Below are 56,663 nucleotides of genomic sequence, written 5' to 3'. Positions count from 1 at the left end.
GGGCGTCCCTCCCCTATGTTGCATGGACACACCGTATCCAGCGAGAGGTCCAGACCATAGGGGGCCTCAACGGGCATACCGCGCATGTGGGGCGTATCGTCGAATGCGAGTCACGTTCGGAAGGAGCTTCTGCATGGGCATCTTCGACAGGTTCAAGAGCAGCCAGGCGGCGAAGGACAAGGCCAAGCGGGCCTCCGACGCGGCCGAGAAGCGGGTCAACGAGAAGACCGGCGGCAAGTACAAGGACCAGGTCGACACCGCGCAGCAGAAGGCCGAAGAGCGGTTCGGCATGGGTCGGGAGCGGGGTGGTGAAGGATCGCGGGACGACCGGTAGTCACCGGCCGGCGAGTGCGTCCCTGACGGCGCGCGCCGGCCGGGCGGCGCCGGTCCGTACCGGTGGCCCCGGCAGCGAAGCCGTCCGCGGAGTCAGCTCCGCGGACGGCTTCGCTGTCGTGCCTCACTCGGGCCTTCCGGCGCCCCGCCGTTCTCGGGCCGGGGTCACGACCCCAGGATGGACGCCAGGAACTCCCCGACCCAGCCGAGCAGTTGGCGGCCGACCAGCGGCTTGCCGCCGACCTTGGCGGTCTTGGGGCGCGGTACGAGGATCTGGTGGGCGGCGGGCTTGATGACGCTGCCCGGGTAGAGCCGCTTGAGCCGCAGCTCCTGCGACTCCCTCAACTCCACCGGGGCGAAGCGGATGTTGGTGCCCTGGAGGACGATCTCCCCGACGCCGCAGGCCCGTGCGAGCATGCGCAGCCCGGCGACGAGCAGCAGGTTCTCCACCGGCTCGGGCAACGGGCCGTAGCGGTCGGCGAGTTCCTCGCGGACGGCCTTGACGTCCTCCTCGCTGTTGGCGGAGGCGATGGAGCGGTACGCCTGGAGGCGCAGCCGCTCGCCGGGGGCGTAGTCGTGCGGGACGTGGGCGTCGACGGGCAGTTCGATCTTCACCTCGAGCGGCGGCTCCTCCTCGACACCGCCTTCCAGGGAGGCGCGGTAGTCGGCGACCGCCTCGCCGACCATGCGTACGTACAGGTCGAAGCCGACGCCCGCGATGTGGCCGGACTGCTCGCCGCCGAGCAGGTTGCCGGCGCCGCGGATCTCCAGGTCCTTCATGGCCACGTACATGCCCGCGCCCATCTCGGTGTGCTGGGCGATGGTGGCGAGCCGTTCGTGGGCGGTCTCGGTGAGCGGCTTCTCCGGCGGGTACAGGAAGTAGGCGTAGCCGCGTTCGCGGCCCCGGCCGACCCGGCCGCGCAACTGGTGGAGCTGGCTGAGGCCGAAGTTGTCGCCGCGTTCGACGATGAGGGTGTTGGCGTTGGAGATGTCGATGCCGGACTCGACGATGGTGGTCGAGACGAGGACGTCGTACTTCTTCTCCCAGAAGTCGACGACGACCTGTTCGAGGCTCTGTTCCGACATCTGGCCGTGGGCGGTGGCGATGCGGGCCTCGGGGACGATCTCGCGGAGCCGGGCAGCCGCGCGGTCGATGGACTCGACGCGGTTGTGGATGTAGAAGACCTGGCCCTCGCGCAGGAGTTCGCGGCGGACGGCGGCGCCGATCTGCTTCTGGTCGTAGGGGCCGACGAAGGTCAGCACGGGGTGCCGTTCCTCGGGCGGGGTGGTGATGGTGGACATCTCGCGGATGCCGGTGACCGCCATCTCCAGGGTGCGCGGGATGGGGGTGGCGGACATGGTGAGGACGTCGACGTTGGCGCGGAGCTTCTTGAGCTGCTCCTTGTGCTCGACGCCGAAGCGCTGCTCCTCGTCGACGATGACCAGGCCCAGGTCCTTGAACTTGGTCTCGGAGGAGAACAGGCGGTGGGTGCCGATGACGACGTCCACGGAGCCCTCGCGGAGCCCTTCCAGGACGGCCTTGGCCTCGGTGTCGGTCTGGAAGCGGGAGAGCGCCTTGACCTTCACCGGGAACTGGGCGTAACGCTCGCTGAACGTCCCGAAGTGCTGCTGCACGAGGAGCGTGGTGGGGACGAGGACGGCGACCTGCTTGCCGTCCTGGACGGCCTTGAAGGCGGCCCGCACGGCGATCTCGGTCTTGCCGTAGCCGACGTCGCCGCAGATCAGGCGGTCCATGGGGACCGTCTTCTCCATGTCGTCCTTGACCTCGGCGATGGTGGTGAGCTGGTCCGGGGTCTCCGCGTAGGGGAAGGCGTCCTCCAGCTCGCGCTGCCAGGGGGTGTCCGCGCCGAAGGGGTGTCCGGGGGCGGCCATCCGGGCGCTGTAGAGCTTGATCAGGTCGGCGGCGATCTCCTTGACCGCCTTCTTGGCGCGGGCCTTGGTCTTGGTCCAGTCGGCGCCGCCGAGGCGGTGCAGGGTGGGCGCCTCGCCGCCGACGTACTTGGTGATCTGCTCCAGTTGGTCGGTGGGGATGTAGAGGCGGTCGCCGGGCTGTCCGCGCTTGGCGGGGGCGTACTCGACGACGAGGTACTCGCGGGTGGCGCCCTGGACGGTGCGCTGCACCATCTCGATGTAGCGGCCGACGCCGTGCTGCTCGTGGACGATGTAGTCGCCGGACTCCAGGGTCAGCGGGTCGATCGTCTTGCGGCGCCGGGCGGGCATCCGGGCGCCGTCGCGGCCGGCGCTGCGCTGCCCGGACAGATCGGTCTCGGTGAGCACGGCGAGCCGGAGCCCGGCGTCGACGAAGCCGTGCTCGATGGAGCCGCAGGAGACGTGCACGACGGAGGGGCCCAGCGTGGTGAGGTCGGCCTCCAGCCGGGCGGCGATGCCCTCGCCGCCCAGCACCTCGACGGTGCGGGAGGCCGGTCCGTGGCCCTCGGTGACGTAGACCGCGCGCCAGCCGTCGGCGAGCCAGCCCTTGGTGTCGGCGAGGGCCTTGGCGGTGTCGCCGCGGTAGGTGTCGGGGGCGTGCATGCCGAGCTTGAGGGTGTCGGCCTCCTCCAGCGCGTCGTCGGCGGCGAAGGGCGACGACGACCACCACATCATGTTCAGCTCGCGGGCCCGGTCGCGGACGTCGGCGAGGGACCACAGGGAGGCGGCGCCGACGTCGATGGGGGCCTCGCCGCCGCCCGCGGTGGCGGCCCAGGACGCCTGGAGGAACTCCTGCGAGGTCGCCACCAGGTCGGCGGAGCGGGTGCGGACCCGCTCGGGGTCGCAGACGACGGCCATCGAGCCCTTGGGCATCACGTCGAGCAGCAGCTCCATGTCGTCGACGAGGACCGGGGCGAGGGATTCCATGCCCTCGACGGCGATGCCCTCGGCGATCTTGCCGAGGAGTTCGCCCAGCTCGGGGTGGCGTTCGGCGAGGACGCGGGCGCGTTCGCGGACCTCGTCGGTGAGCAGCAGCTCGCGGCAGGGCGGGGCCCACAGCCCCTGGTCGGCGACCTCCAGGGAGCGCTGGTCGGCGACCTTGAAGTAGCGGATCTCCTCGACGTCGTCGCCCCAGAACTCGATGCGCAGGGGGTGTTCCTCGGTGGGCGGGAACACGTCGAGGATGCCGCCGCGCACGGCGAACTCGCCGCGCTTCTCGACCAGCTCCACCCGGGAGTACGCGGCGGCGGCGAGGGCGTCGACGATCTCGCCGAGGTCGGCGCTCACTCCGGCCCGCAGCGCCACCGGTTCCAGGTCGCCGAGGCCCTTGACCTGCGGCTGGAGTACGGAGCGCACGGGGGCGACGACGACGGAGACGGGGCCGGTCTCGGGGTCGTCGGTCCGGGGGTGGGCGAGGCGGCGCAGGACGGCGAGGCGGCGGCCGACGGTGTCGCTGCGGGGGCTGAGGCGCTCGTGCGGGAGGGTCTCCCAGGAGGGGTACTCCACGACGCCCTCGGGCGGCAGCAGGGAGCGCAGGGCGGCGGCGAGGTCCTCGGCCTCCCGGCCGGTCGCCGTCACGGCGAGCACGGGGCGGCCCGACTCGCGGGCCAGCGCGGCGACCGAGAAGGCGCGGGCCGCGGGGGGCCCGACCAGGTCGACGTGCATGCGGTTGCCGTCCGAGGCGGCCGCGATCGCTTCCGCGAGGGCGGGGTCCTTGACGACGGCGTCGAGCAGACCGTGCAGGCTCATGAAGGGGGCGCTTCCGTGGGTGGACAACACGACGGGCCCGACACGCGGTGCGGGCCGGGGGTGTCCAGCGTACGACCCCGGTGGGCCGTTCACCCGGGATAACGGCCGGGGCGGCCCCGGGACCCGGGCCTCTCGGCCGGGCGCGGCACGGGGTACGGGGGTCGCGGTGAGCCCGGTCACGGGGCGGGGCGGGGCGGGCGGACACCGGCCCGGGGGAGGAGCCCCCGAAAGGCCGGGCCCCGCGGACGTCCCCCTCGTCCGCGGGGCCCGGCCCCTCCCCCGTGCCCCCGTGGGCCCGTGCCCCCGCGGGCCGGCTAGTCGGTGGCGATGGCGTTCAGGACGTTCATCCGGCCCGCCCGGAAGGCCGGGATCAGGGCGGCGAAGAGGCCGACGAAGGCCGATCCGACGAAGACGCCGAGGATGGTCGGCCACGGGATGTCGAGGGTGTTGAGGCCCTCCAGGGCGAGCAGCCGCTGCGCCGTGATGCCCCAGCCCATGCCCAGGCCGAGGCCGAGCAGGGCGCCGAAGAGGGCGATGACGACGGACTCCATGCGGATCATGCGGCGGAGCTGGCGGCGGGAGAGGCCGATCGCCCGCATCAGGCCGATCTCGCGGGTCCGCTCGACCACGGAGAGGGCCAGGGTGTTCACCACGCCGAGCACGGCGACGATGATCGCCAGGGCGAGGAGTCCGTAGACCATGTTGAGGAGCTGGCCGACCTGGTCGCGCAGTTCCTGCTTGAAGTCGGTCTGGTCGAGGACCTGGTACTGCGGGTACGGGTCCAGGGACTTCTTGAGCGCGGTGTACGCCTCGCCCTGGCGGCCGTCCTCGGCCTTGGCGAACATGATCACGTTGGGCGGGATCTTCTCGGCCGGGACGTACTTGAGCATGGTGTCCATGCTCAGGTAGCGCGCGCCCTGGTCGATGGCGGTGTCGTCGTCGGTGACGGCGGCGACCTTGAGCCGGGCACTCTCGCCGCCCTTGAAGGCGACGGTGAGGGTGTCGCCGACCCGCACGCCGTGCTCCTCGGCGTACTTCGAGCCGACCGACATGGAGTCCGGCGCGTAGGCGTCCGCCAGGCTGCCCTGGGTGGTTGGGCGGCGCAGGTCCTCGGCGTAGGTGGGGTCGGCGGCGGTGACGCCGGTGTCGTCGGTCTTGCCGTCGGGCGAGGTGAGCGTGGCGTCGAGGACCTTGTAGCGGGTGACGTGGGCCAGGCCGGGGGTGTCCTGCATGGCCTTCTCGGCCTGCGGGACGATCGGCTGGTTGCCCTGGACGATGAAGTCCGCGCCGACCGACTTGTCCAGTTCGCCGGTGGCCGAGGCGACCATCGAGGAGCCGACCACCGAGAGGCAGGCGACCAGGGCGAGGCCGATCATCAGGGCGGCGCCGGTGGCACCGGTACGGCGCGGGTTGCGCAGCGCGTTGCGCTCGGCGAGGCGGCCGACGGGGCCGAAGGCGCGCAGCAGCAGGGCGCTGATCACCCGGACGACGACGCCGGCGAGCAGCGGGCCGACCGCGACGAAGCCGACGAGGGTGAGGACCACGCCGAGGCCGAGCAGCGAGGCTCCGTCGCCCGCCTTGTCGGCGGCGGCGGCGGCGAGCAGGGCGGCGGCCCCGGCGCCGGTGAGGAGCAGGCCGACCAGTGCGCGCACCAGTCCGGCCTTGCCGTCGGCCGGGGTTCCGGCGTCGCGCAGGGCGGCCATCGGGGAGATCTTCCCGGCGCGGCGGGCGGGCAGGTAGGCGGCGAGGACGGTGACGACGATGCCGAGGGCCAGGCCGACGACGGGGGTGGTGGCCTTCACGGTCAGGTCGTCGGTGGAGAGGTTCATGCCCGCGGCGGACATCAGCTTCATCAGGCCGACGGCGATGCCGACGCCGGCCGCGACGCCGAGGACGGAGCCGACGACGCCGAGCAGCAGCGCCTCGGTCAGCACCGAGCGGTTGACCTGCCGGCGGGAGGAGCCGATGGCCCGCATGAGGCCGATCTCGCGGGTGCGCTGGGCGACCAGCATCGAGAAGGTGTTGACGATCAGGAAGATGCCGACCAGGAAGGCGATCCCGGCGAAGCCGAGCATGGCGTACTTGATGACGTTCATGAACTCGGCGATGTCCTGCCGGTTCTCGTCGGCGTTCTCCTCGGACGTCTGGATCTTGAAGTCGGCGCCGAGGGTGCGGGAGACGTTCTCCTTCAGCCGCTCGTCGGAGACGCCGTCGGCGGCGGTGATGTTGAGCTGGCTGAACGCCTCGGTGCTGCCGAGCAGGGCACGCTGGGCGGTGGCGGTGTCGAAGTAGACGATGGCGGCGCCGGGGTTGGTGGTCTTGAAGGTGGCGATGCCGGCGATCCGGGCCGTCACGTCGCCGGTCTGGGCGATGGTGCGCAGGGTGTCGCCGAGCTTGAGGCCGTGCTTGTCGGCGGTGTCGGCGTCGACCATCACCTCGGTGGCGCCCTCGGGCGCGTGGCCGGAGGTTATCTCCATGGACTTGAGGTCGGTCCTCGTCCAGTTGCCGGCGATGGTGGGGGCGCCGCCCGAGGCGCCGACGTTCTTGTTGCGGGAGTCGACGACGGTGACGTTCATGGAGAAGACGGCGCCCTCGGCCGCCGCGACGCCCTCGGCCGAGCGGACCCGGTCCAGGGTGGCGGCGGGCAGCGTCTCGGGCAGCCCGTTCTGGCCGTTCTCCTCGGCCTTGGCGTCCTTGGGCAGGACGGTCACGTCGGCCGAGGTGGCGGCGAAGAGCTTGTCGAAGGTCGTGTTCATGGTGTCGGTGAACACGAGGGTGCCGCAGACGAAGGCCACCGACAGCAGCACGGCCACCGCGGAGAGGGCCATCCGCCCCTTGTGCGCGAGGAAGTTGCGCAGCGAGGTCTTGAGGACGGTCATGACGTGCGCCCCCGGGCGTCGAAGTCCTTCATGCGGTCCAGGACGGCGTCGGCGGTCGGCTGGAGCATCTCGTCGACGATCCGGCCGTCGGCCAGGTAGAGGACGCGGTCGGCGTAGCTGGCGGCGACCGGGTCGTGGGTGACCATGACGATGGTCTGGCCCAGTTCGTCGACGGAGCGGCGCAGGAAGCCCAGCACCTCGGCGCCGGCCCGGGAGTCGAGGTTGCCGGTGGGCTCGTCGCCAAAGATGATCTCGGGCCGGGCGGCGAGGGCGCGGGCCACGGCGACGCGCTGCTGCTGTCCGCCGGAGAGCTGGGTGGGCCGGTGCTTGAGCCGACCGGCGAGGCCGACGGTCTCCACCACCCGGTCCAGCCACGCCTGGTCGGGCTTGCGGCCGGCGATGTCCATGGGCAGCGTGATGTTCTCCAGGGCGTTCAGGGTGGGCAGCAGGTTGAACGCCTGGAAGATGAAGCCGACCCGGTCCCGGCGCAGTTGGGTGAGCTTCTTGTCCTTGAGGCCGGTGATCTCGGTCTCGTCCAGGTGGATGGTGCCGCTGGTGACGGTGTCGAGGCCGGCCAGGCAGTGCATCAGGGTGGACTTGCCGGACCCGGAGGGGCCCATGATCGCGGTGAACCGGCCGCGGGCTATGTCCACGTCCACGTGGTCCAGGGCCAGCACCCGGGTCTCCCCGGCCCCGTACGCCTTGACGACCTGACGCGCCCGCGCGGCGACGGCCGTACGCCCTTCGGTGCTCCCGTGTCGGGGGATGGTCACGGCCGATGTCATCTCTTGTCTCCTAAGTCGGTCATCCATGGGGCCGCCGGGTGCCGGCGGCGGGTGCTGCGTGCGGTCGTGGACGTCGTACGGACGGCGGACGCGGACCGGTGGCCCGCGCCGGGTGCGCGCCGTGGCGGGAGGAACGCCCGCACCGAAGAGTCTCCCGGGCCGGGCGCCCGTCGACGATGGTGCTCGGCGCACTCTTCGACGGGGGAAAACCCCACCCCCCACGCTCCGGTGCACCGCCCCCCAGCGGCGTAAGGCCAGCCTAAGGACACCGGCCGCTCCGGCTCGTCCTCCGCCGGTACGACCCCGCCCCGGGCCCTTGTACGGAGATACCCCTAGGGGCTCTCCGCCCCGGGAGGCGGGCTCTCTCGGGGTCGCGCTCCTGCCCGGGGGCGGATCGGGCCGCGGCCCCCGGTGCGCCCGGCCTCCGCCCTCCCGCCGCGTCAGGGTCAAGTGGCAAGCCGGGCCCGGGGCTTGGCCGCGCGGCGAGACGAGGTGACGACCGGCGGGCGGGGCGGGGGCCGGTGCGTGGGGTCGGGGGCTGGGCGGGGCCCGACCCCGGGGGTGGCTGCGGCCGGGTGGGCGGGGGGGCGGGTATATGGGACCGGCGGGGGCCGGGTGCATGGGACCGGCAGGGCCCGGAGCGCGAGACCGGCGGGGCCGTTACTCCGCGCCCTGGGTGGTGAGGATGCGGAGGGTCTCGCGGACGGTCGCGGTCTGGTTCTGGACGTCGTCCCACGCCTCGCCGTGCTCGCACAGGACGCGTTCGGTCTCGAGGGCGATCCGTTCGGCCCGCGCCCCGGCCTCGGCGAGCAGCGCGGCGGCGCGCGCCTCCGCCTCCTCCTGTCCGCGCCGGACCTCCTCCCGGGCCTCGGCGAGGGCGCGTCCGGCCTCGGCCAGGCGGTGTCCGGCGCGGTCGGCCGGCTCGGCGTGCCGGGCGTCGAGGGCCGCGGCCTGCCGCTCCGCCGCCCGCTCGGCGCGGGCCGCGCGGGCGGTGTGCCGCTCGTCCTGCCCGGTACGGAGGGCGGCGGCCTTCCGGCGCGTCACGCGGAGCGCGGCCAGCAGTTCCCGGCGTCCGGCGCGCACCTCGTGCCGGGCGGCGATCCGTACCGCGTCGGCCTCCGCGCGGGCCGCCGACAGCCGCTGCCGGGCCGTCTCGTCCGCCTCGGCGCGTACGGCGCCGGCCCGCGCCCGCGCCTCCTCCGCCACGCCCTCCGCGGCGGCGCGCGCCGCGTCCCGTACGCCGTCGGCCGCGCGCCGCGCCCGCTCCCGTACGGCGTCGGCCTCCCGGCGGGCGAGCCGGAACAGGTCGCGGGCGTCCTCGCCCAGTTCGTCGTAGGTCTGCGGGGCGAGGCCCGCCACCGTCGCGCGCAGCCGCTCCAGTTCGGCGCCCATCTCGCGGGCGAGCACGGTGAGCCGGGCGGCCCGTTCCCAGGCGGCGTCGCGTTCCGCGGAGAGGGCCGCGGTCCACGCGTCGGCCTGGTCGGGGCGGTAACCGCGCCCGCGTACGGTCACGAAGCCGTGCGGGGACGCCGGTGTGTTCCTCATGCCGGTCCTCCAGTTCGCGCGAGTCTCCCCCGATTCCATGACAATCCGCGCACATCTTGAAGGATCGGACGCGGGCGTTCATAACGCGACACTCCGGCGGGAGGTCACGCGAGGGCGCACGGCGGGGCGCACGGCCGGGTACGGGACCGGGCACGCGGAAGGGGCCGGGCCCGGTGGCTCCCCCGCGTACGGGGGTCTCCGGGCCCGGCCCCTTCCGGGCGGGCGGCTCAGCGGCGCCGGTTCACAGCAGCCCGTCCCACATCTGCTCCAGCAGCACCGACCACCAGCTCTCCGGCGAGCCGAGGGCCGCCGGGTCGAGCGCGGCGAGCTGGGCCTGGAAGTCGACCGTCCAGCGGCCGGCCTGCTCCTGGTTGAGGCCGAACCGCAGCCGCCACATCCGGCCGAGCAGCGCCAGGCACCGGGCGAACTCCGGCAGCCCCGTGTTCACGAACTGCGGCGGCACGGGGGCGCCGCCGGGGCCGCCCTCCACCGGCACGGCCACGATGTTGGCGGTGCCGTACTGCACGCAGATCGCGCGGCCGAAGTCGCTGCCGACGACGAGGTACGAACCCGCGTCGGAGGACGGCCGCACGGACCGTTCGGCCGCCAGCTCGGCCAACGTCGGCACCGGGCGGCCCGGCTGGGCCTGCGCCCAGAAGAACGGGCCCATGTCCAGCGGGAGTCCGGCCGCGACCAGGGTGTGCGCGACGACCGGCGGCACGCCCTGGCGGGAGACCGCGGCGTGCTCGAACCGGAAGACACCCGGCCCGAACGCGCCCGCCAGCTCCTGCCCGATGGCCTCCGGCGGGACCGGCGGCGCGGGCGGCACCGGGGGCAGCGGCGCCCGCACCGGGGCCGGGCGGGCCGGTCCGTCGGCGACCTGGTGCAACTCGCCCTGGTGGACGAGGAGTTGCCGCATCCCCTGCTGACGGCTGGCGTGGTCGGTGCCGTACGGGGCGATGGAGGTGATACGTGCCTGCGGCCACTGCTCGCGGATCATCCGCGCGCAGTAGGCGCCCGGCAGTTCGCAGGACTCCAGCTCGGTGTGGAGCTCCAGCACCTGGTCCGGGGGCACGTTCATGGCCCGCAGCTCGTGGAAGATCTGCCACTCGGGGTGCGGCATGCCCGGCGCCGAACGCCGGATGAGCTGCTGCTCGGAGCCGTCCTGCGCCCGGTAGCGCAGCACGGCCTGGTAGCCGGGGCCGACGGTCGGCAGTCCGGCGGGCGGCTGCGGGTAGCCGTACGCGTGCGGCTGCCCCGGCGGCGCCATCGCGCCGGGCGGGGGCGGGGGTACGGCACCCGGGGCGCCGTACCCGCCGGGGACACCGGGCGGGCCGGGGGGCTGCGGCGGACCGGAGACGGGGGGCGCGGCCAGCACCGTCTCCGCGTGGTGCACGGCGCCGTGCGCGCCGCCCGCGGAGCCGTGCGTGCCGGGGGCGCCCGGCGCGGAGGGGGGCGGCGGGGTGCCGGGACCGCCGGGTACCGCGCCGGGTGCGCCGGGCGGCGCCGGGGGCTGGGGCACGCCGCCGCCGGTGCCGCCGGGGCCGGCCAGCATCGTGGCGGCGTGGTGCATCCCGCCGGGGGGCGTCGTGCCCCCGGGGGTGCCGGCCGGGGGCGGGGTGGCGCCCGGGGCGGCGGGAGGGCTCGGCGGCGGGGGCGTCGGAGGGCCGGCGACACCGCCGGGGCCGCCGATCGAGGACACCATCTGCGTCGGCACGTAGCCACCGGCCGGGCCGCCCTGCGAACCGCCCGGGACACCCGGCGGGGGCGGCGGGGGCGGGGTCGCCGGGCCGTCGCTCCGCCGCGGCGGGGGCGCCGCCTTGCTGGTCGCGGCGTCCGCGATGTCCCCGGCGTCCGGCGCGGGCGGCGGCGGTACGGCCGGCCCGGCGGGCGGGGTGACGGGGGCGGATGACGGGGTGGCCGGGGCGGGGAGCGCGGGCGCGACGGCGGTGGGCGGCAGACCGCTGCCGCCGGACATCAGTGCCGTCTTGGCGTCCGGGGTCGCGGCGGGCGGGACGATCCCCGCGTCGGCACGGCTCAGCGGCGGCGCGACCACCGTCTCGGGCAGCGGTACGGAACGGTCCTCACCGGCGTCCGCGGTGGTGTCCGTCCCCGCCCAGGGCGTCGTCCCGGAGGCCGACCCGGTCGGCTCCGACGGAACCGGCACGGCCGGGGCGAACGGGGCAGCCGGAGCGACCGGGGCACCCGGCACGACGGAGGACCCCGGCCCACCCGGCACCCCCGCGCCCACGGACGAGCCCGCCGCACTCGACGGGCCCGCCGGGGCCGAGCCCTCGTGACCGGCCGCCGCGGGCCACCCCGTACCGGAGTCGCGCGGGGCGTGTGCCGGGTCCGCGCCGGAGCCCGGCGCCGCGGGCGGGCCCGCGAGGGTCTGGGCCGGGGCACCGGCACCGCCCGTGCCCGCCGCGGCGGGCCACCGCGCGCCGCTGTCCGGGCCGGACGCGGCACCCGGGGCCCGGCCGGTGCCCGGACCGGAGGTGGCGCTCGTCGTCGGCCCGCTCGGAGGTGTGGCCCCGCCCGGAGCCATGGGCCCGCTCGGAGGCGTGGCCCCGCCCGGAGCCGTCGGCCCGCCCGAGGCCGCCGGTCCCGCCGCGTCCCGCCGCTCGCGTTCCTCGCCCCGCCGGTCCGGGATGCCCAGCTTGTCCGCCGCCTCCTGCAACCACTCCGGCGGACTCAGCAGGAACGACGTCTGGTTGAGGTCCACCCGCGCCGCCGCCGGGGCCGGCGCCGGTCCCTGACCGTCCGTCTCGGGGCGGCCGTACTCCTCCTCGTAGCGGCGGACCACCTCGCCGACCGGCAGTCCGGGCCAGAGCGTGGCCTCGCCGCTGTCCCGGGCGATCACCAGCCGCTGGGCGCCGCCGTCCGAGCGCGGACCGTCGGCGCGGTCCTCCGCCCACACCACGAACCCGAGGTCGAACTCGCGCACCCGCACCTCGCGGTGCTGGTACGCCGGCAGCTCCCCGTTGATCCACTCCTCGGCGCGCTCCTGCGCCTGCGCGAACGTCACCATCGTCAGCTCACTCCCCTACCGACGCCACGGACACCGCTCGCGCGAAACCGCCGTCCACCATCAGGTTCGCCACGGTCTCCAGCTCCGGCGGGGAGCCCGCCAGCCGGGCCAGGAAGGCGTCGAAGTCGTCCCCGCAGGGCAGCAGCAGCCGCTCCACCCGCTCGGCGGGGGACCAGGCCGGGTCAACGTCCCGCGCGTCGTCGTAGGCGCAGAACCAGACCGAGCCGATCCGCTCGCCCTTCACCTTCACGGCCAGCAGCCCGCCCTGGACGAAGGCGACGCCCAGGTAGTCCTTGGTCAGGTGGTCCCGCAGGCACTTGTTGACGTAGACGAGGTCGTTGACCGCCGCCTCGTCGCGCACCGTGAAGAACGGCTGGTCCAGCAGGAGGCCGAGTTCCGCGTCGAGCGCGGTGCCGACCGGGGCGCAGCCGCCCGCCGCCTTCAGGAAGGAGCGGTAGGCGCCCGGCAGCCGGTAGCCGAGGTCCTCCTCGACGCCCTGCACCTGCTGCTCGGTCACGGCCACGCCCGACTTGGGCAGTCCGAAGTGGGCCGGCCGCGTCTCCTGCAACGGGCGGGTCCCGCGCTTGTCCTGGTCCACCGGGGCGAGCGCGATGCCGCCGTGGTGCCGCAGCAGCGCCTTCACCTCGACCGGGACCAGCTCCAGGCGCCGGGTGCCGGCCACGTGGTGCCAGGTCCAGTTGTGCGGCGTCGCCACGGCGGGCACGGTGTCCCACAGGTCGTGGCCGGAGGCGGACAGCGCGGCGTTGGCCGACACGTAGTCCGTCAGCCTCAGTTCGTCGACGCCGAAGCCCTCGGGCGGTTCGGCGATCTCGGCGATGGCGCGGGCGTAGGGCGTGAAAACGGGGTAGCCGCCCTCGTCGACCCGTACCCCTCTCGGGTGACGGGCCGCCCGGACGGGGTCCGGGAAGTGCACGACCTGTCCGGCGTACGCCGCGTTCGGCGGCGCGCTGCCTGCCCCGGCCTGGCGGCCGGGATGTACCCCCGGCCCGAGCCCACCTGTCGTCATGGCTCTTGCCCCCTGCGGCGTCTGTCCGTCGTCTGTCAGCACTCTCCGGCGTCACCGCCCGAATGCGCGGTGCCGACAGCCTATGCGGTACGCGGACACCGGTCATCGGCGGCGGACGCCCGCCCGCCCGTATCCGTGACCTGCCGTCACCCCGTCGTGACGGACCGCCCCCGGCCTGGCGTGTCGCACCGCCCCAGCTACCGCACCAGCCCCGTGATTTGGCACTCTGTGGCTTCCGGGGGGATGCTCAGGAGGGGAAGATGATCATGAGTGCGACGCAGACGGGGCCTCACACGGGCCGGTCGGACGACCCCCGTACCGGTGACCCCCGTATCGGCTGGAGCGCCAGTGAGGCGGCCCACGCGCCCGTCCTGCTGCACCGCCGGGACGGCATCCTGCCCACCGTCGCCGCCGCCCTGTCCGTGCGCGGCACGACCCTCACGGGCACCGCCGCCCGAGCCGACACGCCGCCCGCGCTGCACCCGCTCGTCCAGGACTTCCTGGACGCCCTCACCAGCGGCCAGCGCGACCGTTTCACCGGCCGCTGCGCCGAGGCGATCCTCATCTCGCGGCACCTCGCCGCCGCCGACGCCGCCCGCAGCAAACGCGCCTCGCGCAAGCCCATGACCAACGGGGAGGCACGCAAAGCCCTCAAACACGCCAAACTGACCACCCGCCGCATCCGCGAGGACGGCGACCCCCTGCACGGCGGCTTCGCCGCCCCCTGCCGGGCCTGCGCCGCGCTCAGCGCCCACTTCGGCGTGCGCGTCGTGGACCCCACGCGGGGCGACCGCTGACGGCCGCCGACGACGGGCCGCACCGACCGGACCCACGAGACGAACCAAAGGCAGATGCACGCCGACCGCACCTCCACCACCCGTTTCCCCGTACCCGTCGACGCCGCGCTGCGCGACGCCGGCTGGCAGCCCGGCCGCTGGGACATCAAGCAGGCCGAGATCTGGGCCGACACCCTGCGCGAGCACACCTCGCCCGCCGGACACCGGCACGCCGTCTTCCCCGCCGCCGTCGAGGCGTGGGCCGAGTTCGGCGGACTGCGGCTCGCCCCCACGGGGCCCGGCCGGCAGATCGCCCCGGCCGCACTCGACCTCGACCCGCTGCACGGGCTGCACCTGGCGCGCACCCTCGGCGACCTCGGCCGCGCCCTCGGCACCCAGACCTGCCCGATCGGCGCCGAGACGGACACGCAGGCGCTGCTCGCCATCGACGCCGAGGGCCGGGTCTACGCCCTGGACCACACCGGCGACTGGTACCTCGGCGCCGACATCGACCAGGCACTCGCCGCCCTCGTCGCCGGCACCCGCCCCGACCGCCTCACCCTCGGCTGACCGCCCCGGCGCCCGGACCGCGCCACCCCGCGCCGGAGCCCGACGCCATCCGGACCCGGTGCCCCCGGCCGAAAACCGCCCCCGGGAGCACCGCGGCCCGACGCACACCGTCACGGCCGACGCAGACCGGGACGGCCAGACGGAGCCCCGGCCGAAAGCCCGCCCCACCCCGCGCCCGCCCCGCCTACGCCGCCGGGATCACCGCCGATACGCGGAAGCCCCCCGCGTCAGTCGGCCCCGACACGAACGCGCCACCCAGGGCGGAGACCCGCTCCTTCATCCCCACCAGCCCGTTGCCGCCCGAGGGCAGCCGGGCGAAGGAGGCCGAGGACGCCTCGGGCGGGGGCTCGTTCTCGACCTGCATGGCGATCTCGGAGACGCGGTGCGCGAGCCGTACGTGCGTCTTCGCGCCGGCCGCGTGCTTGTGGACGTTGGTCAGCGCCTCCTGCACCACCCGGAACGCCGTCTGCTCCACCTCGGGCGCGTACGCCCGCTGCTCCCCCTCGACGGACAGGGCGACGACCATGCCGGCCGCCGCCGACTGGCCGATCAGCTCGTCCAGCTCCGACAGCCAGGGCCCCTCGGCCGCGCGGCCCTCGTCCTCGGCCGCCCGCGAGGCCGCCGCGGCGGCAGCCGCGCCCACCGCCGCCAGCGGTACCGGCGTCCGCTCGCGCGGGGCGTCGCTCCCGCTGCGCAGCACGCCGAGCATCTCGCGCAGCTCCGTCAGCGCCTGCCGGCCCATGTCCCCCACCAGCGCCGCGTTGCGGACGGCCTTCTCGGGGTCCTTGCGGGCGACGGCCTGGAGGGCGGCGGCGTGCACCACCATGAGGCTCACCCGGTGCGCGACGACGTCGTGCATCTCGCGGGCGATCCGGGTCCGCTCCTCGTTGCGGGCCCACTCGGCCCGCTCCTCGGCCCGCTCGGCGAGCAGTTGCAGCTCCCGCTCCAGGCTGTCCGCGCGCTCGCGCAGGCTCTCCATCAGCCGCCGCCGGGCGCCGACGTACATGCCGAGCAGCACCGGCGGCGCGGTCACGCCGAGCGCGGTGGTGATCGAGGCGAACGGCACGAACCACTCGCCGACCCCCATGTCCCCGCGCGCCATGTCCTGCCGCACCTGTACGTAGGTGACGATCAGCATGCCCAGCAGGGACATGCCCGCCAGCGAGGCGATGATCCGGCGCGGCAGCTCCGAGGCGGCCAGGGTGTAGAGGCCGACGATGCCCATGAGGGCGCCCATCTGGGCCGGTGTGACGGCGATCGTCACCAGGACGACCGCGATGGGCCACCTGCGCCGCACCACCAGCACCGAGCCGGCCAGCAGCCCGAACAGGACCCCGGCCGTCGCCGGGATGCCCGCGTCCCGCGCGAACGGGACCCCCTCCACCGCGCATTCCAGGGCGGACGCGAGGGCCAGGCCCACATCGAGCACCGCGCCGCGCCGCCGGTCCCACCACCAGGGCCCGCCCCGGGCCGGTGCGTGGTCTTCCCCCGTCGTGGTCATGCCTCCCAGACTACGGGCGCGCGCGGGCGTCCCCGGGGTGACTTTCACGGACCGGACGGGACCGGAGCGCGCGCCGGTGCCGGTGGCCGGGGCCCGGCCGTCGCTGCTGTCCCCGGGACGCGACTCCGGTAAGGTCTGACGCGCCGTCCCCCGTGGTGTAACTGGCAGCACACTGGTTTTTGGTACCAGCAGGACAAGGTTCGAATCCTTGCGGGGGAGCCACCGCGCAACAGCCGTACCAGGGGCCCCGACAGCACCGTCGGGGCCCACTCGCATGTCGGCCCGGGGGCGCCCCGGTATCCTGCGGATGTCGTCCCACCCCCTCAAAGCCGAAGGGCATTCCGTGAGCGCCAACCGCCCGGCAGCCGTCGTCGTCCTCGCAGCGGGTGAGGGCACCCGTATGAAATCGGCCACTCCCAAGGTCCTGCACGAGCTGTGCGGCCGGTCCCTGGTCGGCCACGTGCTGGCCGCCGCCGGCGAACTGCGCCCCGAACACCTCGTCGTGGTCGTGGGCCACGCCCGCGAGCAGGTCGCCGGGCACCTCGCCGCGATCGCCCCCGAGGTACGGACGGCCGTGCAGGAGGAGCAGAACGGCACCGGGCACGCCGTGCGCCGGGGCCTGGAGGAGCTGGGCGGCACCGTCGACGGCACCGTGGTCGTCGTCTGCGGCGACACCCCGCTGCTGACCGGCGAGACCCTGACGGCGCTGTCCGCCACGCACACCGCCGACGGCAACGCCGTGACCGTGCTCACCGCCGAGGTGCCCGACGCGACCGGGTACGGCCGGATCGTGCGGGACGGTGCCTCGGGCGCGGTCACCGCGATCGTGGAGCACAAGGACGCCTCGGAGTCGCAGCGGGCCATCCGCGAGATCAACTCCGGGGTGTTCGCGTTCGACGGGCGGCTGCTCGCGGAGGCGCTCGGCAAGGTGCGCACCGACAACAGCCAGGGCGAGGAGTACCTCACCGACGTCCTCGGCATCCTGCGCGAGGCCGGTCACCGGGTGGGCGCCTCGGTCGCCGCCGACCACCGGGAGATCGCGGGCATCAACAACCGGGTGCAGCTCTCCGAGGCCCGCCGCATCCTCAACGACCGGCTGCTGACCGCCGCGATGCTGGCCGGCGTGACGGTGGTGGACCCGGCGACGACCTGGATCGACGTGAGCGTCACCTTCGAGCGGGACGCGGTGGTCCACCCGGGCACGCAACTGCACGGCACGACGCACCTGGCCGAGGGCGCGGAGGTCGGCCCGAACTCCCGGCTGACCGACACCCGCGTCGGCGCGGGCGCCCGGGTGGACAACACGGTCGCCGTCGGCGCCGAGGTGGGCGAGGAGGCGACGGTGGGCCCGTACGCGTACCTGCGTCCGGGGACCCGGCTCGGGCTCAGGGCGAAGGTCGGCACGTACGTGGAGACGAAGAACGCCACCATCGGCGAGGGCACCAAGGTCCCGCACCTGTCCTACGTGGGCGACGCGACCATCGGCGACCACACGAACATCGGCGCCGCCAGCGTGTTCGTGAACTACGACGGGGAGCACAAGCACCACACCACCGTCGGCTCACACTGCAAGACGGGCTCGGACAACATGTTTGTGGCGCCTGTCACCATCGGGGACGGCGCCTACACCGCCGCCGGCTCCGTGATCACGAAGGACGTACCGGCCGGTTCGCTGGCCGTGGCCCGTGGCCAGCAGCGGAATATCGAGGGCTGGGTGGCCCGCAAGCGTCCGGGAAGCGCGGCGGCGAAGGCCGCCGAGACGGCATCGCGCCGGCCGGACCACGAAGACTGACCGGAAACCAGTACGTCGAACTGGGCGTACCGTGATAAGTGCACACCCGCACCCACTGGCTGACACGCCTCCCGGGCCCAGCCGGGAGGCCGTTGTGACAGCTCATCTGCGAACCTCTGAGGAGAAAGTGCTGTGACCGGGATCAAGACGACCGGCGAGAAGAAGCTGATGTTCTTCTCCGGCCGCGCCCACCCCGAGCTTGCCGAGGAGGTCGCCCAGCAGTTGGGGGTCGGCGTCGTCCCGACGAAGGCGTTCGACTTCGCCAACGGCGAGATCTACGTGCGCTATCAGGAGTCGGCGCGCGGGGCGGACTGCTTCCTGATCCAGAGCCACACGGCTCCGATCAACAAGTGGATCATGGAGCAGCTCATCATGATCGACGCGCTCAAGCGCGCGTCGGCCCGCTCCATCACCGTCATCGTGCCCTTCTACGGCTACGCGCGGCAGGACAAGAAGCACCGCGGCCGCGAGCCGATCTCGGCCCGTCTGATCGCGGATCTGATGAAGACGGCCGGCGCGACCCGCATCCTCACCGTGGACCTGCACACGGACCAGATCCAGGGCTTCTTCGACGGCCCGGTGGACCACCTGTTCGCGCTGCCGCTGCTGGCGGACTACGTGGCCACCAAGGTGGACCGCTCCAAGCTGACCGTCGTCTCCCCGGACGCCGGCCGCGTGCGCGTGGCCGACCGCTGGTGCGACCGGCTCGGCGCCCCCCTGGCGATCGTGCACAAGCGGCGCGACAAGGACGTGGCGAACCAGGTGACCGTGCACGAGGTCGTCGGCCACGTCGACGGCCGGATCTGCGTCCTGGTCGACGACATGATCGACACCGGCGGCACCATCTGCGCCGCGGCGGACGCCCTGTTCGCGCACGGCGCGGAGGACGTCATCGTGACGGCCACGCACGGCGTGCTCTCCGGCCCGGCGGCGGACCGGCTGAAGAACTCCAAGGTCAGCGAGTTCGTCTTCACCGACACCCTGCCGACGCCGAACGAACTGGAGCTGGACAAGATCACCGTGCTCCACATCGCCCCGACCATCGCGCGCGCGGTGCGCGAGGTGTTCGAGGACGGCTCGGTGACCAGCCTCTTCGACGAGCAGTAACCACCGCTCGTAGATCGTTTTGGGTGCGGCCTCCCGCTCCGAGTAGACTGCCCGCGTTGCTCGGCGAGGGAGGCCGTACTCGTGTCCACGAGTCCGGCGGTCCGTAATCGACGCGCTCTTCGTAGCAGGCCGTTCGTGGCCGGGTGACCACGTCCGTTCCCGATTTTCTACGAGGAGTGATCATGGCTGACGTCACGCTGACCGCCGAGCCGCGCACCGAGTTCGGCAAGGGCGCCGCCCGCCGCATCCGCCGCGAGAGCAAGGTCCCCGGTGTCCTGTACGGGCACGGCACCGACCCGCTGCACCTGGCGCTGCCGGGCCACGAGCTGCTGCTGGCGCTGCGCACCTCCAACGTCCTGATCGAGCTGGACATCGCGGGCCGCCCGAACCAGCTCGCCATCCCGAAGTCCGTGCAGCGCGACCCGATCAAGGGCTACCTGGAGCACGTCGACCTCCTGCTGGTCAAGCGCGGCGAGCAGGTCCAGGTCGAGATCCCGGTCGTCGCCGAGGGCGAACTCGCCCCGGGCGGCAACCTCCTGGAGTACGTCCTGTCGGCGCTGCCGGTCGCGGCCGAGGCCACGGCCATCCCCGACCAGGTGACGGTCTCCGTCGCGGGCCTCGCGGCCGGCGCCGCGGTCGTCGCCAAGGACATCCCCCTGCCGGAGGGCGTCACGCTCTCCGTCGAGGACGACACCGTGGTCCTCCAGGTCCTGGCCGCCCAGGCCGAGGAGGCCGCGGAGGGCGAGGACGAGGGCGCCGAGGCCTGAGCCCGGACGCCATCGTTTCGTCGGCCGCTGCTCCCGTGCGGGGGCGGCGGCCGACGCCTATCCAAGGAGACACGCACGTGACGACCGACGCGGACGCCGTCTGGCTGGTGGCCGGACTCGGCAACCCCGGACCGGAGTACGCCTCGAACCGGCACAACGTCGGTTTCATGGTGGCGGACCTGCTCGCGGAACGGATGGGGGCGCGGTTCAAGCGGCACGGCAAGGCGCAGGCCCAGGTGGTGGAGGGCCGTATCGGCCCGCCCGGACCGGCCGGCCGCCGGGTGGTGCTGGCGAAGCCGATGTCGTACATGAACCTGTCGGGCGGGCCGGTGACGGCGCTGCGCGACTTCTACAAGGTGCCCGCCGGCCGGCTCGTCGCCGTCCACGACGAGCTGGACATCGACTACGGCGTGCTGCGGCTCAAGCAGGCCGGCGGCGACAACGGGCACAACGGGCTGAAGTCGATCACCAAGGCGCTGGGCCCGGAGTACTTCCGGGTGCGGTTCGGGATCGGCCGCCCGCCGGGGCGCATGCCGGTGGCGGACTTCGTGCTGCGGGACTTCTCCGCCGCGGAGCGCAAGGAGCTGGACTACTTCGTGGACCGCGCGGCGGACGCGGTGGAGTGCCTGGTGACCGAGGGGCTGGAGCGCGCGCAGAGCGCCTACAACTCCTGATCCGTGCCCGCTTGTCCGCCGGTCACCGGCGGATGAGTTGACCGACCGCGCAGGTATGGCCAATGATCCCGGCCATGCCTGCCTCCGCCGCACGCTCCCGCCGGGCCCCCCGGTCCCCGCACCCGCTGCTGCACTACGGACGGATCACGGCGATGGGCACCGTCACGGCGCTGATCCTGATCGCGGGGGTGTGGGCGTCCTGGGGCACCGCGCAGCACGTGATGCTGCCCCGGGGGCGCGAGCACGGCACCATCACCGTCACCGACTGCGCCGACGGCACCTGCGGCGGGCCCTACACCCCCCTGTCGCAGGGCTCGCGGCCCCGTGAGCGCGTCGTCGTCGAGGACTCCGGTGCCGTGGCCGAGGGCCGTACGTACACCGTGGTGGTGAAGCCGAGCAGCGACGAGGCGGTGCGCTCGGGTCCGGGCGGGATGCTGCTGGCGTGGGCGCCGCTGGGCGGCGCGCTGCTGCTGGCCTCGGTGGTGGTGGCGGGCGGTCTGCGCCGTACGCGGCCCGCCTGGCTGATGGCCGGGGCGGGCGTCGCCCTGCTGACGGCGGCGTTCCTCGCGGCGTGAGCGGCCGGGCCCGAACGGCCCCCGTACGACACGCGACCGCCCCCGGGCCGGGTGGGCTCCGGGGGCGGCCGGTGGGTGAACTCGGGGCGGGTCAGCCGGTGTTGCGCAGTCCGGCCGCGACCCCGTTGACGGTGAGCAGCAGGGCCCGCGCGAGCAGCGGGTCGGACTCCCGGCCCGCCGCGGCGGCCTCCCGCTGGCGGCCGAGCAGCGCCACCTGGAGGTAGGAGATCGGGTCCAGGTAGGCGTCGCGGATGGCGAAGGTCTGCTTCAGCACCGGGTCGGCGTCGAGCAGTTCCTCCTCGCCGGTCACCCGCAGGATCTCGGCGACGGTCAGCTCGTGCTCGGTCCGGATGGTGTCGAAGACGTGCTTGAGGTGGTCCGGGACGAGCGTGTCGACGTAGTGCCCGGCGATGCGCAGGTCGGTCTTGGCGAGGGTCATCTCGACGTTGGAGACGAAGTTCCGGAAGAAGTGCCACTGCTGGTGCATCTCGTCCAGGACCGTGTCCAGTCCGGCCTCCCGCAGCGCCCTCAGCCCCGAGCCGACGCCGTACCAGCCGGGGACGATCTGCCGGGACTGGGTCCAGCCGAACACCCACGGGATGGCGCGCAGCCCGTCGAGCCCGGCGCCCGAGTCGGGGCGGCGCGAGGGCCGCGAGCCCAGGTGCAGGTCGGCGAGCTGGTCGACGGGGGTGGAGGCGAAGAAGTACGCCGGCAGGTCCGGGTCCTCCACCAGGCGGCGGTAGGCCGTGTGGGCCGCCTCGGAGACGACGTCCATGGCGGCGTCCCAGCGGGCCAGGGCCTCGACGGACTGGCGGGGGGCGGTGTGCAGCGCGGACGCCTGGAGGGTCGCGGCGACCGTCAGCTCCAGGTTCTCCCGGGCGAGCGCCGGGATCAGGTACTTGTCGGAGATGACCTCGCCCTGCTCGGTGACCTTGATCTCGCCCTCCAGGGTGCCCCAGGGCTGGGCGAGGATCGCGTCGTGGGTGGGGCCGCCGCCGCGGCCGACGGTGCCGCCGCGGCCGTGGAAGAGGCGCAGGCGCACGCCGTAGCGGTGGGCGACGTCGCGCAGCCGGCGCTGGGCGCGGTGGATCTCCCACTGGCTGGTGGTGATGCCGCCGAACTTGGAGGAGTCGGAGTAGCCGAGCATGACCTCCTGGACGTCGCCGCGCAGGGCGACCAGACGCCGGTAGGAGGGGTCGGCGAGCAGGTCCTCCAGGATGGTGTCGGCGGCCTTCAGCTCGTCGGTGGTCTCCAGCAGCGGCACGATGCCGATCTTCGCCCAGCCGGCGTGCAGGTCGATCAGACCGGCCTCGCGGGCGAGGACGGCGGCGGCGAAGACGTCGTCGGCGCCCTGGCACATGGAGATGACGTACGACTCGACGACCTCGGGCCCGAAGACCTCCAGGGCGCGGCGGACGGTCTGGAAGACACCGAGGGTCTTCTCGCCGGCCTCGTCCACGGGCGCCGGGGTCGGGGCCAGCGGGCGGCGGGAGCGCAGCTCCTTGGCGAGCAGCTTGGCCCGGTAGTCGCGGGGCATGTCGGCGTAGCGCCAGGACTCCTCGCCGAGCCGGTCGAAGAGCTGGCCGAGGGCGTGGTGGTGGGCGTCGGCGTGCTCGCGGACGTCCATCGTGGCGAGCTGGAGCCCGAAGGCGGCCAGGGTGCGGATGGTGCGGGCCAGGCGGCCGTCGGCGAACAGTCCCCCGCGGTGTTCGCGCAGCGACGTCTGGATGATCCGCAGGTCGTGCAGGAGCTGGGCGGTGCCGAGGTAGTCGTGGCCGTCCTCGTGCGGGGTGCCCTTGGCCAGGCGCTGCTTGGTGTTCTCCAGCTTCTGCCGGATGCAGGTGGCCTTGAGCCGGTAGGGCTCCTCGGCGTTGAGCCGCTTGTAGCGGGGGCTGATCTCGGGCAGCCGCTCCAGGTCGTCCTGGAGGGAGGCGAGCAGTTCGCCGGTGGCGCCGGTGTAGCGGATCGAGTTGGAGAGGAAGCCGCGCAGCTCGTCGATCATCTCCAGGGCGTCGTTGATGCCGTGCTCGTGCTGGAGGATCAGGACGTCCCAGGTGACCTGGGGGGTGACGTTCGGGTTGCCGTCGCGGTCGCCGCCGATCCAGGTGCCGAAGGTCAGCGGGCGGGTGTCGTCGGGGAGGGTGACGCCGGCGCGTTCGAGTTCGGCGGTCAGGTCCTCCAGGACGTCGCCGACGGCGCCGGCGTGGAGTTCGTCCAGGTAGTAGATGGCGTTGCGGGCCTCGTCGGCCGGTTCGGGGCGGACCACGCGGAGTTCGTCCGTCTGCCAGACGAGGTCGATGTTCTCGGCCAGCCGGGTGTCCAGGCGGCGGCGGTCGGAGGGGATGACCGGGGTGTCCAGGAGGGCGGCGACCCGGCGGAGCTTGTTGAGGACGGAGCGGCGGGCGGCCTCGGTGGGGTGGGCGGTGAAGACGGGCCGCACGTTGAGGTTGCGGACGGTCTCGCGCAGGTGCTCGGGGTCGGCGTCCTTGAGCCGGTCCGCGGTGCGGGCGAGCAGTCCGCCCTCGGCGGCCCGCCGGGCGCGCAGCTCTCGGCCGCGGTGCACCTGCTCGGTGACGTTGGCGAGGTGGAAGTAGGTGGAGAAGGCGCGGACCAGCTTGGCCGCGGTCTCCAGTTCGGTCCCGCGCAGCAGCTCCGCGGCGGCTTCGCCGTCCTCTCGGGTGAGTCGGCGGACCTTCTCGACGAGTTCGAGCAGCTCGGGGCCCTCTTGGCGGACGAGGGTCTCCCCGAGGAGGTCGCCCAGCCGGCGGATGTCGGCCCGCAGAGCGCTTCCGGTCGTCGTGGTCTGGTCGTCGGCACTGCTCACAGGTGCGGCTCCTTGCAGTGATCGAAGGTGCGTCGCCCGGGTGGCTCACCGCGGGAAGCGGTTCCGGGCGACGGGTGGGATCGTCTGGGAGGGACCCGGACGGCGTCACGCGCGGCGGGTGCCGCTTACGGGGCGGACGTCCGGGAAGACATCAGAACGGACCGCGCTGTCCGACCGGGTTCCAGGATAGGTGCCGGGGGGACGCGCGGGTTCTCGGGCTCTTGCCGCGGGGCGACGCGCTGCCATACTTACGTCGCCGTAGGTTACGGAACCGTAGGGAAGCCGCACAGCGGTCCCGGGCCCGGCATCGGCCACCATCCTCGACCCCACAGGGGACCTGTATGACCACGCCCTCCGATGTGATCCCCGAGCCTCCGAAGACACCCGACGACACCTCCGCCACCCTGGGCGGCGAGCAGAAGCGGTCGATCGAGCAGATCACGCTGCTGCTCTTCATCATCGTTCCGTTCCTCGCGCTGGTGGCGGCGGTGCCGCTGGCCTGGGGATGGGGCGTGAGCTGGCTGGACCTGGGACTGATGGTCTTCTTCTACTTCCTGGGCTGCCACGGCATCACGATCGGCTTCCACCGGCACTTCACCCACGGCTCCTTCAAGGCGAAGCGCCCCCTGAAGATCGCGCTGGCCATCGCCGGCTCGATGGCGGTCGAGGGGCCGCTGGTGCGCTGGGTCGCCGACCACCGCAAGCACCACAAGTTCTCCGACGCCGAGGGCGACCCCCACTCCCCGTGGCGGTACGGGGAGACGGTCCCGGCGCTGCTCAGGGGCTTGTGGTGGGCCCACGTCGCCTGGATGTTCGACGAGGAGCAGACCTCGCAGGAGAAGTACGCCCCCGATCTGATCAGGGACCCGGCGCTGCGGGCCGTATCCCGCCAGTTCGTCCTGTGGACGGCGCTCTCCCTGGCGCTGCCGGCGCTGATCGGCGGCCTGGTCACCATGTCGTGGTGGGGTGCCTTCACCGGCTTCTTCTGGGGGTCACTCGTTCGGGTGGCTTTGCTGCACCACGTCACGTGGTCGATCAACTCGATCTGCCACGCGGTGGGCAAGCGGCCCTTCAAGTCGCGGGACCGCTCGGGCAACGTGTGGTGGCTGGCGATCCTGTCCTGCGGCGAGTCCTGGCACAACCTGCACCACGCCGACCCGACCTCCGCGCGGCACGGCGTGGAGCGCGGCCAGCTCGACTCCAGCGCCCGGCTGATCCGCTGGTTCGAGCGGCTGGGCTGGGCGTACGACGTGCGCTGGCCGTCACGCGCGCGTATCGATTCGCGCCGCAACACGGACGGAGGCGGCTCCCGCCGGAGGAAGGAAACCGTCGAGGCGGCATGATGGGCGCCGTGGCGACCGACTCGAGCACCTCCAGCAACGACAAGCCGCGGCGTGCGCGCCGCACCCGCATGACCGGTGCGGAGCGCCGCCAGCAACTGCTGGAGATCGGTCGCACCCTCTTCGCCGCGAAGGGTTTCGAGGGCACCTCGGTGGAGGAGATCGCGGCGAAGGCCGGGGTCTCCAAGCCGGTGGTGTACGAGCACTTCGGCGGCAAGGAGGGCCTGTACGCGGTGGTCGTGGACCGCGAGATGCGGCGGCTGCTGGACATGGTGACCGGCTCGCTGACGGCCGGCCATCCGCGGGAGCTGTGCGAGCAGGCCGCCTTCGCGCTCCTCGACTACATCGAGGAGTACACGGACGGTTTCCGCATCCTGGTCCGCGACTCCCCCATCCCCCAGTCCACCGGCTCCTTCGCCTCGCTGATCTCGGACATCGCCACGCAGGTGGAGGACATCCTCGGCCGCGAGTTCAAGAACCGCGGCTTCGACGCCAAGCTGGCCCCGCTGTACGCGCAGGCGCTGGTGGGCATGGTGGCGCTGACCGGCCAGTGGTGGCTGGACGTACGCCGCCCGAAGAAGGCGGAGGTGGCGGCCCACCTGGTCAACCTCGCCTGGCACGGCCTCGACGGCCTCGAACCCCGCCCCCGCCTGATCGGCCACCGCAAGGCGTAGGCGGGTCACGCGGAGCGCCGCCGGTCTCCCGCAGGGTGCGGCGGGGCCCGACGGGTCACCGCTCCCTGCGGGCGACGGCGAAGACGCGGCGGAAGGGGAACGGGGTGCCGTGCGGGCCGGACGGGTAGGCGGTCCGCAGCGCGGCGCCGTACGCGGCGAGGAAGGCGTCCCGTTCCTCCGGGTCGTCCGCGAGGGCGGTGAGGACGGGCCGCAGCCCGGTTCCCGAGACCCAGTCCAGGACGGGGTCCTCGCCGGGCAGCAGGTGGAGGTAGGTCGTCTCCCACACGTCGGCCGCGCACCCCTCGGCGGTGAGGGCCGCGAGGTACTCGGCGGGGGTGTGGACGGCGTCGCCGTGGCGCAGGACGCCGTCGAGCCGGTCCCGCCACCGGGGAGCGGCGGCGAGTTCGCGCATCAGGCGGTGGCTGGGCGCGTCGAAGTTGCCGGGCACCTGGAAGGCGAGGACGCCGCCGGGGGCGAGGGCGGCGATCCACTCCGGGAAGCGTCCGGCGTGGCCGGGCACCCACTGGAGGGCGGCGTTGCTGACGATCAGGTCGTGGGGCCCGTCCGGCGTCCAGGTGGCGATGTCCGCCGCGGCGAAGTCCACGCTGCCGCCGCCCGGGGCGGGCCCGGCGTGCGCGCGGGCCCGTTCCAGCATCGCGGCGGAGGTGTCGTACCCGGTGACGCGGGCGGCGGGCCGGCGCTCGGCGAGGCGGGCGGTGAGGGTGCCGGGGCCGCAGCCGAGATCCGCGATACGGGGCCGGGCCGAGGGCAGCTCCGGGACACGGGCGAGGAGATCGGCGAAGGGGCGGGCGCGGGGACCGGCGTGACGCAGGTACCGGGCGGGGTCCCAGTCGGCGGACATGAGGCGCCTCCGGAGGGGAAGACCGTAGGGGCGGGTGTACCCAGCCTCACCGGAGGGATCTCTCGATGTCAAGACAATCGACATCAAGAGACTTCACGTCGACACAACCACTACACTGATCGTCATGGAGGACGAGGTCGATCGGCTGGTCGCAGCATGGCGCCGGGAGCGCCCGGACCTCGACGTGGAACCGCTGGAGGTGCTGAGCCGGGTCAGCCGGCTCGCCCGGCACCTGGACCGCGCGCGTCGGCTGGCCTTCGCCGAGCACCATCTGGAGCCCTGGGAGTTCGACGTCCTGACGGCGCTGCGCCGCGCGGGCACCCCCTACCAGCTCTCCCCGGGGCAACTGCTCACCCAGACCCTGGTCACCTCGGGCACGATGACCAACCGCATCGACCGCCTGACCAAGAAGGGCCTGGTGGAGCGGCTGCCCGACCCGAACGACCGGCGCGGGGTGCTGGTCCGGCTCACCGACGAGGGCCGGGACCGCGCCGACCAGGCACTGGCGGGACTGCTGGACCAGGAGCGGGCCATCCTCGCCGAGCTGTCCCGCACCCAGCGCGGCGAACTGGCGGGACTGCTGCGGCGGCTCACCGGGCCCTTCGACAACATCCCCGGCTGAGCGGGCCCGCTCCGCTCAGGCGCTGTTGCTCTCCTCCGGGCCTATCCGCCCGTCGGAACCCAGGTCCACCGGACCGACCCCGGCCCGCCGGGCCAGGGCGACCGCGGCGAGCGTGGAGTGGACGCCCAGCTTGCCGAGGACGTTCTGCATGTGGGTGCGCACGGTGTGCGGGGAGAGGTAGAGCCGCTCGGCGACCGCCTTGCGCCCGAGCCCGGCGACCATGCAGCGCAGCACCTCCCGCTCGCGCGGGGTCAGCGACTCCACCAGCCGCTCGCTCTCGGTGCGGTGCTTGCGGGCGGCGGTCAGCTCGCGCAGCACGCCGGTCAGCAGCGCGGGCGGCAGGTGCGTCTCGTCGCGCAGCACGCCCCGGATGACGCTGAGCAGCCGGGACAGGGAACAGTCCTTGGCCACCCAGCCGCAGGCGCCCGCCTGGAGCGCGAGGGCCGCGCGCCGCGGGTCGTCCCGCTCGGCGAGGACCACGATCCGCACCCCGGGCTGCGCCGAACGCACCCCGGTGACCAGCGAGATGCCGTCCACCAGCCCCTCGGCGTCACCCTCGCGCACGGAGACGGCCGGGCGGACGCCGGGCGGCCGGCCGCCGAGGTCGGCGTCGACGAGCAGGACGTCGAACCGGCGGTTGTCGGCCGCGGCCCGCTCCAGGCAGCGCAGCGCCGCCGGACCGCTGCCGGCGGCGAAGACCTCGACGTCCGGCTCGGCGGCCAGGGCCGCGGCGAGCGACTCGGCGAAGATACGGTGGTCGTCCACGACCAGGACTCGGACTCGAACCACGAAACCCCCCTTCCCCAGGCTCCCGAGGAGCAAGGGGAGACCATCGTCGGAAGACGGCACCGGCACGGGTACGGCGCCCGCGGTCCCCCGTGTCCGTCGATGCGCTGATGTCCGGGGTCGGTCGCCGCGGCCCGCACGGCCGCCGCCGTCCAGTAACCGCTACCCCCGACCCGGGTGCCGTACCCGGCTGACTCGCCCCCTGATCGGCACCGACCCCCCGCCGGTGCTGCCATCAGAGTACGGCCGGGGACCCCGCCCGGTAGGCGATTCGCCGAACTGACAGCCCGGTGCGCCTAGGGTGAGCCGCATGTTTCGGCTCGTGACAGAAGTGGACAGGACACGGCACGATCTGCTGCGCACCCGCCTGCGGGACGCCAACACCTCCGCCTCGGCGGTGCTGCGTTCGCTGCGCGGCACCCCCCACGAACGCGACGCCCCGCTGCACGTCTGGGCCCTGGACGGCACCGGTGACATGGCCGGCGGCCTGGTCGGCCACACCTGGGCGACCTGGCTGCACGTCACCTACCTGTGGGTGGAGGGCCGGTACCGGGGCGCGGGCCTCGGCAGCCGCCTGCTGGCCGAGGCGGAACACACGGCCCGCGCGCAGCGCGGCTGCGCCGCCGCCCGCGTGGAGACCTGGGACTTCCAGGCCCCCGGCTTCTACCGCGCCCACGGCTACCGCGTGGTCTGCGAGATCCCGGACTACCCCCCGGGCATCACCGAGTACACCCTCCTCAAACGCCTCCCCTGACCCGCACTCACGACCGAAACCGCGGCAACTCGGCGGGAAACTCCCGAGCTTCCTCACACCCGGCCATCCCATAGGCATGCCGGGCGAGCTGATAGGCGATGTCGGTCATCGGCTGCGCCAGCTCCGCACCGGTGGCCTCACCCCCCTCGGGGACGTACACCTCCGACTCGACGACGATCGCGGACTCCTCCGAGTCGTTGTACGAGGGGGCCCCTCGGGGAGTGCAACGCACATATATGGCCCCGGTGGCGTACTCCTTGTCGTACTGGGCCAGCGCCTCCACCTCGCCGGCAGAAGTACGGATGATCGTCTGGTCACCGGTGCTCTTCTCATAGTTGGCAAGCCATTCCGTCGCGGAGAAGGGACGAACCTGCACCCTCCCCTGGAGGGACGCCTCGTCGCTGGTGACAACTCGGCAGGAGAAAGTGAAGCGTTCCCCCGACCCCCTACGCCGCGCCCCGTCCTCGGCCGACCGCGCCGACGGCAGCACTCTGACCGCGAGTTCCCGGTCGACCGCTCCTCCGCACACCTTCGCGGGCAGGCGCTCCAGCCCTTTGGTGAAGATCTGTACGTACCCGAACCAGCAGGCGAGCCCCAGCGCGCAGAAGATCGCCAGACTCAGCACGAACCCCTTTGCCGTATACAGACCCGCGCGCTTCACCGGTGCCTCATCCACGCGGACGCTCCCTCGTACTGCTCAGAGCCTCGCTACTGGCTTCCCAGCCATCGGTGACGGCTTCACGGATCAAAGCGCTGGTTCCATCGCGGGGGAGATCGAGCTTGTAGTGGTCGATGACTTCTTCCGCCGCCCACAAAGTCTGTTGGGTGGCGGAGTCACGAGCATCGTAAAGATCTCCCGCACTATGGTAGAGAGCCTCGTCTCGCGTGCCATCCAGCTTCTGCCCCTCGATGACCCGATCGACAACTCCGCCCACAATGGCGCCCACTCCCCCGCCGATCACGGACCCCATGATCTCCCCACCGAGCCGCTCGGGAAGCTTGACACCGGCAAGGCCGATGGCCGTCCAGGACTTGGCGAATTCGCCCTTTTCCTTCAAGGCGTCGTTGTACTCTTTCTCCCCTGCGACGGCGGCCCGGACCTCACTGTCCGCAACTGAGTGAGCGGCAATCCCTTCGAGAATGCCCGCGTTCTTGCCGATGTTCTCAAGGACCCTGTCAGAGGAGCCGTCAAACAGAGTCGGGTCGGTCAGATGTGCCTCGATAAGACTGCTGGTGTAGATGGTCTCACCCAAAATGATTCCAGCCCTTCCCGAGGGGTCCTCAGCCACTGCCGAGAGAAACCTGATGACGTCCTCGACCCTCTTCAGCCCATCAGGAGCGGCACTGTCCGTGAGAAAGATGGCATCCGACCCCTTTCCGGCGATCCTTTGGCTGATCTCCGGCATATAGGCGGCGGCCATGGTGCCAAGACTGTCGCCCATCTTCTTCACCAGATCGCGGTCCGCCCCAGGTACCGCCACTGCATGCATGATGTTGTTCATGATCTCCACCTGAGCCGCGCTGTGCGGCGGCGCGATGACGCCGATGTCGTCTCGGGCGACGCCGGTGACGGCGCTCTCCAGGGCTTGGCCGAGGGGCTCCGCCCGGTCGGTGTACTTGACCGTGGCGAGCAGGTGGTCGAGGTCCGACGAGGAGGCGAAGGCGTGCACGGCCGCCTCGGGGTTGCGCGAGAGACCGGCGAACAGCCCCTCCAGCGGGTCACGGCCGTCTCCGTCGCCGAAGACGAGGTCCACCGTGTCGTACCCCTTGACCCACAGGTCGTTGGTGTTCGAGTCGCCGGCCGCCTTGTCCGCCTTGAAGAGCTGCTTGCGGTAGTCGTCGAGGAACTCGGTGTCGAACCGCCCCTCTCGGAGCAGACTGCTGATCACCTGGGCCCCCAGGGCGCCGACCGGAAGCGGCGAGCCCGAGGCCCGGAAGTTGGTGTTGCGTTCGGCGATGAGGTCCTTCTTCCACTCCCTCATGGCATCCGAGTCCGAGAAGGACGCCGTGGCCAGGGTCAGCCCCAGCTTCGTCTGGAGATCCTTCATCGTCTCGAGATCCGCGTTGCGGGCACCGGCATGGGTGTAGGCCATCTCGGTCCAGAACTGAAGCGTTCCCTTGGCGCCCAGGCGCTTGGCGAACTGCTCGGCGAACAAGGGGTCGTCCTGGTAGCGGCCCATGGTCTTGGTGAAGGCGGCGATGTCCTCAAGCGTCATGCCGGACGGGTCCTTGGCCGTCTTCGCCAGTTCCTCGGCGGCTGCGACGGCCTTGGCCGCCTCGTCCCGGTCCGCGTAGGAGGCGTCGGAGAAGCCGTACTCGGCCTGGTCGACGAGGAGCCTCAGCACCTGCGCGGCACTGGTGTCGCTCCGTGTCGCCTTGGTGAGGATGCCCTGGATCTCCTCGCGGAAGGCGTCGACCACCGTCTGGTCCGCCGCCCCGGTCCGACCGCTGGGGTCGGACGCCCAGTCGGGCCGGGTGTTCGCGACCACGGTGAACGTACCGTCGCCGGTGTCGGACACGGTCAGGCTCTGCCGGTGGGCCCGTGCGATCACGTCGTTGAGCCGGGCGCGGTAGCCGACGAGTTCGTCATGTGTGTCGCGGAGGATCTTGGCGATGGAGTCGGCCTGGGTGTGCGCGTCGGCGAACTCCGCGGCGGTCCTGGTGATGAACTCACGGCTGACGGCGGCGTTGACACCTGCCCATCTGGCCTTGAGGGACTTGGCGTTGAGGTTGTCCTCGGCGTCCTTCTTGAGGTCGGCGAGGTTCTTCGTCATCTGTTCCCAGTCGGTGACCGCTTCTCCGAGCCTGGCGAAGTCGGCGTGGCACAGCGTGTCCAGGTCCATCGCCGTCAGGTCCCCTTCCGCGTGTCGAATCCCTCGTCCAGTACGGCGATGCTGCTGACCACGCCGTGGATGTGGGCATCGTCGGACGCATGCCGGATCTCTGTTCGCCGCAGGTGGTTGGAGATGTGGGCGCAGGCGTCCAGGAGCGTCCTGGTCTGCTCGGTCCAGCGCTCCGTCACGTGTTCGAGCGCGCTGCCCAGGGCGAAGCCCTCACCCTTGAGCCCGCCCGCGGCCGCCTCGGAGGCGACGCGGGCGTGCCCGCTGTACGCCGTGAAGTCGTCGTAGAGGTCGTGGGCCGCCTTGCCGACCGCTTCGAGATCCTTGTGGCCCACCACCAGGTCCCCCTGGGTGCCGTCACCTCCCTGGTCGGCCGGATACTGGTTGAGCCGCGTCCGGGTGGGTTGCCGATCGGCCGCCTGGGCCTTCAGCTCTTCCCACTCGTCCCATGCCATGGATGCCTTCCCCCTGTGTACGGCGGCGCACCGTCGGTCACCACGGCGCGGCTCCGCACCTTACCGTCGCCGGTCGGGGGTCTCACCGGGCCTGGGCGCCGCCCTCGGGCACCCAGGCAGCGGGCCGCGGCCGGCGCGTCTCACGTCAGGCGTCGTGCGCCCGGGGACGGGGTGGCTTCGAAGAGGCGGGGGGCGGGGAGGGCGGCGGTGGCGAAGGCGGTGCGGACGGCGTCGCCCACCGGGGTCACCTGAGCCTCCTCCAGCAGGATGATCGCCGAGCCGCCGAAGCCGCCCCCGGTCATCCGGGCGCCCAGGGCGCCCGCGCCGACGGCGGTGTCGACGACGAGGTCGAGTTCGGGGCAGGAGACGCGGAAGTCGTCCCGCAGGGAGGCGTGGCCCTCGGTCAGGACCGGGCCGATGGCGCGGACGTCGCCGGACTCCAGCAGGGCGACGACGCGTTCCACGCGCCGGTTCTCCGTGACGACGTGCCGGACCAGCCGGCGTGCCTCCTCCTCGTCGCCCAGCTCGGCCAGCGCCTCGTCGAGCCGCTCGTGGTCCACGTCGCGCAGCGCGTCGACGCCGAGCAGGGCGGCGCCCTTCTCGCAGCCGGCCCGGCGCTTGCCGTACTCGCCCTCGCTGTGGGAGTGCTTCACCCGGGTGTCGACGACGAGCAGCCGCAGCCCCTCGGCGGCCAGGTCGAAGGGGATCTGGCGCTGGGAGAGGTCGCGGGTGTCGAGGAAGAGGGCGTGCCCGTCCTCGCAGCAGGCAGAGGCGGTCTGGTCCATGATGCCGACCGGGGCGCCGACGTAGACGTTCTCGGCGCGCTGGCAGAGCCGGGCCAGTTGCCAGCCGCGCAGGCCGAGGGAGTACAGGTCGTTCAGCGCGAGCGCCACGACGATCTCCAGGGCCGCCGACGAGGACAGGCCCGCGCCGGAGGGGACCGTGGAGGACAGGTGGACGTCGGCGCCGGTCACCGCGTGCCCGGCCTCGCGCAGCGCCCAGACCACGCCCGCCGGGTACGCGGTCCAGGACCGGTCGGCGCCGGGGGCGAGGTCGGCCAGGCGCAGGGTGACGGGGTCGCCGCCGATGTCGGCGGAGTGCAGGCGCAGCACGCCGTCCTCGCGCCGGGAGACCGCGGCGACGGCGGTGTGCGGCAGGGCGAAGGGCATGACGAAACCGTCGTTGTAGTCGGTGTGCTCGCCGATGAGGTTGACCCGGCCCGGCGCGGCCCACACCCCCTCCGGCCCGCTCCCGTACCACCGCGTGAACCGCTCGGCGACCGCCTCGCTCATGCCCTTGTCCCCTGATCCGTCGTCCGTTACTTCGCGCGCCGCTGCGCGAACTCCCACGCGTCCGCGACGATCCCGGTGAGGTCCGCGCGCGACGGGCGCCAGCCCAGCTTCTCGCGGGCCGAGCCGGCCGACGCCACCAGGGTGGCCGGGTCGCCGCCGCGGCGGGGCGCGACCACCTCCGGGACCGGATGGCCCGTCACCCGGCGTACGGTCTCGATGACTTCGCGGACGGAGAAACCGTTGCCGTTGCCCAGGTTGCAGATGAGGTGCTCGCCGGGGACGGCCGCGTCCAGGGCGAGCAGGTGGGCCTCGGCCAGGTCGGCGACGTGGATGTAGTCGCGCACGCAGGTGCCGTCGGGCGTCGGGTAGTCGTCGCCGAAGACGGAGATCGCCTCGCGGCGGCCCTGGGCGACCTGGAGGACGAGCGGGATCAGGTGCGACTCGGGGTCGTGCCGCTCGCCGTACTCGCCGTAGGCGCCGGCGACGTTGAAGTAGCGCAGCGAGACCGCGCCGAGGCCGTGGGCCGCCGCCTCACCGGTGATCATGTGGTCGACGGCGAGCTTGGAGGCGCCGTAGGGGTTGGTGGGGCGGGTGGGGGCGGTCTCGACGATCGGGACCTGCTCGGGCTCGCCGTAGGTGGCGGCCGTGGAGGAGAAGACGAGCCGGCGCACGCCCGCGGCGCGCATCGCGTCGAGCAGCGCCATGGTGCCGCCGACGTTGTTCTCCCAGTACTTCTCGGGCTTCACCACCGACTCGCCGACCTGCGAGAACGCGGCGAAGTGCAGCACGCCGTCGAAGGAGGGGTCGAGCCACTTCGCGGCGTCGCGGATGTCGCCCTCGATGAAGGTGACGCCCGCCGGCACGCCCTCGCGAAAGCCGGTCGACAGGTTGTCGAGGACGACCACCTCGTGGCCCGCCTCCAGCAGGTGCTGGGCGACCACACTGCCCACATACCCCGCTCCGCCCGTGACCAGGTACTTCCCACTCATGAACTCGCTACCTCCCGCAGTCGTTCGGCCGCGCGCTCCGGGGGCACGTCGTTGATGAAGACGTCCATGCCGGATTCGGAGCCCGCGAGGAACTTCAGCTTGCCGGACGTACGGCGAATGGTAAAAAGCTCAAGGTGCAGCGCGAAGTCGTCGCGGCCCGCTCCGGCCCCCGTCCGGGCGCTCACCTCGGGCCCGCCGAAGGGTGCCTGGTGCCAGGCGGCGATGTACGGGGTGGGCGGCTCGCCCTCGCCGAAGATCCGGTCGAAGCGCCGCAGCAGCTCCAGGTAGACCCGGGGGAACTCGGCCCGCGCCGCCTCGTCCAGCCCCAGCAGGTCGGGCACCCGCCGCTTGGGGTAGAGGTGCGCCTCGTAGGGCCAGTGCGCCGCGTACGGCACGAAGGCGGCCCAGTGCTCGCCCTCCAGGACGACCCGCTCGCCGGCCAGTTCCTCGGCGAGGACCGCGTCGAACAGGTTCTCCCCGCCGGTCGCCTCCTTGTGGGCGGCGAGGGAGCGCAGCGTCCTGGCCGTGCGCGGGGTGGTGAAGGGGTAGGCGTAGATCTGCCCGTGCGGGTGACCGAGGGTCACGCCGATCTCGGGGCCGCGGTTCTCGAAGCAGAACACCTGGGTGACGGAGGGCAGATGGGACAGCTCCGCGGTGCGGTCGGTCCAGGCGTCGAGGACCAGGCGGGCCTGCGGTTCGCTCAGGCCGGCGAAGGAGGCGTGGTGGTCGGAGGTGAAGCAGACGACCTCGCAGCGGCCGGAGTCGCCGGCCAGTGAGGGGAAGCGGTTCTCGAAGACGACCACGTCGTAGGAGGAGTCGGGGATCTCGCTCGGCCGCCCGTCCCGCGAGGGGCACAGGGGGCACTGGTCGGCGGGCGGGTGGTAGGTGCGGCCCTGGCGGTGCGAGGCGACGGCGACCCGGTCGCCGCGGAGCGCGTCGCGGCGGATCTCGGAGGTGGTGGCCGTGGGCTCCAGCGGGCGGCGGTCGACCGCGTCCCGGACGGTGTCGTCGCGCAGGTCGTAGTAGACCAGCTCACGGCCGTCGGCCAGCCGGGTCGAGGTCTTCTTCACTTCCGCACTCCTCTACGCCCGCACCCACACCCACTCACCCAACACAATCAAACATAACAGCTCACACACCACCAGCCCTCATCGATCATCACAATCAAACAAAGAGCACCATGTGGTGTTCAGTTTTTGAACATCACGGCGTAGGTTCCGATGCGGACCAGTTCGCGCGCGACGAAGCGAGTGCTCATGAGAACCCCCACACATCCGGCCGTACTGGCCGCAGAGCTGCGACTCCCCACCAACTGGCTCGACTACACGATCCTCGGCATCTACTTCGTCGTGGTCCTCGGCATCGGCCTCGCCGCCCGCCGCTCGGTCCGCACGAGCCTGGACTTCTTCCTGTCCGGCCGCTCCCTGCCCGCCTGGGTCACCGGCCTGGCCTTCATCGCCGCCAACCTGGGCGCCACCGAGATTCTCGGCATGGCCGCCAACAGCGCGCAGTACGGCGTCTACACCACCCACTGGTACTGGATCGGCGCCATCCCGGCGATGGTCTTCCTCGGCCTGGTGATGATGCCCTTCTACTACGGCTCGAAGGTCCGCTCGGTCCCCGAGTTCCTGCTGCTGCGCTTCGACAAGGCGGCGCACCTGCTCAGCTCGGTCCTGTTCGCCTTCGCCGCGATCCTGATCGCCGGGGTGAACCTCTACGCCCTGGCGATCGTCGTCGAGGCCCTGCTCGGCTGGCCGGAGTGGGTGGCCATCGTGGTCGCCGGTTTCTTCGTCCTCGCCTACATCACCCTCGGCGGCCTCTCCTCGGCGATCTACAACGAGGTGCTCCAGTTCTTCGTGATCCTGGCCGCCCTCATCCCGATCACGATCCTCGGCCTGAGGAAGGTCGGCGGCTGGGACGGGCTCTCCGACTCCCTCACCCGCTCACGCGGCGCGGACTTCATGACCTCGTGGGGCGGCACCGGCATCGGCAGCGCCAACCCGCTCGGCGCCAACTGGCTGACCATCGTGCTCGGCCTGGGCTTCGTGCTCTCCTTCGGCTACTGGACGACGAACTTCGCCGAGGTGCAGCGCGCCCTGTCGGCGAAGAACCTCTCGGCCGCGCGGCGGACGCCGCTGATCGCCGCGTTCCCGAAGATCTTCATCGTCTTCCTGGTGATGATCCCGGGCCTGGTCGCCGCCGTCCTGGTCCCGAAGATCGGCACCGCCGGCTCGGACCTCCAGTACAACGACGCGATCCCCTACCTCATGCAGCAACTGCTGCCCAACGGCGTCCTCGGCATCGCGGTGACCGGCCTGCTGGCCGCCTTCATGGCGGGCATGGCGGCCAACATCTCGTCCTTCAACACCGTCTTCACCACGGACATCTGGGCGAAGTACGTGGTCTCGGACCGGGAGGACGGCTACTACGTGCGCTTCGGCCGCCTGATCACCGCGGTCGGCGTCCTCGCCTCCATCGGCACGGCCTTCCTGGCCTCGTCGTTCTCGAACATCATGGCCTACCTCCAGACGCTGTTCTCCTTCTTCAACGTGCCGATGTTCGTGGTCTTCATCATCGGCATGTTCTGGAAGCGGGCGTCCATGAAGTCCGGTTTCTGGGGGCTGCTCGCGGGCACCACGGCCGCGATGGTCAACTACTTCGTCATCTACAAGCGGGGCATCATCGGCATCCCCTCCGACCAGGGCGCCAACTTCGTCTCCGCGATCGCCGGTTTCGTGGCCGGGGCGGTCGTCATGGTCGCCGTCTCCCTCTTCACGCGGCCCAAGCCGGCCGAGGAACTCCAGGGCCTGGTCTACGGAACCCGCTCCCCCGGCCTGGCCGAACCGCCCGCCCACGGCGACGACGCCTGGTACCGCAGGCCGGCCCTGCTGGGCTGGGGCGCGGTCGTGCTGGCCGCCGCCTGCTACATCCCGTTCTCGTTCTGAACGCGGGAGGATTGAGAGAACATGTCCGACTCCTACTCCGACCGGAACGTCCAGCGGGAGGTCTCCGAGCTGGAGACCAAGTCCGCCACGGCCGCGCGGCTCTTCGACATCCGGCGCATCATCGGCGGCCTCTTCGTGGTCTACGGCGTCATCGTGACGATCGCGGGCCTCGCCGCCTCCGACGCCGAACTGGACAAGGCCCAGGGCGTCAACATCAACCTCTGGACCGGCCTGGGCATGCTCCTGCTCGGCCTCTTCTTCCTCGCCTGGCTGAGACTCCGCCCCACCGCCCCGCCGCCACCCGCGCCCGAGGACACGGGTGAGGGCGTCGGCGAGGGCGCGTAGGCCCCGCGGGCCACCCCGCGGCGGGCGGGCGCCCCCGGCCCGGCCCGCCGCGGGCTCACCCCTCCCCCACCCGGTCCAGCAGCCCCGTCCGCGCGGCCAGCGCAGCCGCCTCCAGCCGCGAGCCGACCCCGAGCTTCATCAGCACCCGCTGCACATGCGTCCGCGCGGTCGACGGCGCGATGCCCATGCCCGCCGCGATCACCCGGGTGTCCTCACCGTCGGCGACCCGGACCAGCACCTCCACCTCCCGCGGCGTGAGGATGCGCAGCAGCCGCTGCCCCTCGTCGTCCGGCTGGGCCGCCGGGTTCAGCAGCTCCTCGAACGCGCCCTGGAGCAGCGACGGCGCCACCGCGGCCTCCCCCGCCCGCGCCTTCATGATCGCCCGCTCGACGCCCTCGATCCGCTCGTCGTGCCGGACGTATCCGGAGGCCCCGGCGGCGAAGGCCGCGGCGATCCCGCGCGGGCTGGGCACCGGCCCGAGCACCACCACCGCCACCTGCGGACGCTCCCGCTTGATCCGCACCACCGGATCGAAGGTGCCCGGCTCGGCCGGAGCCGCCGTCCCCAGCAGGCACACCTCGGGCGCCCGGCTGATCACCAGGTCCGCCGCGCCCGCGGCCGGCGCCGCCGCGGCGAGCACCCGGTGCCCCCGCAGTTTCAGTGCCGAGGCCAGCGCCTCGGCGAGCAATCGGTGGTCGTCGACCACCATGAGCCGCACACCCATCGGCCATCCCCCCAGTCCCCCCGGCACGGACGGCGAAGCCCCCTCCCGGCTCCCCGCCCTCCGGCCCGCCCTTCATATGCCCCCGGAAGCTACACGCTGCGACGACGTCGCGCTGCCCCTCCCGGCACAAACATCCGGGATCTTGGAAAACCCGGCGCGACGGCCCCGCCCCCCGTTAGGGGGACGGGGCCGTGGGGCGGCGGTCGCGGAGCCGGTCAGCCGGTGGTGCCGAAGGCGATGGCCAGGTACTCCCGGCCACTGCTGCCCGACCGCGAACTGGCGAAGACCTGGGACATGTACAGCCTGCCCTGGGAGTAGCGGAACTCGGCGTACTCGGGCAGCATGCTCGTCTCCGCGTCCCGCACCGACTCGGTCGCCGGGTTCTCCAGCAGCGTGGTCTGCTCGAACGAGGCGCCGTCGATGCTGACGATCTGCCCGCCCTTGTCGTACGGAGGGCGCTTGTACGCGATCACGTTGCCGCCGTCCATGCGCAGCGGGGTGATCGTGTAGCCGTCGCCCGCGTCCGCGCGCTGGCCGGTCTGCTTGCCACTGGCGAGGTCGAAGGCGACGACCTCGTTGGTGCGGCTGTAGCCCTTGCCGCTGCCGTCGTGCTCCTCGGTCGGGATGTAGAGCCGGTCCTCGCCGACGGCCAGGCCGGTGCAGTGCTCGATCTTGGTGATGGTGTCGCAGCGGGCGGCGAACTGGTCGCCCGGCGCGGAGATGCGGGTGCGCAGCTCGCCGGTCTTGTTGTCGATGGAGAAGAAGTCGGAGATGCCGCTGCCGTCACCGGCGGAGTCGCCCACGTCGGCGGCGACCACCAGCGGGTCGGTGGAGACGACGCCCGCGTACTCGATGCCCTTGGACATCTTGTACTCGGAGACCACCTTGCCGGAGGCGGCGTCGATGGTCTGGATGTGGAGCTGCCGGGCGCCGTAGCTGCCGCACTTGCGGACCGCGACCAGCTTGGGGCCGCCGCCGTACCCCGCGTCGTAGCAGGAGTCGGTGGGCTTGGGGGACCACAGGACGGTGCCCTTGGCCAGGTCCCAGGCGACGCCGCCGCTGGTGCTGCCGGCGGCGACGGTACCGCCGCTGATCGTCACGTTGTCGAAGTTGATCGCCCGGTCACCGGTCTTGGCGGACTTGGTCCACACCGCCTTGCCGGTGTCGAGGTCGATCACGGCGACCTGGCTGCACCCCTGGGAGCGCTTGGTCTTGGTGGGCATGGCGGGCTGGTGGACGACGACGGCCTTGCTGCCGTCGCCGATGTGCGGGCTCGCGGTGCACACGGGTCCGGCCAGCGGGAGCGTCCACAGCTTGCCGCCCTTGACCGGGTCGTAGCCGACGACCTCGGCGACGCCGCTCTTGGCGTACACCGTGTCGGTGACCCAGGAGCCGGTGACGACGATGCTGCTGTCTTCCTTGCTGACGGCGGGGGCCGGGACCTGGAAGAGGACCTTGGCGGAGGGGTCGGAGGGGGCCTTCTCCTTGCCCCCGGCGGTGCCGCCGGTGGTACCGCCGTTGGCGTCGGCACCGCCCTTGGCGTTGGTGTCGCCGCCGGGGTCGGCGGAGGCGGTGGTGTCCTTGCCGCCGTCGTCCCTGCCGGAGTACCAGACGCCGCTGCCGATGATGAGCCCGATGGCGACGACCGCGGAGACGATGATCGCCAGTTGGGTGTTGCGCGCCTTGCGGCGGGCGTCCGGCTGGGGCTGCGTCGGCATGGTCGGCGCCTGCTGCGGATAGCCGTAGCCGGGCACGGTGGGCGGCTGCGCGCCGTACGGGCCGGGCTGCGGCGGGGCGTAGGGCTGGGGAGCGCCGGGCGGGCCGGGGTAGCCGTAGCCGGGCTGGGGCTGCGGCGGGGTCTGCGGGTACCCGTACCCGGGCTGCGGCGGGCCGGCCGGCGGGACCGGGGGCGCGGCCGGGGCGGACGCCGGGTCCGACGGGGCGGGCGGGGTCGAGGGCGCCTGCGGCTCCGGGTTCTTGTCGAGGCTCGGCGGGCTCCCCGCGGGCGGCGCCGCCGGGGCCGGAGACGTCGGCGGCTGCGCGGGTGGCTGGTCCTGCGGCGGGCCGAACCCGTCCCCCGGCGGAGGCTGGTGGGGCGGCGGAGGCGGCTGGGTCATGGGGTGGTCACCTCAGGGGGACGGGGGCGGGGGCGGGGACGACGGTAACGGCCGGGCGGAGCGGCCTACTTGCCGTAGGCCAGCATCAGCTTCTCCTTGGCGTCGTCGTTCCCGGTCAGGCGGGTGGTGGAGAGGTAGAAGCGCCCGTCGACCCAGTCGATGTCCCTGGAGTAGAAGCCGTTCTCGATGCGGGCCGTGCCCTGCGGGTTCTGGAGCAGCTTCGTGGGCTTGTGGTCGCCGGAGCCGGTGGCGATGGCCACGACCTGGCCGCCCGCGTCGTAGGAGGGGCGCACATAGGCGACGAGCTTGCCGCCCTCGGCCTTGAGCGGGGTCATGTTCTGCGCGACGGGGGACTTCACCCGCCACTTCTCCTTGCCGTCGGCGAGGCCGATCGCTACGACCTCGTTGGCCCCGGTGACCGCCTTGGTCGGCAGGTAGAGGGTGTCGTCCGCGACGACCACGCCGGAGCAGCCCTGGAGGTCGCGTTCGAGGATGGCCCAGCCGCACTCGGGGGCGAACTCCTCCTCGACGGCGACCTGGGACTGGACCCGGCCGCCCGAGGTGAAGGTGGCGATGTTCCAGACCTTCTTGTCCTCGTGGGTGGCGTAGACGACGAGCGGGCTGACCGAGTAGGCGCGGCCGACGCGCCAGCCCTTGTCGTACTTGTAGGTCCACAGGACCTTGCCGGTCTTCGGGTCGAGGCCCTGCAACTCGTCGTGCGCGTTGTCGCCGCCGGCGCCGCAGGAGGCGACCTGGACCAGCGAGCCGTCGGCACCGGCGAACCCGGCGGGGAAGCAGGTGTCGTCGTACCGCTTCTTGTCGTAGAGCTTGTCGCCGCTGGTGACGTCGTAGGCGGTGCCGGACTGGGAGCGGCCCACCATCAGGGTGTTGCCGCTGAGGGTGAGTTCGACGGAGAGGGCGGAGTCGAACAGCTCGCCGTCGGCGACCTTCTGCGTCCAGCCCTTCGCGCCCGTGGCGAGGTCGATCTCCTGGAGCTGGTTGCACTTGGCGCGGCTGCTGGAGCCGCTCATGTAGGCGACGACGATCTTGTCGGCGGCCGTCTTCTCCGGGGTGACCGCGCAGATCTTCTCCGGGAAGGAGACCGGCTCCCACGTGGGCTTGCCGTCGGTCACGTCGTACGCGAAGACCTGCTTGTACGCGGCCTTCACCGCGGCCTTGCCGGTGATCCACATGCCGGGGGCCTCGGCGCCCGAACCGGGCGCGTCCGGCGCCTCCTTGTACCAGAGCACCTTCGACTCGCCCGCCTGGCGGCCCTCGTTGAGGTCCTCGGCCCTGTCGTCGCCGTCGCCGCGGCCGTCCCCCGTGTCGACCGGGGCGCCGCCGGAGGCGGAGGGCTTGGGGGTGTCGCTCTGCCGGGCGACGGGCTTCTTCTCCGGGCTGTCGTCACCGTTGCCCGTGACCGCCCACACGGTGCCGCCGATCAGCGCCAGGCCCACGGCGGCGGCGCCTATCGCCAGGGCGGGCCTGCCCTTGAACGGGTTGCGGGAGCCGCCGGGCGGCGGGACGCCGGGGGCCGGGGGCTGCGGATAGCCGTACCCGGGCTGCCCGTAGGGGCCCGGCTGCTGGGGCTGTCCGTAGGGGCCGGGCTGCTGGGGCTGTCCGTACGGGCCGGGGGCGTACGGGGCGGGCTGCTGCGGGTAGCCGTACCCGGGCTGTGGCGGGCCCGCCGGGGGCGGCGGCGTCTGGGGCGGCCCCTGCGGCGGGGGCGGGACCGGCGCCCCGAAACCGCCGGAGGGCGGCTGGGCCGGCGGCGGGCCGAAGCCCCCGGACGACGACGCGTCCTGCGGCGGGCCGAAGCCCCCGGACGGCGGCGGGTCCTGCGGCGCTCCGAAGCCACCGGACGGCGGCTGGTTGGGCGGCTGCGTCATCAGCGCGTTCCCCCTTAGTACTCACTGATTTCCCGCCACGCCCTGAGGTACGCGCTCGCCCCCAGAGTCGTCTGCCGGCAGTCACTCGGACATTTCTCCGATGACTCTTTCTATCACCAGGCCCGGACAGCACACCGGGCCGCGTCCACCCCTGTTCCCAAGGGAGGACCGGCCCGTGATGCCTCTGTTACGCGCCTTCACGTCCCCTTCACGCGCCGCACGCCCGGCGCTCGCGTGGGAGTACGCGCCCCGGGACGGTCAGGCGTCCTCGGCCAATTCCAGCCAGCGCAGCTCCAGCTCCTCGCGCTGCCCCGTCAACCCGCGCAGCTCCGCGTCGAGTTCGGCGACCTTGGCGAAATCGGTGGCGTGCTCGGCGATCCGGGCGTGCAGCGCGCTCTCCTTCTCGGAGATCTTGTCGAGCTGCCGCTCGATCTTCTGCAGCTCCTTCTTGGCGGCGCGGACGTCGGCCGCGCTCTTCTCCGCGGTCTCCTGGGCGGGCCTCGCGGCCGGGGCCGGCGCGGACGCCGCCGCCTCCTCCTCCATCCGCCGGCGCCGCTCCAGGTACTCGTCGATGCCGCGCGGCAGCATCCTGAGCGCGCCGTCGCCGAGCAGGGCGAAGACCCGGTCGGTGGTCCGCTCCACGAAGAAGCGGTCGTGGGAGATGACGATCATCGAGCCGGGCCAGCCGTCGAGCACGTCCTCCAGTTGCGTCAGGGTCTCGATGTCGAGGTCGTTGGTGGGCTCGTCGAGGAAGAGCACGTTGGGCTCGTCCATGAGCAGGCGCAGCAGTTGCAGCCGGCGCCGCTCGCCGCCGGAGAGGTCGCCGACCGGCGTCCACTGCTTCTCCTTGCCGAAGCCGAAGGTCTCGCAGAGCTGTCCGGCGGTCATCTCGCGGCCCTTGCCGAGGTCGACGCGCTCGCGGACGTCCTGCACGGCCTCCAGCACCCGCCAGGCGGGGTCGAGTTCGGCGACCTCCTGGGAGAGGTAGGCGAGCCGGACCGTGCGGCCGACGCGGATGGAGCCGGCCGCGGGCTGCTCCTCGCCCCCGCTGGTGGCGGCGTCGGCGAGGGCGCGCAGCAGGGAGGTCTTGCCGGCGCCGTTGACGCCGACCAGGCCGATGCGGTCGCCGGGGCCGAGCTGCCAGGTGACGTGCTTGAGCAGCACCTTGGGCCCGGCCTGGACGCTCACGTCCTCCAGGTCGAAGACGGTCTTGCCGAGCCGGGAGGAGGCGAACTTCATCAGCTCGCCGCTGTCCCGGGGCGGGGGCACGTCCTGGATCAGCTCGTTGGCGGCCTCGACCCGGAAGCGGGGCTTGGAGGTGCGGGCGGGCGCCCCGCGCCGCAGCCAGGCCAGCTCCTTGCGGATCAGGTTCTGCCGCTTGGCCTCCTCGGTGGCGGCGATGCGCTCGCGTTCGGCGCGGGCGAAGACGTAGTCGGAGTAGCCGCCCTCGTACTCGTGGACGTCGCCGCGCTGCACGTCCCACATGCGGGTGCAGACCTGGTCGAGGAACCAGCGGTCGTGGGTGACGCAGACGAGGGCCGAGCGCCGCTCGCGCAGGTGGGCGGCGAGCCAGGCGATGCCCTCGACGTCGAGGTGGTTGGTGGGCTCGTCGAGGACGATGAGGTCCTGTTCCTCGATGAGCAGCTTGGCGAGCGCGATGCGGCGCCGCTCGCCGCCGGAGAGCGGGCCGATGACCGTGTCGAGGCCCTGCGGGAAGCCGGGCAGGTCCAGTCCGCCGAAGAGGCCGGTCAGCACGTCGCGGACCTTGGCCTCGCCGGCCCACTCGTGGTCGGCCATGTCGCCGATGACCTCGTGGCGGACGGTGGCGGCGGGGTCGAGGGAGTCGTGCTGGGTGAGCACCCCGAGCCGCAGGCCGCCGGAGTGGGTGACGCGGCCGGTGTCCGGCTCCTCCAGCCTGGCCAGCATCCGGATCATCGTCGTCTTGCCGTCGCCGTTGCGGCCGACGACCCCGATGCGGTCCCCCTCCGAGACGCCCAGGGAGACGCCGTCGAGGAGGGCACGGGTGCCGTAGACCTTGCTGACGTTCTCGACATTGACCAGATTGACGGCCATTTCTCTCCTGCCTGGGGGTGTGCTCAGCCCTCAAGCGTAGGCCCTCCGGCGGACCGGCCGACGCGGGTCCTCGGCACCGGCCGCCCCCGGTCCCGCGACGGCCCGGGGCACCCGGCGGCGCGGCCCGCGGCTCAGAGCACCGTCGCGCCGGGCGCCGGGCCCGAGGCGGTGCGGGCCTCGCGGCAGGTGCCGGAGGCGCGCAGCACCGCCGCCACCTCGGCGGCCGAGCGGGCGTCGGCGGCGAGGAAGGCCGTGGTGGGCCCGGAGCCGGAGACCAGCGCGGCGAGGGCGCCGGCGGCGCGGCCCGCGGCGAGGGTGTCGGACAGCTCGGGGCAGAGCGAGAGGGCGGCCGGCTGGAGGTCGTTGGCGAGGGCGACGGCGAGCGCGTCGGGGTCCCCCTTGGCCAGGGCGTCGAGCACGGGCTGCGCGGCGGCCGGCTCGGGGATCTCGCGGCCCTCGGCCAGCCTGTCGAACTCGCGGTAGACGGCGGGGGTCGACAGCCCGCGTCCGGCCTGGGCGAAGACCCAGTGGAACTCGCCGCCGACCGCCAGCTCCACCAGCCGCTCACCGCGCCCGGTGCCGAGCGCCGCGCCGCCGACCAGGCCGAAGGGCACGTCGCTGCCCAGCTCCGCGCAGAGTTCCAGCAGTTCCGCGCGGGAGGCGCCGGTGCCCCACAGGGCGTCGCAGGCGAGCAGGGCGCCCGCGGCGTCGGCGCTGCCGCCGGCCATGCCGCCGGCGACCGGGATGTCCTTGGCGATGTGCAGGTGCACGGCGGGGTCGCGGCCGTACCGCTCGGCGAGGGCCGTGGCGGCGCGGGCGGCGAGGTTGGTGCCGTCCAGGGGGACCTGGCCGGCGTCGGCGCCCTCGCAGGTGACGCGGAGTCCGTCGGCGGGGGTCGCGGTGACCTCGTCGTACAGGGAGACGGCGAGGAAGACGTTGGCCAGGTCGTGGTAGCCGTCGGCGCGGGCTTGGCCCACCGCGAGCTGGACGTTGACTTTGGCGGGGACGCGGACCGTCACGCTCACGTGATCGTCACTCCTTGTGTTCGGCGATACGCGCGAACTCTTCCACGGTCAGCGACTCCCCGCGCGCCCGCGGCGACACCCCGGCGGCGACGAGGGCGGCCTCGGCGGCGGCGGCCGACCCGGCCCAGCCGGCCAGGGCGGCCCGCAGCGTCTTGCGGCGCTGGGCGAAGGCGGCGTCGACGACGGCGAACACCTCGGCCTTGGTGGCGGTGGTGTCGACCGGCTCGGTGCGGCGGACCAGGGAGACCAGTCCGCTGTCGACGTTCGGCGCGGGCCAGAAGACGGTGCGGCCGATGGCGCCGGCCCGGCGGACCTCGGCGTACCAGTTGGCCTTCACCGAGGGGACGCCGTACACCTTGGAGCCGGGGCCCGCGGCCAGCCGGTCGGCGACCTCGGCCTGGACCATGACGAGGGTGCGCTCGATGGTCGGGAAGGTGTCGAGCATGTGCAGCAGCACGGGCACGGCCACGTTGTACGGCAGGTTCGCCACGAGCGCGGTGGGGGCGGGGCCGGGCAGCTCCCCGACGTGCATCGCGTCGGAGTGGACCAGCGCGAAACGCCCGGCGCGCTCCGGCAGGCGGGCGGCGACGGTGGCGGGCAGGGCGGCGGCGAGGACGTCGTCGATCTCGACGGCGATGACCCGGTCGGCCGCCTCCAGCAGGCCCAGGGTGAGCGAGCCGAGACCCGGTCCCACCTCGACCACCACGTCGTCGGGGCGCACCTCGGCGGTGCGGACGATACGGCGGACCGTGTTCGCGTCGATCACGAAGTTCTGACCGCGCTGCTTGGTGGGGCGTACGCCGAGGGCCGCCGCGAGTTCGCGGATGTCGGCGGGGCCCAGCAGGGCGTCATGGGTGGGGCTGCTCACCCCGCAAGGGTAGCGGGGGCCCCGGGCGCGGCCGGACGCCACGGGGCGGGGCCCCGGACGCCGGAGCCCGAGCGGGCTCAGTACCCGAAGGCGCGGGCCGTGTTGGCGGCGAGGGCGGCGGCGAGGGTGTCCTCGTCGACGCCGCGCACGGCGGCCATCGCCCGCACCGTCACCGGGATCAGGTAGGGGGCGTTGGGCCGCCCCCGGTAGGGCGCCGGGGTGAGGAAGGGCGCGTCCGTCTCCACCAGGACCAGCTCCGTCGGGGCCACCGCGAGGGCGTCGCGCAGGTTCCGGGCGTTCTTGAAGGTGACGTTGCCGGCGAAGGACAGGTAGTAGCCGGCGCGGGCGCAGACGCGGGCCATCTCCGCGTCGCCGGAGTAGCAGTGGAAGACGGTCCGCTCGGGGGCGCCCTCCTCCTTGAGGACGCGCAGCACGTCCTCGTGGGCGTCGCGGTCGTGGATGACCAGGGTCTTGCCGTGCCGCTTGGCGATCTCGATGTGGGCGCGGAAGGAGCGCTCCTGGGCGTCCTTGCCCTCCGGGCCGGTGCGGAAGTGGTCGAGGCCGGTCTCACCGACGCCCTTGACCTGGTCCAGCGCGGCCAGCCGGTCGATCTCGGCGAGGGCCTCGTCGAGCGCGGCGTCCCCGCCCGGTTCCCGCGCGCCCTGGCGCGACCAGCCGTCGGGGTCGCCGTGCACGATGCGCGGGGCCTCGTTGGGGTGCAGGGCGACGGTGGCGTGGACGGCGTCGTACTCGGCGGCGGTCTCGGCGGCCCAGCGCGAGCCGGCGAGGTCGCAGCCGACCTGCACGACCGTGGTCACCCCGACCGAGGCGGCCCGCTCCAGCGCCTCGGCCACGGTGCCCGCCTGCATGTCGAGGTGGGTGTGGGAGTCGGCGACCGGCACCCGCAGGGGCGCGGGGAGCGGCGGGGCGTCGTCCCGTCCGGGGCCGCCCTGGCTGTTCAAAGGCATGCCCCGATCCTACGGAAGGCGCGGGCCGCCTTCGCTCAGCCCGCCCTGCGGGCCAGGTGGAGGGCCTGGAGGAGGCGCAGCAGGTGGTGGGCGCGGTGTACGCCCGCCGCCGTCGTCCCCGGCACCCGGGGCACCTGGAGCGGGCCGGCCGGGGGCACCCGGTGGGCCGTGGGCCCGGCGCCGCGCACCGAGGCGACCCGTCCCGGCCGCATGATCCGCACCACGTGGCCGCCGCAGACGGAGCACGTGGGGCGGCTGAGCGGCGAGGGCACGACGTGCCCGTCGGCGACCCAGAACACGAGCACGCGGTCGTCCGCGGCGCGGTGGTGCTCGATGTCGTAGGACTGCTCCCAGCCGTTGCCGCAGCGCATGCACACGAAGGAGTACGACTCCCGGACGACGGCGGTGGTGCCCGCGCGCGCTCCGGGACGTCCGGTGCCGTCGCTCCTGCCGGTTCCTGCTGTCATATCCGGCTCCCGCTCTCCGCTGGACCCTGTGGACCTGAGGGGCTGTGTCCGTCGCGTACGTCGCGTACATCGCGTACATCGCGTCGGTCGCCCCTCATCCAGTGGACGCCTCGGCGGGCCCGGACGCACCCTTCCGGAGGGCATCGGGCACGGTTTTAACGCATCCTTGTCCCGGCCCGGAGGCTCCCTTGGCGCGCTCCGGGGACTCCCTTGGGCAGCCCGGGAGACTCCCTTGACACCGGGCCGGCGGCCCCGCGCGTACGGGGCCCACGACCGGCCCCGGCACCGGCCCCCCTCAGCCCCCGGCGTGCTTGGCCGCCACCACCGCGTCGAACACGTCCCGCTTGGGCACCCCCAGCTCGGCGGCGACCGCGGCGATGGCCTCCTTGCGGCGCTCCCCGGCCTCCTCGCGCACCCGCACCCGGCGCACCAGCTCCTCGGCGCCGATCTCGCCGGGGTCCTGCTCCGGCGCCCCCTCCACGACCACGGTGATCTCGCCGCGCACCCCCTCGGCGGCCCAGCCGGCCAGCTCGGTGAGGGGGCCGCGCCGGACCTCCTCGTACGTCTTGGTCAGTTCCCGGCAGACGGCGGCGCGGCGCCCGCCGCCGAAGACCTCGGCCATCGCGGCGAGGGTGTCGTCGAGCCGGTGCGGGGCCTCGAAGTAGACGAGGGTGCGCCGCTCGCCGGCGACCTCGCGGAGCCGGCCGAGCCGTTCGCCGGCCTTGCGCGGCAGGAACCCCTCGAAGCAGAACCGGTCGACCGGCAGCCCGGAGAGGGCGAGCGCGGTGAGCACGGCGGAGGGGCCGGGCACGGCGGTGACCCGTACGTCCCGCTCGACCGCGGCGGCGACCAGCCGGTACCCCGGGTCGGAGACCGACGGCATCCCCGCGTCCGTGACCAGCAGCACCCGGGCCCCGCCGGCCAGCTCCTCGACCAGTTCCGGGGTGCGGGCGGACTCGTTGCCCTCGAAGTACGAGACGACGCGCCCGCGGGGTGTGACGCCGAGCGCCTGGGTGAGCCGGCGCAGCCGCCGGGTGTCCTCGGCGGCGACGACGTCGGCGCCGGCCAGCTCCTCGGCGAGCCGGGGCGGGGCGTCCCGGACGTCGCCGATGGGGGTGCCCGCCAGTACAAGGGTTCCAGTCACGCCCCCATCCTCCCAGGGGCGCGCGGACGGGGGCGCAACCGCCCGGTCGGGGCCATGCGCGGGACGCGCGGGGACGGGTTCCCTACGATGGCGCGGTGACCAGTACCGCGTCCGCCACGGACACCCGCCAGGACCAGGCCCCGCACGACGAGCCGTCCACCTGGCAGCAACGGCTGCGCTCCTTCGGCCACACCCCGGTGGCCACGGAGGACGTGAGGGACCGGCTGGTGCCTCCGTTCACCCGGCCGGGACCGCGGCTGTGGGCCTTCCTCGGCCTGTCCGAGGGCGCGGCCGGCCGGATCACGCGCTGGTCGGCGTGGGGCGGTCCGCTGCTGGTGACGCTGGTGGCGGGCCTGCTGCGGTTCTGGAACCTGGGCAGCCCCAAGGCGGTGATATTCGACGAGACGTACTACGCCAAGGACGCCTGGGCGCTGATCCACCGCGGTTTCGAGGTCAACTGGGACAAGAACGCCAACGACCTGATCCTGAACTCCGGCGGCCACGTCCCCATCCCGGCGGACGCGGCGTACGTCGTGCACCCGCCGGTCGGCAAGTACGTGATCGGGCTCGGCGAGCTGATGTTCGGCTTCGACCCGTTCGGTTGGCGGTTCATGACGGCGCTGCTCGGCACGGTCTCGGTGCTGCTGCTCTGCCGGATCGGGCGGCGGCTGTTCCGCTCCACCTTCCTCGGCTGCCTGGCGGGCGCGCTGATGGCCGTGGACGGCCTGCACTACGTGATGAGCCGCACCGCGCTGCTGGACAGCGTGCTGATGTTCTTCGTGCTGGCCGCCTTCGGCTGCCTGGTCGTCGACCGGGACCGGGCCCGCGCCCGGCTCGCCGCCGCGCTGCCGGTGGACGCCGACGGGCGGGGCCGTCCGGACGCGCGGATCGCCGAGACGACCCGGCTCGGGCCGCGCCCCTGGCGGTGGGCGGCGGGGCTGATGCTGGGCCTGGCCATCGGCACCAAGTGGAACGGCCTCTACATCCTGGCCGCCTTCTGCGTGATGGCGGTGCTGTGGGACGTGGGCACGCGCCGGGTGGCCGGGGCCCGCCGGCCGCATCTGGCGGTGGTCCGGTACGACCTGGGCTGGGCGTTCCTGTCGACGGTGCCGGTGGCGGTCGGCACGTACGTGCTGTCGTGGCTGGGCTGGATTCTCTCCCCCGCCGACGGCACCGGCGGCTACTACCGCGACTGGGCGGCGACGGACGGCCGGGGCAGCGCGTGGAGCCGGCTCTTCCCGGACTGGTGGCGCAGCCTGTGGCACTACGAGACGCAGGTCTTCGAGTTCCACACCAACCTGACCTCGCCGCACACCTACCAGTCGAACCCGTGGAGCTGGCCGGTCCTGGGCCGTCCCGTCTCCTACTTCTACGAGTCCCCGGCGCCCGGCACCGACGGCTGCCCGCTCGACGCGGGCGAGAAGTGCGCCCGCGAGGTGCTGGCGATCGGCACGCCCCTGCTGTGGTGGGTGGGGTGCTTCGCCCTGCTGTACGTCCTGTGGCGGTGGGCCTTCCGCCGCGACTGGCGGGCGGGCGCCATCGCCTGCGGTCTGGCCGCCGGCTACCTGCCCTGGTTCCTGTACCAGGAGCGCACGATCTTCCTCTTCTACGCCGTGGTCTTCCTGCCGTTCCTGTGCCTGGCGGTGGCGATGCTGCTGGGGGCGATCGTGGGCCGGCCGGGGTGCGGCGACACCCGCCGGGCCGCGGGGGCGACCGGCGCGGGCGTCCTGGTCCTCCTGATCGCCTGGAACTTCGTCTACTTCTGGCCCCTCTACACCGGCACCGCCATCCCCATCGACTCCTGGCGGGCGCGGATGTGGCTCGATACCTGGGTGTGAGGGCGGTGGCCGATCTCCTTTCGGCCACCATCCGGAAACGTCCCTGCCACGGCTCGCCCGGCGCGCATAGAGTGTGGAGGCACACGGCTTTCTGAACGCGTTCAAGAAAGCGTTCGGGGGCCCGACGGGGAGGGGACTGCCGATGGGCAGGGGGGTGAAGGCCGCCGTCATAGGCGGCGTGTTCACCGCGATGGTGGGCGGTGCCGTGTACGGCGCCTACAACATCGTGTCGGCGCTGGACGGGGGCACGGACACGCAGGAGGCGGCGTCCGTGAAGTCGGGTCCGCCGAGCACGGACGAGGTACGGGAGACGGCGGAGAGGTTCCTCGCGGCCTGGGCGAAGGGCGACGCGGCGGGGGCCGCCGGCTACACCGACAACGCCGAGGACGCCCAGGCCCTGCTGACCGCCTACGGCGAGGACGCCCACATCTCCGACGTCTCGATCACGCCCGGCGAGGTCAGCGTGAGCGGGGTCAGCGTGCCGTTCACCGTGCGGGCCACGGTCTCCCACGAGGGCGCCTCGAAGCCGTTGTCGTACGAGAGCAAGCTGACCGTGGTGCGCGGGGAGAACAGCGGACGGCCCCTGGTCGACTGGCAGCCCTCCGTCGTCCACCCCGACCTGGAGGCGGGCGACACCCTGGTCACCGAAACGTCGACGACCCCGCCGGTCAAGGCGCTCGGCCGCGACGGCACCGTCCTGAGCGCGCGCACGTACCCCTCCCTCGGCCCCGTCCTGGAGACGCTGCGCGAGCGGTACGGCGACAAGGCGGGCGGCACCCCCGGCGTCGAGCTGGTGATCCGGCACGAGGGCATAGTGCCCGACACCCCGCTGCTGACCCTGGCCGACGGCAAGGCGGGCGAGCTGCGCACGACGATCAGCGCGACGGCTCAGGCGGCGGCCGAGGAGGCGGTCAAGCGCCACGGCGAGTCCTCGGTGGTCGCCGTCAAGCCGAGCACCGGCGAGGTGCTGGCCCTCGCCAACAACCGCGAGGACGGCTTCAACGCGGCCTTCGAGGGCGCCGCGGCCCCCGGCTCCACCATGAAGATCGTCACGGCGGCGATGCTCATCGACAACGGCGTGGCCTCGATGAACGGCCCGGCGCCCTGCCCCGACACCGCCACCTGGCAGAGCCAGACCTTCAAGAACCTCACCGGCATGCCGCCGGACCCGGGCGCCACCCTGGCCGGCAGCTTCCTGCGCTCCTGCAACACCGCCTTCATCAAGCTCGTCGACGAAGAGCCGCTGACGGACGCCTCGCTGACGGCGGAGGCCCAGGAGCGGTTCGGGCTGGGCCGCGACGACTGGAAGACCGGCATCAGTTCCTTCGACGGCAACGTCCCCGCCTCCACGGGGCCCGACCGGGCGGCCAACGCCATCGGCCAGGGCCAGGTGCAGATGAACCCGCTCACCATGGCCTCGGTGACGGCGACCGCGATGACCGGCGCCTTCCACCAGCCCTACCTGGTCGCGCCCGAGCTGGACGACCGTCACCTGGCCACCGCCAAGGGCCTGCCGCCGGGGACGGCCGCGCAGCTCCGGCAGATGATGCGGCTGACGGCCACCCAGGGCACGGGCCGGCCGGCCATGGCCGGGCTGAGCGGCGACATCGGCGCCAAGACGGGCTCCGCCGAGGTCGACGGCCAGTCGGTGTCGAACAGTTGGTTCACCGGTTTCCGCGACGACGTCGCGGCGGCGGCCATGGCCGAGTCGGGCGGCCACGGCGGTGACGCGGCCGGCCCGATCGTGGCGGACGTCCTGCGCGCGGCCGGCTGACCGGCCCGGTCCGGACACCCGGCGGCGCCGCGCGGGAGGCCGGACCGCCTCGGCGCCCCCGGTCCGGAGCAGGCCGCCGGGTGCGGGACCCTAAGGTGGTCGTCCGTCGTGGGTGTGCGGGCGACGAGGCACCCCGGGCCGCAGGGGCACCGGGCGGGTGGAGGAACGGAACGTCAGTGGGCAGCAGAAGGGCCGCCGTCGAACGGCGGAAGACGAGACCCGCCGTCATCGGCGGCGTGGTCGCGGTGGTCGTGGGCGGCGCCGGGATCGGCGCGTACGCGCTGTGGGGCGGGGGCGCCGCCGAGGACGGCTCCCGGCCCGCGTCGACGGCGGCCGGGGAGAAGGTGAAGAGCGGCCCGCTGTCCGCGGCGGAGGTCACCACCACCGCCGAGCGGTTCCTGACGGCCTGGCAGGGCGGCGACGTGGCCGGGGCCGCCGCCGCCACCGACGACGCCGAGGCGGCGAAGGCCCAGCTCACCGGCTACGCCAAGGACGCCCGTATCGCGGACGTCACCCTCACCCCGGGCACCCCGGACGGCGACAAGGTGCCGTTCTCCGTGCGGGCGACGGTGACGTACGAGGGGACGTCCAAGCCGCTGGCGTACGAGAGCGCGCTCACCGTCGTGCGGCGCGACGGTGACGGGGAACCGCGGGTCGGCTGGCAGCCGGCGGTGGTCCACCCCGAGCTGAAGGAGGGCGACCGGCTGGTGACCGGCGAGGCCGGCACCCCGCCGGTCACCGCCCTGGACCGCGACGGCGGGGAGCTGTCCGCGCGCACCTACCCCTCGCTCGGCACCGTCCTGGACGCCCTGCGCGAGAAGTACGGCAAGCAGGCCGGCGGCACCGCCGGGATCGAACTGCGTGTCGTGCGCGGCAAGCCGGCCGGGGACGACGACAAGCCCACGACCAAGTCCGCCCCGGACGACGCCCCGGACACGACCGTGCTGGAGCTGAGCAAGGGCACCCCGGGCACCGTCCGCACCACCCTGGACCCGGCACTGCAGGCCGCCGCGGAGAAGGAGGTGGCCGGAAAGAAGCGGGCGTCGGTGGTGCTGATGCGCGCCTCGACGGGCGAGATCCTGGCGGTCGCCAACGGCGGGCACGGCTTCAACACCGCCTTCCAGGGCTCGCTCGCCCCGGGCTCCACGATGAAGGTCGTCACCGCCTCGCTGCTCATCGAGAAGAACCTGGCCTCGATGGACGAGAAGCACCCGTGCCCGAAGTACTTCAGCTACGGCGGCTGGAAGTTCCAGAACGACAAGAAGTTCGAGATCAAGGACGGCACCTTCAAGGCGAGCTTCGCCCGCTCCTGCAACACCGCCTTCATCGGCCGGGCGCCGAAGCTGAAGGACGACGACCTGACCAAGCAGGCCCAGCAGGTCTTCGGCCTGGGACGCGACGACTGGGCGGTCGGCGTGCCGTCCTTCGACGGCGCGGTGCCGGTGCAGACGGCGGCGCCGATGGCGGCCTCGCTGATCGGGCAGGGCGGGGTGCGCATGAGCCCGCTGAACATGGCGTCCGTGGCGGCGACGGTGAAGTCGGGCACCTTCCACCAGCCGTACCTGGTCGCCCCGTCGGTGGACGGGCGCACCCTGGCCACGGCCTCGCGCACCCTGGCCCCGGAGACGCTGGCGCAACTGCGCGAGATGATGGCGTACACGGCGGCCTACGGCACGGCGGCGCAGGCGATGGCCGGGGTCGGCGGTGACGTCGGCGCGAAGACCGGCTCGGCCGAGGTCGACAACCAGGAGAAGCCCAACGGCTGGTTCACCGCCTACCGGAACGACCTGGCGGCGGCCGGCGTGGTCCAGCAGGGCGGGCACGGCGGCGAGACGGCCGGGCCGATAGTGGCGGCCCTGCTGAAGGCGGCCGGCTGACCGGACCCCGGTGCGCGGCAGCGGGACCGGTGGCTCAGTGGGCCACCGGTTCGGCCGCCGCGCGGTGGGTGCGGCGCAGGAAGCGGGTGAGCGCCCGGTTCTCGAACTGGACCACGGAGCAGGCGTCGCCCGCGTGGAACTCGATGACCGTCTGCACCCGCCCGCACGGCCAGACCCGTACGTCACCTGTGCCGGCCGGCGCCCGCAGCCCGCGTTCCAGCAGCTCCCGGGGGAAGGCCCACTCGCGCGGGCCGGTGTCCTGGGGCAGCGCGACCCGCACCGTGCCGGGATCGGCGGCGGGGTCGTAGCGGAGCAGGACCGGCAGGGCTCCGTCACCGGTCGCGTCGGGGGCGACGTCCGCTTCCGTGACGATACGGGCTCGTACGTACTGTTCGACCGCGGACATCGGATCGCCCTTCACCCTGTGCCACGGTGCGCAGGCCGCGTGCCGCCTCGCACCCGTTCACCTTCCCCAATGTCCCGAATCGCACGGACTACACCTCTTCCCGCTCGGGCGAGGGCGGATCGTGACCGATTCCACTCCCTCACCGCGCGCCCCACCGCGCCGCTCCCCGCGCCGCCCCCGGTCAGAAAAAACGACTTCCTCGCTCTTGCAAGGCGTTCGCAACAACCTCATCATCGAACGGTGCACGTACCCGACGGATTCATCGACGCCCCGACGTCCGCCGTGACCGCAGTCGTCGCGGCGGGCGCCGTCGCGGTCAGCCTGCGCGGCGCCCGCCGTGAGCTGGACGAACGCACCGCGCCCCTGGCGGGCCTGGTCGCGGCGTTCATCTTCGCGGTCCAGATGCTCAACTTCCCCGTCGCCGCCGGCACCAGCGGCCACCTGCTCGGCGGCGCGCTCGCGGCGATCCTCGTGGGCCCGTACACCGGGGTCCTCTGTGTCTCCGTCGTCCTGCTGATGCAGGGCGTCCTCTTCGCCGACGGCGGGCTGAGCGCGCTCGGCGTGAACATCCTCGACATGGCGGTCGTCACCACCGTCACCGGCTACGCCGTCTTCCGCGGCCTGGTGCTCCTGCTGCCGCGCGGACGCCGGTCGGTCACCGCCGCCTCCTTCGTGGCCGCGCTGGTCTCCGTCCCGGCCGCCGCCGTCGCCTTCACCCTCCTCTACTGGATCGGCGGCACCACCGACATCGCCATCGGCCGGGTCGCCACCGCCATGGTCGGCGTGCACGTCCTGATCGGCCTCGGCGAGGCCGTGATCACCGCCCTGACCGTCGCCGCCGTGATCGCCGTCCGCCCCGACCTGGTCCACGGCGCCCGGGGACTGCGCCGCCCGCTGCGGCTGCGCGTCGGCGGCGAACCGGTCGACGCCCCCGAGCCGGAACCGGCCGCCCCCGCCGCCCGCTCCCACCGCGCCGTGTGGATCACCGGCCTGGTCACCTCGCTGGTCCTCGCCGGTTTCGTCAGCTTCTACGCCTCCGCCCACCCCGACGGCCTGGAGAAGATCGCCTCCGACGAGGGCATCGACGAGAAGGCCCGCGAACACGCCGCCTCCGACTCCCCGCTCGCCGACTACGGCGTCAAGGACGTCACCGACGCCCGGGTCTCCGGCGGCCTCGCGGGCGTGATCGGCGTGGGCGCCACCGTCGTCGCCGGCAGCACCGTCTTCTGGGTCCTGCACCGGCGCCGGCGGGGCGGCACCTCCCCCGCCGACACCACCGCCCCGGACGCCTGACATGGGCGCGGGCCACGCCCACCGGCTCCACCGGCCCGGGACCTCCCGTGTGCACACCCTGCCGCCGCACACCAAACTGGCCGCCGTCCTCGCCTTCGTGGTCGTCGTGGTCTCCACCCCGCGCGAGGCGATGTGGGCCTTCGGCCTCTACGCGGTCCTGCTCGCGGCGGTCGCCGGCGTCGCCCGCGTCCCGCCCGGCTTCCTGCTGCGCCGGCTGCTGATCGAGGTGCCGTTCGTCGCGTTCGCGGTGCTCATGCCCTTCGTCGCGCAGGGCCCGCGGACCGAGGTGCTCGGCCTCTCCCTGAGCGTGAGCGGGCTGTGGGGCGCCTGGAACGTCCTCGCCAAGGGCACCCTGGGCGTCGCCGCCTCCGTCCTGCTCGCCGCCACCACCCCGCTGCGCGACCTCCTCCT

Annotated in this window: 46 protein-coding genes and 1 tRNA gene (2 of these 47 cut by a window edge); 20 read left to right on the top strand and 27 right to left on the bottom strand. The window is 73.2% G+C overall.

Annotated elements, in window-relative coordinates; genetic code table 11:
• A protein-coding gene (locus J5Y05_RS23870; protein WP_210875111.1) for an HNH endonuclease family protein crosses the window boundary here: on the bottom strand, positions 1-24 show its beginning. 780 nt of this gene lie to the left of the window's left edge; the window shows 24 of its 804 coding nt (coding positions 1-24); its start codon is at positions 22-24; its stop codon lies off the left edge, out of view.
• A 109-nt stretch (positions 25-133) separates the two neighbouring features.
• Here J5Y05_RS23870 and J5Y05_RS23865 point away from each other — a divergent pair, with 109 nt between their 5' ends.
• Positions 134-334 (top strand): antitoxin, encoded by a 201-nt coding sequence (locus J5Y05_RS23865; protein ID WP_210875110.1) that lies wholly within the window; start codon positions 134-136, stop codon positions 332-334.
• 164 nt (positions 335-498) lie between these two features.
• On the opposite strand, the gene mfd is transcribed toward J5Y05_RS23865, so the two are convergent.
• The 6 genes from mfd to J5Y05_RS23835 form a co-directional block, all read right to left on the bottom strand.
• Positions 499-4,032, bottom strand: coding sequence for a transcription-repair coupling factor (gene mfd, locus J5Y05_RS23860; RefSeq protein ID WP_210875109.1), 3,534 nt, complete (start codon positions 4,030-4,032; stop codon positions 499-501).
• Between the two features lie 314 nt (positions 4,033-4,346).
• On the bottom strand, positions 4,347-6,911 hold the full coding sequence (locus J5Y05_RS23855; protein WP_210875108.1) for an ABC transporter permease: 2,565 nt from the start codon (positions 6,909-6,911) through the stop codon (positions 4,347-4,349).
• Positions 6,908-7,696: an ABC transporter ATP-binding protein gene (locus J5Y05_RS23850; protein WP_210875107.1), complete on the bottom strand. Its 789-nt coding sequence runs from the start codon at positions 7,694-7,696 to the stop codon at positions 6,908-6,910. Before J5Y05_RS23850 ends, J5Y05_RS23855 begins: the two co-directional genes overlap by 4 nt.
• A 660-nt stretch (positions 7,697-8,356) precedes the next feature.
• Complete coding sequence (locus J5Y05_RS23845) at positions 8,357-9,241, bottom strand: cellulose-binding protein (RefSeq protein ID WP_210875106.1); 885 nt, start codon at positions 9,239-9,241, stop codon at positions 8,357-8,359.
• Positions 9,242-9,482: 241 nt separating this feature from the next.
• Positions 9,483-12,272 (bottom strand): SUKH-4 family immunity protein, encoded by a 2,790-nt coding sequence (locus tag J5Y05_RS23840; protein ID WP_210875105.1) that lies wholly within the window; start codon positions 12,270-12,272, stop codon positions 9,483-9,485.
• A 7-nt stretch (positions 12,273-12,279) separates the two neighbouring features.
• The gene (locus J5Y05_RS23835) at positions 12,280-13,299 is read right to left on the bottom strand and encodes an SMI1/KNR4 family protein (RefSeq protein ID WP_210875104.1); all 1,020 of its coding nucleotides are present in this window, start codon (positions 13,297-13,299) and stop codon (positions 12,280-12,282) included.
• A gap of 266 nt (positions 13,300-13,565) precedes the next feature.
• Between J5Y05_RS23835 and J5Y05_RS23830 the strand changes: the two genes are divergently transcribed.
• Together J5Y05_RS23830 and J5Y05_RS23825 are read left to right on the top strand one after the other, a co-directional pair.
• Complete coding sequence (locus tag J5Y05_RS23830; RefSeq protein WP_210875103.1) at positions 13,566-14,096, top strand: YwqJ-related putative deaminase; 531 nt, start codon at positions 13,566-13,568, stop codon at positions 14,094-14,096.
• 54 nt (positions 14,097-14,150) lie between these two features.
• Positions 14,151-14,645 carry an SUKH-3 domain-containing protein gene (locus J5Y05_RS23825; RefSeq protein WP_210875102.1) on the top strand — a complete coding sequence of 165 codons (495 nt, stop codon included), beginning with the start codon at positions 14,151-14,153 and terminating at the stop codon, positions 14,643-14,645.
• A gap of 184 nt (positions 14,646-14,829) precedes the next feature.
• Here J5Y05_RS23825 and J5Y05_RS23820 read toward each other — a convergent pair whose 3' ends face one another.
• Positions 14,830-16,146: a sensor histidine kinase gene (locus tag J5Y05_RS23820; RefSeq protein ID WP_210875101.1), complete on the bottom strand. Its 1,317-nt coding sequence runs from the start codon at positions 16,144-16,146 to the stop codon at positions 14,830-14,832.
• A 146-nt stretch (positions 16,147-16,292) separates the two neighbouring features.
• On the opposite strand from J5Y05_RS23820, the gene J5Y05_RS23815 reads away from it, so the two are divergent.
• From J5Y05_RS23815 to J5Y05_RS23790, 6 genes are all read left to right on the top strand, one after another.
• Positions 16,293-16,368: transfer RNA gene (locus J5Y05_RS23815), tRNA-Gln, on the top strand.
• Between the two features lie 121 nt (positions 16,369-16,489).
• Positions 16,490-17,938: a bifunctional UDP-N-acetylglucosamine diphosphorylase/glucosamine-1-phosphate N-acetyltransferase GlmU gene (gene glmU, locus J5Y05_RS23810; RefSeq protein WP_210875100.1), complete on the top strand. Its 1,449-nt coding sequence runs from the start codon at positions 16,490-16,492 to the stop codon at positions 17,936-17,938.
• Positions 17,939-18,070: 132 nt separating this feature from the next.
• Positions 18,071-19,045, top strand: coding sequence for a ribose-phosphate diphosphokinase (locus tag J5Y05_RS23805; protein WP_210875099.1), 975 nt, complete (start codon positions 18,071-18,073; stop codon positions 19,043-19,045).
• A 182-nt stretch (positions 19,046-19,227) separates the two neighbouring features.
• Positions 19,228-19,812 carry a 50S ribosomal protein L25/general stress protein Ctc gene (locus J5Y05_RS23800; RefSeq protein ID WP_210875098.1) on the top strand — a complete coding sequence of 195 codons (585 nt, stop codon included), beginning with the start codon at positions 19,228-19,230 and terminating at the stop codon, positions 19,810-19,812.
• 77 nt (positions 19,813-19,889) lie between these two features.
• On the top strand, positions 19,890-20,486 hold the full coding sequence (pth, locus tag J5Y05_RS23795; protein WP_210875097.1) for an aminoacyl-tRNA hydrolase: 597 nt from the start codon (positions 19,890-19,892) through the stop codon (positions 20,484-20,486).
• A 62-nt stretch (positions 20,487-20,548) separates the two neighbouring features.
• Positions 20,549-21,061, top strand: coding sequence for a hypothetical protein (locus J5Y05_RS23790; protein ID WP_210875096.1), 513 nt, complete (start codon positions 20,549-20,551; stop codon positions 21,059-21,061).
• 91 nt (positions 21,062-21,152) lie between these two features.
• Here J5Y05_RS23790 and ppc read toward each other — a convergent pair whose 3' ends face one another.
• Positions 21,153-23,885 carry a phosphoenolpyruvate carboxylase gene (gene ppc / locus J5Y05_RS23785; RefSeq protein ID WP_210875095.1) on the bottom strand — a complete coding sequence of 911 codons (2,733 nt, stop codon included), beginning with the start codon at positions 23,883-23,885 and terminating at the stop codon, positions 21,153-21,155.
• A 341-nt stretch (positions 23,886-24,226) separates the two neighbouring features.
• Here ppc and J5Y05_RS23780 point away from each other — a divergent pair, with 341 nt between their 5' ends.
• Together J5Y05_RS23780 and J5Y05_RS23775 are read left to right on the top strand one after the other, a co-directional pair.
• Positions 24,227-25,228, top strand: coding sequence for an acyl-CoA desaturase (locus tag J5Y05_RS23780; RefSeq protein ID WP_210875094.1), 1,002 nt, complete (start codon positions 24,227-24,229; stop codon positions 25,226-25,228).
• On the top strand, positions 25,225-25,899 hold the full coding sequence (locus tag J5Y05_RS23775; RefSeq protein WP_210875093.1) for a TetR/AcrR family transcriptional regulator: 675 nt from the start codon (positions 25,225-25,227) through the stop codon (positions 25,897-25,899). Before J5Y05_RS23780 ends, J5Y05_RS23775 begins: the two co-directional genes overlap by 4 nt.
• Before the next feature lie 55 nt (positions 25,900-25,954).
• Here the strand turns inward: J5Y05_RS23775 and J5Y05_RS23770 are convergent, their stop codons facing one another.
• Positions 25,955-26,761 carry a trans-aconitate 2-methyltransferase gene (locus J5Y05_RS23770; protein WP_210875092.1) on the bottom strand — a complete coding sequence of 269 codons (807 nt, stop codon included), beginning with the start codon at positions 26,759-26,761 and terminating at the stop codon, positions 25,955-25,957.
• 124 nt (positions 26,762-26,885) lie between these two features.
• Here J5Y05_RS23770 and J5Y05_RS23765 point away from each other — a divergent pair, with 124 nt between their 5' ends.
• Positions 26,886-27,383, top strand: a complete 498-nt coding sequence (locus tag J5Y05_RS23765; RefSeq protein ID WP_210875091.1) for a MarR family winged helix-turn-helix transcriptional regulator — start codon at positions 26,886-26,888, stop codon at positions 27,381-27,383.
• A gap of 15 nt (positions 27,384-27,398) precedes the next feature.
• Here the strand turns inward: J5Y05_RS23765 and J5Y05_RS23760 are convergent, their stop codons facing one another.
• The gene (locus J5Y05_RS23760) at positions 27,399-28,172 is read right to left on the bottom strand and encodes a LuxR C-terminal-related transcriptional regulator (RefSeq protein ID WP_307854063.1); all 774 of its coding nucleotides are present in this window, start codon (positions 28,170-28,172) and stop codon (positions 27,399-27,401) included.
• A 307-nt stretch (positions 28,173-28,479) separates the two neighbouring features.
• Here J5Y05_RS23760 and J5Y05_RS23755 point away from each other — a divergent pair, with 307 nt between their 5' ends.
• Positions 28,480-28,923 (top strand): GNAT family N-acetyltransferase, encoded by a 444-nt coding sequence (locus J5Y05_RS23755; RefSeq protein WP_210875089.1) that lies wholly within the window; start codon positions 28,480-28,482, stop codon positions 28,921-28,923.
• 7 nt (positions 28,924-28,930) lie between these two features.
• Here J5Y05_RS23755 and J5Y05_RS23750 read toward each other — a convergent pair whose 3' ends face one another.
• The 6 genes from J5Y05_RS23750 to galT form a co-directional block, all read right to left on the bottom strand.
• Entirely contained in the window at positions 28,931-29,599 is a 669-nt protein-coding gene (locus J5Y05_RS23750; protein ID WP_210875088.1) for a hypothetical protein, read from the bottom strand.
• The gene (locus tag J5Y05_RS23745) at positions 29,592-31,766 is read right to left on the bottom strand and encodes a hypothetical protein (protein ID WP_210875087.1); all 2,175 of its coding nucleotides are present in this window, start codon (positions 31,764-31,766) and stop codon (positions 29,592-29,594) included. The genes J5Y05_RS23750 and J5Y05_RS23745 overlap by 8 nt, the downstream gene beginning before the upstream one ends.
• A 5-nt stretch (positions 31,767-31,771) precedes the next feature.
• Positions 31,772-32,218, bottom strand: a complete 447-nt coding sequence (locus J5Y05_RS23740) for a hypothetical protein (protein ID WP_210875086.1) — start codon at positions 32,216-32,218, stop codon at positions 31,772-31,774.
• 140 nt (positions 32,219-32,358) lie between these two features.
• Entirely contained in the window at positions 32,359-33,510 is a 1,152-nt protein-coding gene (gene galK, locus J5Y05_RS23735) for a galactokinase (protein WP_210875085.1), read from the bottom strand.
• Positions 33,511-33,536: 26 nt separating this feature from the next.
• Entirely contained in the window at positions 33,537-34,499 is a 963-nt protein-coding gene (gene galE, locus J5Y05_RS23730; RefSeq protein ID WP_210875084.1) for a UDP-glucose 4-epimerase GalE, read from the bottom strand.
• Positions 34,496-35,569 carry a galactose-1-phosphate uridylyltransferase gene (gene galT / locus J5Y05_RS23725; RefSeq protein WP_210875083.1) on the bottom strand — a complete coding sequence of 358 codons (1,074 nt, stop codon included), beginning with the start codon at positions 35,567-35,569 and terminating at the stop codon, positions 34,496-34,498. The genes galE and galT overlap by 4 nt, the downstream gene beginning before the upstream one ends.
• 186 nt (positions 35,570-35,755) lie before the next feature.
• Here galT and J5Y05_RS23720 point away from each other — a divergent pair, with 186 nt between their 5' ends.
• Together J5Y05_RS23720 and J5Y05_RS23715 are read left to right on the top strand one after the other, a co-directional pair.
• Positions 35,756-37,444 (top strand): sodium:solute symporter family protein, encoded by a 1,689-nt coding sequence (locus J5Y05_RS23720; RefSeq protein WP_210875082.1) that lies wholly within the window; start codon positions 35,756-35,758, stop codon positions 37,442-37,444.
• A 21-nt stretch (positions 37,445-37,465) separates the two neighbouring features.
• On the top strand, positions 37,466-37,789 hold the full coding sequence (locus J5Y05_RS23715; protein WP_210875081.1) for a hypothetical protein: 324 nt from the start codon (positions 37,466-37,468) through the stop codon (positions 37,787-37,789).
• 55 nt (positions 37,790-37,844) lie between these two features.
• Here the strand turns inward: J5Y05_RS23715 and J5Y05_RS23710 are convergent, their stop codons facing one another.
• From J5Y05_RS23710 to rsmI, 9 genes are all read right to left on the bottom strand, one after another.
• Complete coding sequence (locus J5Y05_RS23710; RefSeq protein WP_210875080.1) at positions 37,845-38,513, bottom strand: response regulator transcription factor; 669 nt, start codon at positions 38,511-38,513, stop codon at positions 37,845-37,847.
• Positions 38,514-38,728: 215 nt separating this feature from the next.
• Positions 38,729-40,630 (bottom strand): outer membrane protein assembly factor BamB family protein, encoded by a 1,902-nt coding sequence (locus J5Y05_RS23705; protein WP_210875079.1) that lies wholly within the window; start codon positions 40,628-40,630, stop codon positions 38,729-38,731.
• A 65-nt stretch (positions 40,631-40,695) separates the two neighbouring features.
• Positions 40,696-42,519: an outer membrane protein assembly factor BamB family protein gene (locus J5Y05_RS23700; RefSeq protein ID WP_210875078.1), complete on the bottom strand. Its 1,824-nt coding sequence runs from the start codon at positions 42,517-42,519 to the stop codon at positions 40,696-40,698.
• Positions 42,520-42,777: 258 nt separating this feature from the next.
• Positions 42,778-44,592 carry an ABC-F family ATP-binding cassette domain-containing protein gene (locus tag J5Y05_RS23695; RefSeq protein ID WP_210875077.1) on the bottom strand — a complete coding sequence of 605 codons (1,815 nt, stop codon included), beginning with the start codon at positions 44,590-44,592 and terminating at the stop codon, positions 42,778-42,780.
• Positions 44,593-44,723: 131 nt separating this feature from the next.
• Positions 44,724-45,617, bottom strand: a complete 894-nt coding sequence (locus J5Y05_RS23690; protein WP_210875076.1) for a 4-(cytidine 5'-diphospho)-2-C-methyl-D-erythritol kinase — start codon at positions 45,615-45,617, stop codon at positions 44,724-44,726.
• A gap of 7 nt (positions 45,618-45,624) precedes the next feature.
• A complete protein-coding gene (rsmA, locus tag J5Y05_RS23685; protein ID WP_210875075.1) occupies positions 45,625-46,485 on the bottom strand; it encodes a 16S rRNA (adenine(1518)-N(6)/adenine(1519)-N(6))-dimethyltransferase RsmA in 861 nt (286 codons plus the stop codon).
• 77 nt (positions 46,486-46,562) lie between these two features.
• Complete coding sequence (locus tag J5Y05_RS23680) at positions 46,563-47,453, bottom strand: TatD family hydrolase (RefSeq protein ID WP_210875074.1); 891 nt, start codon at positions 47,451-47,453, stop codon at positions 46,563-46,565.
• A 35-nt stretch (positions 47,454-47,488) separates the two neighbouring features.
• Positions 47,489-47,920 (bottom strand): hypothetical protein, encoded by a 432-nt coding sequence (locus J5Y05_RS23675; RefSeq protein WP_210875073.1) that lies wholly within the window; start codon positions 47,918-47,920, stop codon positions 47,489-47,491.
• A 295-nt stretch (positions 47,921-48,215) separates the two neighbouring features.
• Positions 48,216-49,064, bottom strand: a complete 849-nt coding sequence (gene rsmI / locus J5Y05_RS23670; RefSeq protein ID WP_210875072.1) for a 16S rRNA (cytidine(1402)-2'-O)-methyltransferase — start codon at positions 49,062-49,064, stop codon at positions 48,216-48,218.
• Between the two features lie 95 nt (positions 49,065-49,159).
• On the opposite strand from rsmI, the gene J5Y05_RS23665 reads away from it, so the two are divergent.
• The 3 genes from J5Y05_RS23665 to J5Y05_RS23655 all read left to right on the top strand — a co-directional run bounded on the left by J5Y05_RS23665 (position 49,160) and on the right by J5Y05_RS23655 (position 54,553).
• The gene (locus J5Y05_RS23665) at positions 49,160-50,902 is read left to right on the top strand and encodes a dolichyl-phosphate-mannose--protein mannosyltransferase (protein WP_210875071.1); all 1,743 of its coding nucleotides are present in this window, start codon (positions 49,160-49,162) and stop codon (positions 50,900-50,902) included.
• A 142-nt stretch (positions 50,903-51,044) separates the two neighbouring features.
• Positions 51,045-52,676, top strand: a complete 1,632-nt coding sequence (locus tag J5Y05_RS23660; RefSeq protein WP_210875070.1) for a penicillin-binding transpeptidase domain-containing protein — start codon at positions 51,045-51,047, stop codon at positions 52,674-52,676.
• A gap of 176 nt (positions 52,677-52,852) precedes the next feature.
• Positions 52,853-54,553 (top strand): penicillin-binding transpeptidase domain-containing protein, encoded by a 1,701-nt coding sequence (locus tag J5Y05_RS23655; RefSeq protein ID WP_210875069.1) that lies wholly within the window; start codon positions 52,853-52,855, stop codon positions 54,551-54,553.
• Between the two features lie 34 nt (positions 54,554-54,587).
• Here the strand turns inward: J5Y05_RS23655 and J5Y05_RS23650 are convergent, their stop codons facing one another.
• Positions 54,588-54,959: an SsgA family sporulation/cell division regulator gene (locus J5Y05_RS23650; protein ID WP_210875068.1), complete on the bottom strand. Its 372-nt coding sequence runs from the start codon at positions 54,957-54,959 to the stop codon at positions 54,588-54,590.
• A gap of 240 nt (positions 54,960-55,199) precedes the next feature.
• Between J5Y05_RS23650 and J5Y05_RS23645 the strand changes: the two genes are divergently transcribed.
• Both J5Y05_RS23645 and cbiQ read left to right on the top strand, forming a co-directional pair.
• Positions 55,200-56,252 (top strand): energy-coupling factor ABC transporter permease, encoded by a 1,053-nt coding sequence (locus J5Y05_RS23645; protein ID WP_210875067.1) that lies wholly within the window; start codon positions 55,200-55,202, stop codon positions 56,250-56,252.
• Between the two features lies 1 nt (position 56,253).
• On the top strand, positions 56,254-56,663 hold the 5' portion of the coding sequence (gene cbiQ / locus J5Y05_RS23640; protein ID WP_210875066.1) for a cobalt ECF transporter T component CbiQ. Its footprint extends 352 nt past the window's final position; only the first 410 of its 762 coding nucleotides appear in the window; its start codon is at positions 56,254-56,256; its stop codon lies off the right edge, out of view.

This window comes from Streptomyces tagetis (assembly GCF_018069565.1).
GTDB lineage: Bacteria > Actinomycetota > Actinomycetes > Streptomycetales > Streptomycetaceae > Streptomyces > Streptomyces tagetis.
This window is presented reverse-complemented; position numbering and strand designations above follow the sequence as displayed.

What these genes read in the sequence shown, in the direction of transcription:
- J5Y05_RS23705 (WP_210875079.1), bottom strand. Translation starts at nt 40,630, where the DNA reads ATGACCCAGCCGCCTCCGCCGCCCCACCAGCCTCCGCCGGGGGACGGG.
- J5Y05_RS23855 (WP_210875108.1), bottom strand. Translation starts at nt 6,911, where the DNA reads ATGACCGTCCTCAAGACCTCGCTGCGCAACTTCCTCGCGCACAAGGGG.
- galE (WP_210875084.1), bottom strand. Translation starts at nt 34,499, where the DNA reads ATGAGTGGGAAGTACCTGGTCACGGGCGGAGCGGGGTATGTGGGCAGT.
- J5Y05_RS23680 (WP_210875074.1), bottom strand. Translation starts at nt 47,453, where the DNA reads ATGCCTTTGAACAGCCAGGGCGGCCCCGGACGGGACGACGCCCCGCCG.
- J5Y05_RS23845 (WP_210875106.1), bottom strand. Translation starts at nt 9,241, where the DNA reads ATGAGGAACACACCGGCGTCCCCGCACGGCTTCGTGACCGTACGCGGG.
- J5Y05_RS23765 (WP_210875091.1), top strand. Translation starts at nt 26,886, where the DNA reads ATGGAGGACGAGGTCGATCGGCTGGTCGCAGCATGGCGCCGGGAGCGC.
- J5Y05_RS23790 (WP_210875096.1), top strand. Translation starts at nt 20,549, where the DNA reads ATGATCCCGGCCATGCCTGCCTCCGCCGCACGCTCCCGCCGGGCCCCC.
- galK (WP_210875085.1), bottom strand. Translation starts at nt 33,510, where the DNA reads ATGAGCGAGGCGGTCGCCGAGCGGTTCACGCGGTGGTACGGGAGCGGG.
- J5Y05_RS23720 (WP_210875082.1), top strand. Translation starts at nt 35,756, where the DNA reads ATGAGAACCCCCACACATCCGGCCGTACTGGCCGCAGAGCTGCGACTC.
- J5Y05_RS23865 (WP_210875110.1), top strand. Translation starts at nt 134, where the DNA reads ATGGGCATCTTCGACAGGTTCAAGAGCAGCCAGGCGGCGAAGGACAAG.
- J5Y05_RS23715 (WP_210875081.1), top strand. Translation starts at nt 37,466, where the DNA reads ATGTCCGACTCCTACTCCGACCGGAACGTCCAGCGGGAGGTCTCCGAG.
- J5Y05_RS23770 (WP_210875092.1), bottom strand. Translation starts at nt 26,761, where the DNA reads ATGTCCGCCGACTGGGACCCCGCCCGGTACCTGCGTCACGCCGGTCCC.
- J5Y05_RS23675 (WP_210875073.1), bottom strand. Translation starts at nt 47,920, where the DNA reads ATGACAGCAGGAACCGGCAGGAGCGACGGCACCGGACGTCCCGGAGCG.
- J5Y05_RS23850 (WP_210875107.1), bottom strand. Translation starts at nt 7,696, where the DNA reads ATGACATCGGCCGTGACCATCCCCCGACACGGGAGCACCGAAGGGCGT.
- J5Y05_RS23700 (WP_210875078.1), bottom strand. Translation starts at nt 42,519, where the DNA reads ATGACGCAGCCGCCCAACCAGCCGCCGTCCGGTGGCTTCGGAGCGCCG.
- J5Y05_RS23695 (WP_210875077.1), bottom strand. Translation starts at nt 44,592, where the DNA reads ATGGCCGTCAATCTGGTCAATGTCGAGAACGTCAGCAAGGTCTACGGC.
- J5Y05_RS23800 (WP_210875098.1), top strand. Translation starts at nt 19,228, where the DNA reads ATGGCTGACGTCACGCTGACCGCCGAGCCGCGCACCGAGTTCGGCAAG.
- J5Y05_RS23740 (WP_210875086.1), bottom strand. Translation starts at nt 32,218, where the DNA reads ATGGCATGGGACGAGTGGGAAGAGCTGAAGGCCCAGGCGGCCGATCGG.
- J5Y05_RS23710 (WP_210875080.1), bottom strand. Translation starts at nt 38,513, where the DNA reads ATGGGTGTGCGGCTCATGGTGGTCGACGACCACCGATTGCTCGCCGAG.
- J5Y05_RS23650 (WP_210875068.1), bottom strand. Translation starts at nt 54,959, where the DNA reads ATGTCCGCGGTCGAACAGTACGTACGAGCCCGTATCGTCACGGAAGCG.
- J5Y05_RS23755 (WP_210875089.1), top strand. Translation starts at nt 28,480, where the DNA reads ATGTTTCGGCTCGTGACAGAAGTGGACAGGACACGGCACGATCTGCTG.
- J5Y05_RS23660 (WP_210875070.1), top strand. Translation starts at nt 51,045, where the DNA reads ATGGGCAGGGGGGTGAAGGCCGCCGTCATAGGCGGCGTGTTCACCGCG.
- mfd (WP_210875109.1), bottom strand. Translation starts at nt 4,032, where the DNA reads ATGAGCCTGCACGGTCTGCTCGACGCCGTCGTCAAGGACCCCGCCCTC.
- J5Y05_RS23835 (WP_210875104.1), bottom strand. Translation starts at nt 13,299, where the DNA reads ATGACGACAGGTGGGCTCGGGCCGGGGGTACATCCCGGCCGCCAGGCC.
- J5Y05_RS23830 (WP_210875103.1), top strand. Translation starts at nt 13,566, where the DNA reads ATGAGTGCGACGCAGACGGGGCCTCACACGGGCCGGTCGGACGACCCC.
- J5Y05_RS23840 (WP_210875105.1), bottom strand. Translation starts at nt 12,272, where the DNA reads ATGGTGACGTTCGCGCAGGCGCAGGAGCGCGCCGAGGAGTGGATCAAC.
- J5Y05_RS23775 (WP_210875093.1), top strand. Translation starts at nt 25,225, where the DNA reads ATGATGGGCGCCGTGGCGACCGACTCGAGCACCTCCAGCAACGACAAG.
- J5Y05_RS23780 (WP_210875094.1), top strand. Translation starts at nt 24,227, where the DNA reads ATGACCACGCCCTCCGATGTGATCCCCGAGCCTCCGAAGACACCCGAC.
- J5Y05_RS23820 (WP_210875101.1), bottom strand. Translation starts at nt 16,146, where the DNA reads ATGACCACGACGGGGGAAGACCACGCACCGGCCCGGGGCGGGCCCTGG.
- J5Y05_RS23825 (WP_210875102.1), top strand. Translation starts at nt 14,151, where the DNA reads ATGCACGCCGACCGCACCTCCACCACCCGTTTCCCCGTACCCGTCGAC.
- J5Y05_RS23745 (WP_210875087.1), bottom strand. Translation starts at nt 31,766, where the DNA reads ATGGACCTGGACACGCTGTGCCACGCCGACTTCGCCAGGCTCGGAGAA.